The 57,671-nt window shown below is 39.4% G+C and carries 49 protein-coding genes (2 of these 49 only partly in view); 16 read left to right on the plus strand and 33 right to left on the minus strand.

The annotated features are described in order from the left end of the window. Positions 1 to 191 carry the 3' portion of an OmpH/Skp family outer membrane protein gene (locus DMZ48_RS01970; protein WP_143953420.1) on the plus strand. It extends 319 nt beyond the left edge of the window, so 191 of the gene's 510 nt are visible here — the last part of the coding sequence; its start codon lies beyond the left edge, outside the window; its stop codon occupies positions 189 to 191. A gap of 74 nt (positions 192 to 265) precedes the next feature. Further along, positions 266 to 1,765 carry a hypothetical protein gene (locus DMZ48_RS01975; RefSeq protein ID WP_143953421.1) on the plus strand — a complete coding sequence of 500 codons (1,500 nt, stop codon included), beginning with the start codon at positions 266 to 268 and terminating at the stop codon, positions 1,763 to 1,765. A 2-nt stretch (positions 1,766 to 1,767) separates the two neighbouring features. Here DMZ48_RS01975 and DMZ48_RS01980 read toward each other — a convergent pair whose 3' ends face one another. The 4 genes from DMZ48_RS01980 to rnr form a co-directional block, all read right to left on the minus strand. After that, entirely contained in the window at positions 1,768 to 2,187 is a 420-nt protein-coding gene (locus DMZ48_RS01980; protein WP_143953422.1) for a DoxX family protein, read from the minus strand. Positions 2,188 to 2,193: 6 nt separating this feature from the next. Beyond that, entirely contained in the window at positions 2,194 to 2,877 is a 684-nt protein-coding gene (locus DMZ48_RS01985; protein WP_143953423.1) for a LysE family translocator, read from the minus strand. Between the two features lie 83 nt (positions 2,878 to 2,960). After that, complete coding sequence (locus DMZ48_RS01990) at positions 2,961 to 3,635, minus strand: head GIN domain-containing protein (RefSeq protein ID WP_143953424.1); 675 nt, start codon at positions 3,633 to 3,635, stop codon at positions 2,961 to 2,963. Positions 3,636 to 3,691: 56 nt separating this feature from the next. Continuing rightward, on the minus strand, positions 3,692 to 5,884 hold the full coding sequence (gene rnr / locus DMZ48_RS01995; protein WP_143953425.1) for a ribonuclease R: 2,193 nt from the start codon (positions 5,882 to 5,884) through the stop codon (positions 3,692 to 3,694). 136 nt (positions 5,885 to 6,020) lie between these two features. Between rnr and DMZ48_RS18475 the strand changes: the two genes are divergently transcribed. From DMZ48_RS18475 to DMZ48_RS02015, 5 genes are all read left to right on the plus strand, one after another. Next, the gene (locus tag DMZ48_RS18475; RefSeq protein ID WP_162558644.1) at positions 6,021 to 6,191 is read left to right on the plus strand and encodes a hypothetical protein; all 171 of its coding nucleotides are present in this window, start codon (positions 6,021 to 6,023) and stop codon (positions 6,189 to 6,191) included. Between the two features lie 54 nt (positions 6,192 to 6,245). Further along, on the plus strand, positions 6,246 to 6,488 hold the full coding sequence (locus tag DMZ48_RS02000; RefSeq protein WP_143953426.1) for a DUF2007 domain-containing protein: 243 nt from the start codon (positions 6,246 to 6,248) through the stop codon (positions 6,486 to 6,488). A 548-nt stretch (positions 6,489 to 7,036) separates the two neighbouring features. After that, a complete protein-coding gene (rpiB, locus tag DMZ48_RS02005; RefSeq protein ID WP_143953427.1) occupies positions 7,037 to 7,471 on the plus strand; it encodes a ribose 5-phosphate isomerase B in 435 nt (144 codons plus the stop codon). Position 7,472: 1 nt separating this feature from the next. Next, positions 7,473 to 8,393 (plus strand): cation diffusion facilitator family transporter, encoded by a 921-nt coding sequence (locus DMZ48_RS02010; RefSeq protein WP_143953428.1) that lies wholly within the window; start codon positions 7,473 to 7,475, stop codon positions 8,391 to 8,393. Positions 8,394 to 8,398: 5 nt separating this feature from the next. Further along, positions 8,399 to 8,839 (plus strand): GNAT family N-acetyltransferase, encoded by a 441-nt coding sequence (locus DMZ48_RS02015; protein WP_143953429.1) that lies wholly within the window; start codon positions 8,399 to 8,401, stop codon positions 8,837 to 8,839. Here the strand turns inward: DMZ48_RS02015 and DMZ48_RS02020 are convergent. Further along, positions 8,829 to 9,206: a hypothetical protein gene (locus tag DMZ48_RS02020; protein WP_143953430.1), complete on the minus strand. Its 378-nt coding sequence runs from the start codon at positions 9,204 to 9,206 to the stop codon at positions 8,829 to 8,831. The two genes, DMZ48_RS02015 and DMZ48_RS02020, sit on opposite strands and share 11 nt — an antisense overlap. Before the next feature lie 157 nt (positions 9,207 to 9,363). Here DMZ48_RS02020 and DMZ48_RS02025 point away from each other — a divergent pair, with 157 nt between their 5' ends. Next, a complete protein-coding gene (locus tag DMZ48_RS02025) occupies positions 9,364 to 10,353 on the plus strand; it encodes a serine hydrolase (protein ID WP_242009077.1) in 990 nt (329 codons plus the stop codon). Positions 10,354 to 10,367: 14 nt separating this feature from the next. Beyond that, a complete protein-coding gene (locus DMZ48_RS02030; protein WP_143953431.1) occupies positions 10,368 to 13,223 on the plus strand; it encodes an MFS transporter in 2,856 nt (951 codons plus the stop codon). Between the two features lie 3 nt (positions 13,224 to 13,226). On the opposite strand, the gene DMZ48_RS02035 is transcribed toward DMZ48_RS02030, so the two are convergent. The 8 genes from DMZ48_RS02035 to DMZ48_RS02070 all read right to left on the minus strand — a co-directional run bounded on the left by DMZ48_RS02035 (position 13,227) and on the right by DMZ48_RS02070 (position 26,062). Next, the gene (locus DMZ48_RS02035; RefSeq protein ID WP_242009078.1) at positions 13,227 to 14,504 is read right to left on the minus strand and encodes a serine hydrolase; all 1,278 of its coding nucleotides are present in this window, start codon (positions 14,502 to 14,504) and stop codon (positions 13,227 to 13,229) included. Positions 14,505 to 14,512: 8 nt separating this feature from the next. Then, entirely contained in the window at positions 14,513 to 17,413 is a 2,901-nt protein-coding gene (locus DMZ48_RS02040) for a PEP/pyruvate-binding domain-containing protein (RefSeq protein ID WP_143953432.1), read from the minus strand. A 97-nt stretch (positions 17,414 to 17,510) separates the two neighbouring features. Continuing rightward, entirely contained in the window at positions 17,511 to 19,238 is a 1,728-nt protein-coding gene (locus DMZ48_RS02045) for a patatin-like phospholipase family protein (protein WP_162558645.1), read from the minus strand. Positions 19,239 to 19,368: 130 nt separating this feature from the next. Beyond that, a complete protein-coding gene (locus DMZ48_RS02050; protein ID WP_143953434.1) occupies positions 19,369 to 20,985 on the minus strand; it encodes a S41 family peptidase in 1,617 nt (538 codons plus the stop codon). A 117-nt stretch (positions 20,986 to 21,102) separates the two neighbouring features. Continuing rightward, positions 21,103 to 21,480 (minus strand): ribonuclease P protein component, encoded by a 378-nt coding sequence (rnpA, locus tag DMZ48_RS02055; RefSeq protein WP_143953435.1) that lies wholly within the window; start codon positions 21,478 to 21,480, stop codon positions 21,103 to 21,105. Positions 21,481 to 21,551: 71 nt separating this feature from the next. Further along, positions 21,552 to 23,408 carry a M1 family metallopeptidase gene (locus tag DMZ48_RS02060; protein WP_143953436.1) on the minus strand — a complete coding sequence of 619 codons (1,857 nt, stop codon included), beginning with the start codon at positions 23,406 to 23,408 and terminating at the stop codon, positions 21,552 to 21,554. Positions 23,409 to 23,570: 162 nt separating this feature from the next. Next, positions 23,571 to 25,193: a S8 family peptidase gene (locus tag DMZ48_RS02065; protein WP_143953437.1), complete on the minus strand. Its 1,623-nt coding sequence runs from the start codon at positions 25,191 to 25,193 to the stop codon at positions 23,571 to 23,573. An 8-nt stretch (positions 25,194 to 25,201) separates the two neighbouring features. Further along, a complete protein-coding gene (locus DMZ48_RS02070; protein ID WP_143953438.1) occupies positions 25,202 to 26,062 on the minus strand; it encodes an MBL fold metallo-hydrolase in 861 nt (286 codons plus the stop codon). 132 nt (positions 26,063 to 26,194) lie between these two features. Between DMZ48_RS02070 and DMZ48_RS02075 the strand changes: the two genes are divergently transcribed. Together DMZ48_RS02075 and DMZ48_RS02080 are read left to right on the plus strand one after the other, a co-directional pair. Further along, positions 26,195 to 28,069 (plus strand): cation:proton antiporter, encoded by a 1,875-nt coding sequence (locus tag DMZ48_RS02075; RefSeq protein WP_143953439.1) that lies wholly within the window; start codon positions 26,195 to 26,197, stop codon positions 28,067 to 28,069. A 9-nt stretch (positions 28,070 to 28,078) separates the two neighbouring features. Then, positions 28,079 to 28,630 carry a hypothetical protein gene (locus DMZ48_RS02080; protein ID WP_143953440.1) on the plus strand — a complete coding sequence of 184 codons (552 nt, stop codon included), beginning with the start codon at positions 28,079 to 28,081 and terminating at the stop codon, positions 28,628 to 28,630. A 5-nt stretch (positions 28,631 to 28,635) separates the two neighbouring features. Here DMZ48_RS02080 and dusB read toward each other — a convergent pair whose 3' ends face one another. Next, positions 28,636 to 29,628 (minus strand): tRNA dihydrouridine synthase DusB, encoded by a 993-nt coding sequence (gene dusB, locus DMZ48_RS02085; RefSeq protein ID WP_143953819.1) that lies wholly within the window; start codon positions 29,626 to 29,628, stop codon positions 28,636 to 28,638. Between the two features lie 72 nt (positions 29,629 to 29,700). Continuing rightward, positions 29,701 to 32,115 (minus strand): outer membrane beta-barrel protein, encoded by a 2,415-nt coding sequence (locus DMZ48_RS02090; protein WP_143953441.1) that lies wholly within the window; start codon positions 32,113 to 32,115, stop codon positions 29,701 to 29,703. 182 nt (positions 32,116 to 32,297) lie between these two features. Here DMZ48_RS02090 and lepA point away from each other — a divergent pair, with 182 nt between their 5' ends. Beyond that, entirely contained in the window at positions 32,298 to 34,094 is a 1,797-nt protein-coding gene (lepA, locus tag DMZ48_RS02095) for a translation elongation factor 4 (protein ID WP_143953442.1), read from the plus strand. 101 nt (positions 34,095 to 34,195) lie between these two features. Here lepA and DMZ48_RS02100 read toward each other — a convergent pair whose 3' ends face one another. The 12 genes from DMZ48_RS02100 to DMZ48_RS02150 form a co-directional block, all read right to left on the minus strand. Beyond that, positions 34,196 to 35,398, minus strand: a complete 1,203-nt coding sequence (locus DMZ48_RS02100) for an ABC transporter permease (RefSeq protein WP_143953443.1) — start codon at positions 35,396 to 35,398, stop codon at positions 34,196 to 34,198. 3 nt (positions 35,399 to 35,401) lie between these two features. Further along, positions 35,402 to 35,794 (minus strand): 30S ribosome-binding factor RbfA, encoded by a 393-nt coding sequence (rbfA, locus tag DMZ48_RS02105; RefSeq protein ID WP_143953444.1) that lies wholly within the window; start codon positions 35,792 to 35,794, stop codon positions 35,402 to 35,404. A 295-nt stretch (positions 35,795 to 36,089) separates the two neighbouring features. Further along, a complete protein-coding gene (locus tag DMZ48_RS02110) occupies positions 36,090 to 36,320 on the minus strand; it encodes a helix-turn-helix domain-containing protein (RefSeq protein ID WP_242009079.1) in 231 nt (76 codons plus the stop codon). 756 nt (positions 36,321 to 37,076) lie between these two features. Then, positions 37,077 to 37,742, minus strand: coding sequence for a response regulator (locus tag DMZ48_RS02115; protein ID WP_143953446.1), 666 nt, complete (start codon positions 37,740 to 37,742; stop codon positions 37,077 to 37,079). After that, a complete protein-coding gene (locus DMZ48_RS02120) occupies positions 37,705 to 39,291 on the minus strand; it encodes a tetratricopeptide repeat-containing sensor histidine kinase (protein ID WP_162558646.1) in 1,587 nt (528 codons plus the stop codon). Before DMZ48_RS02120 ends, DMZ48_RS02115 begins: the two co-directional genes overlap by 38 nt. Positions 39,292 to 39,862: 571 nt before the next feature. Then, positions 39,863 to 40,024, minus strand: a complete 162-nt coding sequence (locus DMZ48_RS18480) for a hypothetical protein (protein ID WP_162558647.1) — start codon at positions 40,022 to 40,024, stop codon at positions 39,863 to 39,865. Positions 40,025 to 40,449: 425 nt separating this feature from the next. Beyond that, positions 40,450 to 42,558, minus strand: coding sequence for a glycoside hydrolase family 97 protein (locus DMZ48_RS02125; protein ID WP_143953448.1), 2,109 nt, complete (start codon positions 42,556 to 42,558; stop codon positions 40,450 to 40,452). Positions 42,559 to 42,732: 174 nt separating this feature from the next. Continuing rightward, positions 42,733 to 43,065 (minus strand): hypothetical protein, encoded by a 333-nt coding sequence (locus DMZ48_RS02130; RefSeq protein WP_143953449.1) that lies wholly within the window; start codon positions 43,063 to 43,065, stop codon positions 42,733 to 42,735. Between the two features lie 72 nt (positions 43,066 to 43,137). Continuing rightward, positions 43,138 to 43,587, minus strand: coding sequence for a GNAT family N-acetyltransferase (locus DMZ48_RS02135; RefSeq protein ID WP_162558648.1), 450 nt, complete (start codon positions 43,585 to 43,587; stop codon positions 43,138 to 43,140). A gap of 11 nt (positions 43,588 to 43,598) precedes the next feature. Beyond that, positions 43,599 to 44,912 (minus strand): phosphoribosylamine--glycine ligase, encoded by a 1,314-nt coding sequence (locus DMZ48_RS02140; RefSeq protein ID WP_143953451.1) that lies wholly within the window; start codon positions 44,910 to 44,912, stop codon positions 43,599 to 43,601. A 13-nt stretch (positions 44,913 to 44,925) separates the two neighbouring features. Further along, a complete protein-coding gene (locus tag DMZ48_RS02145; protein ID WP_143953452.1) occupies positions 44,926 to 45,702 on the minus strand; it encodes an RMD1 family protein in 777 nt (258 codons plus the stop codon). A 246-nt stretch (positions 45,703 to 45,948) separates the two neighbouring features. Next, positions 45,949 to 46,536: an RNA polymerase sigma factor gene (locus DMZ48_RS02150; protein WP_143953453.1), complete on the minus strand. Its 588-nt coding sequence runs from the start codon at positions 46,534 to 46,536 to the stop codon at positions 45,949 to 45,951. Between the two features lie 351 nt (positions 46,537 to 46,887). On the opposite strand from DMZ48_RS02150, the gene DMZ48_RS18485 reads away from it, so the two are divergent. The 4 genes from DMZ48_RS18485 to DMZ48_RS02165 are packed head-to-tail and all read left to right on the plus strand — an operon-like array spanning position 46,888 to position 53,138. Continuing rightward, positions 46,888 to 47,058 carry a hypothetical protein gene (locus DMZ48_RS18485; protein WP_162558649.1) on the plus strand — a complete coding sequence of 57 codons (171 nt, stop codon included), beginning with the start codon at positions 46,888 to 46,890 and terminating at the stop codon, positions 47,056 to 47,058. A gap of 33 nt (positions 47,059 to 47,091) precedes the next feature. Next, positions 47,092 to 50,100: a SusC/RagA family TonB-linked outer membrane protein gene (locus DMZ48_RS02155; RefSeq protein ID WP_143953454.1), complete on the plus strand. Its 3,009-nt coding sequence runs from the start codon at positions 47,092 to 47,094 to the stop codon at positions 50,098 to 50,100. Between the two features lie 27 nt (positions 50,101 to 50,127). After that, positions 50,128 to 51,519 carry a RagB/SusD family nutrient uptake outer membrane protein gene (locus DMZ48_RS02160; protein WP_143953455.1) on the plus strand — a complete coding sequence of 464 codons (1,392 nt, stop codon included), beginning with the start codon at positions 50,128 to 50,130 and terminating at the stop codon, positions 51,517 to 51,519. Positions 51,520 to 51,545: 26 nt separating this feature from the next. Then, the gene (locus DMZ48_RS02165) at positions 51,546 to 53,138 is read left to right on the plus strand and encodes a TlpA family protein disulfide reductase (protein ID WP_143953456.1); all 1,593 of its coding nucleotides are present in this window, start codon (positions 51,546 to 51,548) and stop codon (positions 53,136 to 53,138) included. Here the strand turns inward: DMZ48_RS02165 and DMZ48_RS02170 are convergent. The 6 genes from DMZ48_RS02170 to DMZ48_RS02195 all read right to left on the minus strand — a co-directional run. Beyond that, a complete protein-coding gene (locus DMZ48_RS02170) occupies positions 53,071 to 54,120 on the minus strand; it encodes a hypothetical protein (RefSeq protein ID WP_143953457.1) in 1,050 nt (349 codons plus the stop codon). The two genes, DMZ48_RS02165 and DMZ48_RS02170, sit on opposite strands and share 68 nt — an antisense overlap. A gap of 50 nt (positions 54,121 to 54,170) precedes the next feature. Next, entirely contained in the window at positions 54,171 to 54,416 is a 246-nt protein-coding gene (locus DMZ48_RS02175) for a DUF6520 family protein (RefSeq protein ID WP_143953458.1), read from the minus strand. Between the two features lie 15 nt (positions 54,417 to 54,431). Continuing rightward, the gene (locus DMZ48_RS02180; RefSeq protein WP_199287922.1) at positions 54,432 to 54,950 is read right to left on the minus strand and encodes a MauE/DoxX family redox-associated membrane protein; all 519 of its coding nucleotides are present in this window, start codon (positions 54,948 to 54,950) and stop codon (positions 54,432 to 54,434) included. Between the two features lie 98 nt (positions 54,951 to 55,048). Next, on the minus strand, positions 55,049 to 55,972 hold the full coding sequence (locus DMZ48_RS02185) for a helix-turn-helix domain-containing protein (protein ID WP_143953459.1): 924 nt from the start codon (positions 55,970 to 55,972) through the stop codon (positions 55,049 to 55,051). A 122-nt stretch (positions 55,973 to 56,094) separates the two neighbouring features. Next, positions 56,095 to 56,472: a DUF7793 family protein gene (locus DMZ48_RS02190; protein WP_143953460.1), complete on the minus strand. Its 378-nt coding sequence runs from the start codon at positions 56,470 to 56,472 to the stop codon at positions 56,095 to 56,097. A gap of 88 nt (positions 56,473 to 56,560) precedes the next feature. Continuing rightward, positions 56,561 to 57,671, minus strand: the 3' portion of a protein-coding gene (locus DMZ48_RS02195; RefSeq protein WP_242009080.1) for a molybdopterin cofactor-binding domain-containing protein. 1,073 nt of this gene lie beyond the right edge of the window; only the last 1,111 of its 2,184 coding nucleotides appear in the window; its start codon lies off the right edge, out of view; it ends in the stop codon at positions 56,561 to 56,563.

Below are 57,671 nucleotides of genomic sequence, written 5' to 3' on the forward strand. Positions count from 1 at the left end.
CTCAACAATCCCAACAACAAATTGATTCCCTAATCAAGAAAGTTAAAGCGTATGTAAAGACTTATGGAAAAGAAAATGGCTACACCTATATTCTGGGCGCTAATGACGCTGGTAGTGTTTTATATGGTGAAGAAAGTCAGGACATCACCAATACAATTCTCAAAAAACTAAATGACGATTATAAAAAATAAAAAATCTTCATAAAAACTTAAAAGGCTCTTAATCAAGAGCCTTTTTTTGTACATTTCAATAATGCTATATTACTATGAAGATAATCAAGTACCTCATCATCACTTTTGTATCCATTCTTATCCTTATTGCAATTAGCATTCCTCTCCTTAATAACTTTCTGGTCAATACAATTGAAAACCAACTTATAAAAGCAAATTCCAAAAACCTTACCATAACACCCGGTGCTATAGAAATCGATATTCTAAAAAGAAATATCAAATTAAAGAATACTAAAATCAACTATGTAACAGTAACAGAAAATGGGAATGTCATACTTCCAGAAATACACATATACGGTATACAGCCCAACTCCTACAAAAAGCCAGATTCCATTACTATAGATTCACTAACCATTGTGAAAGCTTTATACAGCCAGAAAAAACAGGATTCTATAAACATAGATACAAAAACAAAAAAATCTACCCTACCCTATATTGCTATAAATTCTTTAAAAATTATCAAAGCTAAACATATCGTTCAGGACAAAAATTCAGATACAACCCTACATACGAAATCATTAAATCTAACCATTTCCAAGTTAAACTATAATACAAATAGTAAGGAAAAGATAGCTATAGACAGCTATAGTTATGATATTGATTCAATCCACACACCTCTTGATGATTTTGAAAAACTATATATTGAAAATATTAAAGGAGATTCTACAACGATGAAAATCACTAATCTTCAAATCAGACCTACTTATTCAAAAGAAGAGATGTCAGCCTTATTAAAGAAAGAGAAAGATTGGATAGATCTTAAGGTAAGATCATTAGTAATACATAACCAAAAGTTAAATTTTAAGGATGAAACTATTCAAATTAAGGCTGATTCGATCGAAATAGATAACGCTAAATTAAGCGTCTACAGAGATAAACAGATCGCTGATGATCACAGCTATAAACCATTATACAGTAAAAAATTAAGAGAATTAAATTTTCCTATTTTAATACCAAAAATAAAACTGAATAATGGCAGCATTGAATATGAAGAACGTATTCAAAATAACGGAAAACCTGGAATGATAACATTTACTGAACTAAAAGGTACTATTTATGATATAAATAACACAGGTATAAATAATAACACCACCATTGACCTCACTACAAAATTTATGGGTCACGCTCCCTTCACCTTTCATTGGAATTTCAATATAGCTGATAAAACAGATTATTTCAAGATGAAAGGAGAATTACATAACCTAACGGCTGCTAGTATCAATCAATTTACATTGCCCAATCTTAACGTACAATGCACAGGACATATTGATCATGTTTATTTTGACATATCCGCTAACGATTACAAAGCCCAGGGAAAATATCTTATGGACTATAAAAACTTTAAAATTGAAATCGAGAAAAAAAATGAAAATCAGATCAATAAATTCCTAAGTAATATTGCTAATATCTTTATTAAAACGAATAAAGACAATCTAAAAGAAGTGCATATAGATGTGAAAAGAGATCCTGAAAAATCGTTTTTCAATTTCTTATGGTTATGTGTTAAACAAGGAACGCTACATAGCGTGACCTAATATTAAGATAAAAAATATAATCCGAGTATTTCAGGTATCAGATAGATCACTATATTTCTAGCACCCTCATAATCCCTAGCTAATCGCTGGCCTGTTAATAAAATAATTAAGCAAAATAAAGCCCCCCACAAGCTTATTTCAATAAGAAAAGTACTATCATATAATAAATAAGAGAAAAAGCCTGTAATAGTACTTAAACACACTATAATCTCCATAATCAATATCAATTGAAGAATCAAGGGCAAGTTATTCAATATCCAGCTACTTTTATACCTGGCACGTAACCACTCAAGCGTCGTTTCACGTTCGTTTACTTTTTCATAAGCTGAAAAACCAAAGGTTACCATATTCAGCAACAGGATACAAAAAATTGCATTCATATTCATTACAGTCCCATTAAAAATATCATTAACAGTATTCATATATTCCTATTTTGTACTGATATCTTCAATAACATCCTTGATCATTTCCTTTTCTTCAGGAAAGATTCCCTGAATCATTAAACCAATACCAAAAACAATTAAAACAAGACTAATAATACGTTTAATTCGAAAAATTCTAAAAGGTGTTAATCTACTTTTTAACTGCTTAGCCAACAATATTTTAATGCAATCTACTAAGATATAAGTAATGATTATAGCCGTAAGAAAAACAAATATTCTATTCTTATCCATTTCCAGTTTAGGGCCGAATATAAAAATGATCCCTAACCAGAATCCCAAAACACCTACATTGATAAAATTCAGTAAAAAACCTTTAAGAAACAGATGTATATAATTATTTCTTTTAATGGTTTCTTCTACAGCATCATCGATATTTTTTTTATAATCCTTTTTACATTTAATAAAAGAAATGACACCATAAGTAACCAGTAAAACACCTCCAAAAACGAATAAAGAAGGATCATCTTTTATTCTTTCAAGAATTCTATTGGTACTGTAATAGGCGATCAAAATGAAAAGTACATCACCTAAAACCACTCCCATATCAAAACTAAAGGCCGCACGAAATCCTTTCAAAGCACTGGTTTCCAGTAAAACAAAAAAAACCGGACCAATAGTAAAAGCAAGTAAAATTCCTAAAGGAATCGCCGATAAAATATCTTCAAACATCAAGGGAAGTTTAGTTCAAAAATAAAAAATCATCATAATAAAAACCTATTATGATGATCTATAATTCCAATTAAAATAAAATTCTATTCTTTAATAATATTTCCCCCTATAAATTTGGTTTCATCCAATACCTTCGGATTTCCGAAAACCCGTATGGTTCCTCCGGCTTTTACTTTTGCTTCAGCATAATCCGTTGCAAATATCTCTGCATTACCGCCGGCATTTACAGAAACACTGGTTTGATCGGTTTGAAGATCTCTGCCTTTATATATCCCACCGGTATTTACTTCGATATCCTGAATCTTAGCTGACCCATTCAATTCAATCGTAGCACCGCTAACCGATCTTACTTTTAAACGATCCGTTTTAATTTTAAGATCTACTTCTCCTCCTTCCTGGCCTCTAATATCCAGATCGACCTCTTCAATAACATCTGAGGACCCTATAAATCCGTTTTCATTAACATCGATCAGATTTAAATGGCCTTTATAAAAAACCTGAACATAAGTTTTCTTACCTTCAAATATCTTGTTGATATCCATCCTGATTTTTAACTTATCGCCATTGTTCACAACAACAACCTTTTCCTTATCCTCACCGCTAATGATCACTTTGTACTCATCACTCTTAACAAGGTTTACAGATATCGCATCAAATACCTTTATCTCATGAAATTCTCCTATAGGTTTGGTGATTTCATCTTGTGCCATCACAAAATGCCCTAAGAATATCACCAGCAAGTAAAATAACTTCTTCATCGAATTAATTTTTTATCAAAGGTACGGAATGCTTAAAAAAAGGAACTACCACATACCTAATCTAAATCCTCTCTTTTTCCTAATAATTCAAAATCAAGATGACGTTTAACAAGATCAGTATTCTTTACTTTAACAAATACCTCATCACCTAATTGATATTCATTTTTTGTCACCTCTCCCACTATTGCATATAGAGATTCATCAAAAACGTAATAATCATCTTTTATATCACGGATCCTTACGAGTCCTTCACATTTATTTTCAACGATCTCCACAAAAATACCCCACTCTGTTACTCCGGATATTACACCCAGGAATGATTCATCGTTATGATCTTCCATAAAACGGATCTGCATATATTTAACAGAATCTCGTTCAGCATTTGCAGCAAGACTTTCCATACTTGATGAGTGGGAACATTTCTCTTCGTAATCTTCTTGTTTCACCGCATCACCACCGTCTAAATAAAACTGTAATAATCTATGAACCATAACATCCGGATATCTTCGAATTGGGGATGTAAAATGCGTATAATAATCAAAAGCGAGACCATAATGGCCAATATTTTCTGTTGAATATGCCGCTTTACTCATACTCCTGATCGCGAGGGTATCGACAAGATTTTGTTCCTTCTTGCCATGAACATCTTCCAACAACTCATTCAAAGAAGAAGTGATGGTCTTTTTTGATTTAAGATTAATACTATATCCAAAACGTTTAATTACACCCTGTAGTTGCATTAACTTATCGAAATCAGGTTCATCATGAACACGGTAAACAAAAGTCTTCTTTCGTTTTCCAATATATTCAGCAACCTTACGGTTTGCTAACAGCATGAATTCCTCAATCAGTTTATTGGCATCCTTAGCTTCCTTAAAATATACACCGGTTGGATTGTTATCGGCATCCAATACAAATTTCACCTCGACTTTATCAAAGGAAATCGCACCAGCTCTCATTCGTTTACCACGCATTATCTTTGCAAGCTTATCCAAAGTTTGAATAGCACCGGCAATTTCAGGTTCTACCTTATATGATTTGCCAGTCAATGAAACTTCATCTGATATGGTATCCCCTTGTGATTCTATTATTTCCTGAGCTTCTTCATAAGCAAATCTTCGATCTGAATACGTAACAGTTCTTCCATACCACTGGTTCACCACCATTGCCTCCTTATTCATTTCAAAAACTGCAGAAAATGTATATTTTTCTTCATTAGGCCTTAAGGAACAGGCATTATTGGAAAGTACTTCGGGTAACATAGGTACAACTCTGTCTACCAAATAAACAGAAGTTGCCCTTTCATAGGCTTCATCATCCAGGACAGTTCCTGGTACCACATAATGAGAAACATCAGCTATATGAATACCGATTTCATAGTTTCCGTTATCCAGCGTTCTAAAGGATAAAGCATCATCGAAATCTTTAGCATCTTTAGGATCTATCGTAAACGTAGTGATACCCCGCATATCTCTCCTTTTTTCGATCTCTTCCTGATGGATCCCGGTATCTAATTGATTCGCATATCTTTCTACCTCCGGAGGAAATTCATAAGGCAACCCATACTCAGCCAGAATCGCATGCATTTCAGTTTGCATATCGCCAGGTTTCCCTAATACATCGAGCACCTTACCATAAGGTGAATCGGCATGTTCAGGCCAATCGATGATTTCAACAATCACCTTATCCCCATCTTCTGCCTTACCCATTTTATTCTTAGCAACGAAAATATCCGTATACATTCGCATATCGGTAGGAAGTACAAACGCAAAATTCTTTTGCATTTTAATAATACCTACAAATTCGGTTTTCTTTCTTTCGAGTATCTTAACGATCTCACCCTCCAGTTTCTTCCCTTTCCTTCTGCGTGGAAAAACATAAACCTGTACCTGATCACCATGCAGTGCCTTATTTAATAGGTTATTTGGCACAAATACATCATCATCCAAATCTTCACGTATAACATAAGCATTATTCCTACCTGTCATATCGACGATGCCTTCGTAATAATTTTGATTAACTATAGCTTTATATTTTCCACGTTCTACCTCTACTATCCTTTTCTTTTCTTTTAATTGAACGAGCCGTTTTATCAATAGATTCCTTCCACTCGTATCTGAAATTCCTAATCGCTGAGCAATTTGTTTGTAATTAAACAATTGTTCAGGATTGGTTTCCAATACCGTGAAAATTCCTTTAGTCAGTTCATTTTTCTTTTGTTTTACAGCTCTTTTTCTTCTTTTCGACATAAATTTTTATTTCACTTGAAATGTACGAATTAATACTATAGCGGAATAAATTATTACAATAGTTAAAATAATATTAAAATAAATGTAACGTTTTATATTTGCCTTCGTCTATTTAGAGTATAACAGACAATCAACAATGAAGAGGTTCTACCGCATCCTTATTTTCTTTCTCGCAGTCTTCCTGTTAGGATTCGGCTTCTTTGCAGGCTACATCAATTATAGTCTTAACAAGAAAGAGAAACAAAAGACAGAGGCTATAAAAAAAGACTCCAAAAAGCCTAAGTTAAACAGCGACAGTATTTTATAATCATTTCGAACATTTTTTTAATTATTTTTGGCTATAACCGATACAGGTTCTGATATGAAGCACTTTGTAACTATAGCTACATTTACCTACCCACATGAATACCTTGTTCTTAAACTTATTCTGGATGAGGAACATATCCCTTATTTTTTTCTGAATGAGACTATGGTTGCGATCTCTCCTTTTTATTCCAATGCCCTGGGCGGAATTAAGCTTCGCGTACACAAAGATTACGCAGCCTACGTTACTGAACTCATCAACGAACTCAATACTCCTGATTCTCCCTTACACATAGTCTGATTACACGAAACGTTTTCAACAATATTAATATATATATCTTTTTCTCTTTTTTTAAAATTAAAATATTGATTGTTATTATAGCTTGTTAATAACGGGTATAACTTTCTGAGGAAAAATTTGGAGATATGATTTATCGTTGATTATTCAACGGTAATTAACAACCAATTGAAATATTAATTGCTTGAAAATTAAGTTGATTTAAGATTTGGTTAACATTTATCAACAGTTGTCAACAAAATTTTTAAGGGTGAATATTTTAATAAATTTAGACTGTTAACAGTGTTGAATTCCATACATGACCGGTTGATGAAATGTAAATTCTTTATCAGATTTTCCTCTTGTATAATTCAATTATTTTTACAAATCCAGAGTTCAATTGAGATTTCCAAAATTAAATAATAGAATTAGTTCTAATATTATTAACAATTTGATGTATTTATTAATTTATTGATAATTAAGTATTTATAAATTACAATTAACATTTATGTTTATAATCATAACAACCCGTGTTTTAGTACCTTTGTATCCTGTTTAAAAGTATAATTCATATGAAAATTGCAATTGGAAATGATCACGCTGGAACGGAATATAAGTTTGCTGTTGAAGCGTATTTAAAAAGTAAGGGTATCGAAGTGGTAAATTATGGTACCGATGAGACCAGCAGTGTTGATTATCCAGATTTTGTGCATCCGGTTGCCGACGATGTAGCCAATAACCGTGTTGATTACGGAATTCTGATCTGTGGAAGTGGAAATGGTGTTGCTATGACGGCAAATAAACACCAGGGAGTTCGGGCAGGATTATGCTGGACTAAAGAGATCGTTGAACTTACGCGTTCTCATAACAATGCAAATATATTATGCCTTCCGGCAAGATTTACTGCTAAGGAACAAGCGCTGGAAATGGTTCAAACTTTTCTCGATACCGAATTTGAAGGAGGCAGACATCAAAACAGGATTAATAAAATTCCTTTAGGCTGCTAGTATGGCACATCTGCATGAACATGGACATAACCATCATGAACATGCTCCCTTAAAAGGTAAGAATCTGTTGATTTCAATTCTTCTGAATGTACTGATCACCTTATCTCAGGTAATCGGCGGGATCATTTCAGGTAGTCTTGCGCTTTTATCTGATGCACTGCATAATTTTACCGATGTTGTTTCTTTGGTTATCAGCTATTTTGCTAATATTTTATCCAGAAAAAAAGCATCGACGAACAAAACGTTCGGTTATAAAAGAGCAGAGATTATCGCCGCATTCGTCAATGCAGTTACACTGATTATTATCGCGATAATATTAATGATTGAAGCTTATAAACGATTTGTCACTCCTGAACCGATCGCTTCAGACCTCGTGATAATATTGTCTGTTTTGGGCATCGCTGCAAATGGATTCAGTGTATTTCTTTTAAAGAATGATGCAGAACGCAATATCAATATGCGTTCTGCATATCTTCATCTTCTGACAGATATGCTGGCCAGTATTGCCGTTCTTGTAGGAGGTATTCTTATGAAAATGTTTGAGATCTATTGGGTTGATAGTGTTTTAACCTTTATGATCGGACTTTACCTTATATGGGTAGGTTATGACTTGTTAAGAAGTTCTTTGAGAATGCTCATGCTTTTTACTCCTGATACCATTGATGTTAAAGAACTTGTACGTAAGGTTCATGCTGTTCCCGGGGTCAATAAATTACATCATATCCATGTCTGGAGTCTCAATGATGATGAAGTTCATCTGGAAGCGCATCTCGATTTTAAAGAAGATATACGAATATCAGAATTCAATGGTGTACAACAACAAATCGAAGATTTGCTTCGAAATGAATTTGGAATCAATCATGTGAATCTGCAGCCGGAATTTAAAAAGAATGATTCTAAAGATTATATAGTACAGGATTAATCATTATGGAAATAGTTATAAAAACATTTGCTGAACTTTCACTGGAAGAACTCTATGGACTATTGAGATTGCGAAGTGAGGTGTTCGTGGTGGAACAGGATTGTGTTTATCAGGATGTGGACAATAAAGACCAAAAGGCTTTACATGTTATAGGAAAAATAGATAATAAGATTGTTGCTTATACACGATTGTTTAAACCCGGCTATTATTTTGAGAGATCCAGTATAGGAAGGGTTGTAGTTTCTTCTGATTACCGTGGAATGAATTTAGGACATAAAATACTAACAGCCTCGATCGAGGCTGTGAATTCATTTTTTAAGGTTAAAGACATTGAAATATCCGCTCAGACTTATTTAATGAAATTCTATTCCGAACATTCTTTTGAAACGATCGGAGAAGAATATCTGGAAGATGGAATACCTCACATAAGAATGATCAGGCATTGAGCTTGATCATATTTTTATCCAGATTTAGATCATCCAGCATGGTATTGGTAAACTTATAATGACCTTTGGTCGTTATAATCTTGAACCGATAAGATTTTCGTTTACTCAAGGTGTCAAGAAACATCCATTTTGATTTGAGTAGATTGGGCTTTTCAGACTTAACGCTAAGTTCAAAAAAATGCTTAATTCCCATTTTTTCAGCGACGATATCCGGTGTAATACTGATATCACTGCCAACTTTTACAAATGATTTCGGACTTTCAAATCCGTCGAGGTCTGCTTTGATGTTTTTAAATCCTCTGTTCTCCAGATAATTCACAGATTGTGATAAAAACTCTTTATAATTTTCTCTGTCTAGTGCTATCATAACCCTCATTATACATTTTTTTACGTAAATTTCAAAGTATCAATACGTTAAATACTGTTAATACGTTATTATTCAGAGAAGTTAAAATATTCAAAATCGTGCATATTATCTCTGATTTATAATTACTATTGCACGTTAATTCAATTTGAGTTCAAATATGGTTTGTATTTTCAAACGATTGATGCTGATGTGGTTACTGGGAATTGGACTTTCCGTAAATGCACAGAATTATACTGATAATTCTGCCGGTCTTACTGCATTTACACCGATACCTCATGTACTTAATGTACTTAAAGAAAATGAAGGGGATATTAAGAATACCGGTCTACCCATTGGTCATGATAAAACCATAAAACCTCTTAAGGCACTATATGATCCATACCTTCAAAAAATGTTAATCGATGAAATCGATAACAAACCCTATTGGAAAAAACTGATCGAGTCAAAGAAAATGGCGATCGGTGTTGTGGATCTTACCGATGTTGATAATCCGAGGTTTGCCAAGATCAATGGTGACGAAATGATGTATGCAGCCAGTTTACCGAAAATTGCTGTGTTGCTTGCCGCCGAAGATGCTTTAGATCATGGCGAGTTGGAAGATACACCCGAACTTCGAAAGGATATGCGGCTTATGATCTCTAAATCTAATAATCAGGCAACCACCAGAGTCATTGATCGAATAGGTTTTGAAAAGATCGAGTCTGTTATGACTGATAGCAGATATCAGTTCTATGATAAAAAGAACGGTGGAGGATTATGGGTTGGTAAACGATATGCAGCCGGTGGAAATACGAATCGGGAGCCTCTTAAGAATCTGAGTCATGCAGCAACCGTTAATCAGGTATGCAGGTTTTATTACCTGATGTTGAATGGTAAACTTGTATCAGAGGAAAGATCAAAAGAAATGCTGGAATATATGAAGGATCCGGAATTGCATCACAAATTTGTTAGTACACTTAACAGAATCGCTCCAAATGCTATATTATACAGAAAATCAGGAAGCTGGCAAAAGTGGCATGCAGATTCTGTTTTGGTATGGGGTAAAAAACGTAAATATATTTTAGTAGCTTTGATAGAGGATGGTAATGGCGAACAGATCATTAGGGATCTTGTTGTCCCGGTGGAGCGCGCCATCAACAGGAAATAACTATTTAACTATCGATGACCGGATTCAAAGGAATTCTAACCCGTTTATTTAAAATTTTTGATATCCGCCCCGGTGAATTGCGTAAAACCATTTTACTGCAGTTAAATATTTTTATTTGTATTACAGTACTACTCATTGTTAAGCCTACGATTAATTCATTATTTCTTTCTGAACTTACAGCAGACTCACTCCCAATGGGGTATGTGTTAACAGCGATAATGGCTGTAGTAGGATCCTATTTTTATAATCAAAGCCTTAAAAGACATAGCTTATTAACCATTATTGAGGTTACGAATATTTCTACCATTATAATTCTGATCATCTTTGCCGTGATCATCAAAAAGGATCTTTTCCATCAGTATTTCCTCTACTTTCCCTATGTATGGGTTTCTTTATTCGGACTCCTGACGGCATCACAATTCTGGATTTTGGCTAACCTGGTGTATAATGTCAGAGAAGCAAAACGCGTTTTTGGATTCATCGGTGCCGGAGCCATCGCAGGGGGGATCTTTGGAGGTTATGTTACCTCTATAATAGCAACGTTTACCAGTTCTAATAATCTGTTCTATATAGCGGCTGGATTGATGTTTTTTTGTATTCCTATCAATAGATATATCTGGAAGCATCATGTGAAAAGACTCAATAAATTCCAATATTACCGACGTCATAAACATGCAGAGGAAAATCCGCTAAAACTTATACGGAATTCGGGTTTATTAACGCATCTTGCTTTGATCATCGGAATAGGTGTTCTGGTGGCAAAGCTGGTAGATTTCCAGTTTTCGGATTTTGCGGTTCGCAGTTTTCAGGATAAGGATTCATTGACTTCATTTTTTGGTTTTTGGTTCTCTACGCTGAGTGTTATTTCACTGTTCGTTCAATTATTCTTAACCAAAAGGATCGTGGGTCGTTTCGGGGTGGGTAAATCCTTGTATTTTCTACCGGTCGGAATTTTATTCGGGACGATTCTTTTATTCTTTTTCCCGGTACTGGCCGTAGTAGTGATCATAAAAGTTGCGGATGGGAGTTTAAAACAATCGGTAAATAAAGCGGCAACAGAACTGGTTCTGATTCCTATATCTATTGAGGTTAAGAAACGAACAAAGACATATATCGATGTGGTTGTGGATAGTCTGGCCACGGGAATTGCAGGATTTATTTTAATATTCTTTATTCATGGTTTCAGTATTTCTGCCACACAGGTTGGGTATATTACGCTTTTATTAATAGCTATCTGGCTGATTATTATCAAAAAAATAAAGGGTGAATATATAGCAACTTTTAAAGACGCCTTACAGGGAGAAGACGAGCACAAAGCAAAATCTATCATTGCTGAAAAGCCTGTAAGCTCTATTCTAAGTTCGGTAAAGAATGTACTAAAAGAAGGAACGGATAATCAGAAAATCTACATGCTAAATCGAATACTGGAAGAAAATGATGATCGTTTTTTCCCGGAACTAAGTGAGCTTCTCAATTCTGAATCACCAAAGATCAGAGCACTTGCGATTGAAAATCTTTACTATATAAACACCTACGATGCCAGTGAACAGATAGGAAAACTTGTTCAGGATGGAGATACTCAGGTCACTATAGAAGCATTGAGATACCTTTTGAAACATCATCCGGAAGAAATGGTAATCAGTTATGATCAATTATTGTCGCATTCGGATAGGGTTATTGCCAATGCTGCTTTAATCGCAATGGCTGCGGAATTCAGGAACAGTGAAGTATTGAAGGATCGTTTTAATTTGAAAAGAAGGGTTAAAGAAGCTATAGAGGATCTGAAAAATTCGCAGGAAGACCATTCGAAAATTTTAAGAGTGGTTGCAATTATGGAAGCAATAGGAATGGGACGTATTACAAACCATTACGATTTCATTGAAAAACACATAGGCGAAACTCCCGGAGAATATCTGGAAGATGTACTGATCAGTTGTGCCAATACACTGGAACCAAAATTTATCGACCATATTTTACCCTACCTTACGCACCGCGAAACCAGAGAGATCGCAAAACGTGCCTTATACGTGTATGGTCCCGGATTGATCAATTATTTAACCGGCTTGTTACTGGATGATGATATCTACGAAGAACATGAACATTTTATTCCTCAGGTAATAGAACATTTTGAAAGCCAGTCATGTGTCAATGCACTTATGCGTATAATGGATCATTCCGATCATGATATAAAGACGGAAGCTGTTGAATCGTTGCGTCGATTAAAATGGAAGCACAACCACCTGATTATTCGGGATCATGTGATCGTTAGCAAGATACTTGGGGAATGTGATCTATACCTGAAGACACTTTCTGTTATTCATTCTCAGATTCTTATACAATATAAAAAAAGCAATCGTCCGGACCTGAATCCTGAAGAGGATGAAGCACGTCGCGGACTGATTAATCTCTTAGAGAACAGACTTGATCGTCAGTTGTATCGAATATTTCACTTTTTGGGAATAAAGTATCCGCCCGGTGATGTCGATCCTGTCTTCGATGCGATCCTTAGCGGAAAGGAAGAACAACGGCTTAATGCTATTGAGTTTCTGGATAATATTCTTGAAATACAATTGAAGAAAGAATTGATTCCCATCACGGAGGCTATCATCGTCAATCAGGGAATGGAAGATGTCATCAGAAATCTGAATTTGAAAATACTAAGTGAGCTGGAGTGTTTCAGAATTATCCTGGAAGGATATGATCATAAGCTTAAACAGGCTGTGATCTATCTGATCGAACAAACAGGAAACCGGGATTATGTTCCTTTGCTGAATGAAATCCTACGAACTACTCCCCTTACCGACCGTGTTAGAAAGCAGATCGAATCTACGCTGGAGATTTTACACTCAGAAAACACGATCAGGGAATAATGTTTACCTATCCGGTCTCAGGATCTTATCTATTCTAGAGGCTAGTACATAATGATCATTTGCTGAATTCTTCCCCAGTACATTCGACATAAGACAAACCAGGTATCGGGTACCGTCAGGATGTTCGACAATGGCAACTGAATTCATGTAGTTATATTTTGTACCCTGATATTCTTTACATCCTGAAGAGGTACCATCTTCATTCTTAGTACAACTGTAAAAGCTACCTGATTTAAAATATACGGCAGCTTCACGCAGTACCGGAGCATAGGCATATCGTATACGACGGTCGGTCATATACAGGAGCCTTTTCATTTCAAGACTGGATTCTTCATCCACGATTTTTCCCTGTTCCATTTTGATCATCCATTTCATAAGACCTATCGTGGTCCCGGTACTACCACCCCTTCCCGGAATATAAGTTCCGGCTCCAGAGGTGAAGAATTTACCCAGTCGCCATTCATCTTCTGTAATTCCCAGATCTCGCAGTGGCTGATTGATCATTTCAATCGCTATTTCCGAAAGTTCAGTTTTAGACCTGCTTTTGAAATATTCTTCGGATTGTTCAAAAGTCAGATCCGGGTAATCCTTTCCGAATGCCTGCATCAACATAGCTTCACGCCACACCACGCTCGCAGCACCATTGTTACTTACGGAGATCATATGATCCAACCACTCAAACAAGGTGAAATCATCTGAGGCTGCAATTTTCCTTTTCGAGTAATTTTGAGTTTCCGGATCGAAAACAGGGACTGTGTGATGATCACTAAGTGCCCAGTTTCCGGCGTGGATCACTTTACTTTTCAACAAAGCTATCCGCTTCTCAAAATTATTGGGATATAGCTTTTTTAATTCTGTGAAAAAAGCGGTAAGAACGATCAGTTTTCCAACACTTCCTGGTTGATAACTGGCATTTTCCCTGTGCAAGGCTATACGAACAGGATGGTCTTTAGTAATATCAAGGACACTGATTGAATAATTTTTATCGAGTCCGTGAAAAAGGCCTTCGATCTGAATCTGTAGATCAGGATCAGGGACGGGAAAACTATCGATCTCTTTTCCTCGCTTATCAGTCAGATTTAATTTAATCGAATCTAAGGGCCAATCTGCTCCCGGGAGTATTGTTCCCTTGATCGTGCCGTTTTTGATCATCTGAAGACGTGCTAAACGCCTAATTCCTGTTCTTTCGTATCCATCGATGGGATAGGTGTCGTTTTGAGTGTACTCAAGGAATCCCAGAGAACAAATAGACACGAAAAGTATGAAGGCCGTTATTTTCATAATGATGTTCAATTGTTGAGTGGTTCTTTAAGCGATATCAGCAGGGTTTCGTCAATTTTCGGACTGATGGATTCGAGATAGGCCGAACTTTGGGCTTTTTTATTTTCGACAAAAGGACGAACCTGGAACAACCATAGTTTATCATTTTTAAAACCGAATTCCATGTCAAAGGGTCCTTTGGTTCCCTTTTCCATGAACTTTTGCTGAAGTTCCTTATCAAATTCTTTTAATGCCAGCATATTATTGTTCGTCAGAATGCGATCTTCAAAACTGGTATTTCGTTTTTCAGTGCCACCGGATTCCGGGAGTACTGTATATTCAGACTCTCTTGCCGGCGCACTTAAAGAAGCAGTTCCATTCTTATGAATAACCCAGCTTTCTGCGTTTTGCCCTTCTACGGCACCACCTACACCCCTGCTAACTGCTACTGTAAGATCTTCCGGATCACCTGTAGCTACTCCTTTGGTAATCATTACTCCGGAAAGATCATTATTAACTCCGGGAATCACAACGATGGAAGGATAAACATTTTCAGGATTGCTCATGATTTTTTGACGCCATTTGAAACTTCTTTCTGTGTAAGGAGATGCCCAAACTTTTTTGATTCCCTCGATAATCTTTTCTTTTTCCCGTACGTTGAAAAGTGTGAGGTTGATACCGGCGCCTGAAAAGTTAGGAAGATCTTCCATATTGGTATCACTGCGAAGGAATACCGGTGCTTCACCAAAAGGTTTATGAAGAATATCCGAAAAAGCGTTGTTCAAATCCTTAAGGAAAGATTCCTTCAAAGGCATCTTGGCAAGATAATCTCGTAGCTCCTTCATTGCATCCAACTGGTAGGCTTCTATTTTAGCCTCTTCTATGCCGGCTTCTTTCATTTCTCGTGCGGTGGTGAAGGTCATGTTGAGATAATCCCAATAGGATATGGATTCACCAGGTATATTCTGTTTCATGTGGTCCAGAAATATTCCAAATGGAATTACAAATCCTTCCACAACATCATCAGGGAACATTTTTTTAAGTTCGCCCAGATTTGCTGCTTTGGGTCCACAGACCACCCCTGAGGAGGAGGCATCTACCGAACGCAGATCCAGAATCTCATCGACATCCAGTTTGAGTTTGTCAAGAGGGACTGCCACGACATCTTCAGATCTTTCAATTGCGGAGAACAATGACTTCTCTTCTTCCGACATCTCGGTGGCTGGTTTGATCTTTACGGTACCTTTTCGTGATACCGCATAGAAGATCATCTCTCCCTGGTGCGCTTTGAAATCTTCAAAATTTTCCATGGATATGGCGGCATTCGGAATGCCGAAACTTCTAGCCAATAATTGAAGATGGGAAACCATGTTCCCTTCTGAAACCGTCATAATCCCTGCGACGGGTTTAAGATCTGCCGGAGGATGTTCAAAAACATAGATCTTAGCAGGATCTACGTTTAAAGCTTCTGCATTTCCCGTAATAACCTCGAGTTTTCCCATGGCATACCCCGGATTGATACCACGGGTATGACCAGGATTTTTAAGATTCAGAATGGCGTTGTTCAATTCCGCTTTTATACTGACATATTCGCTAAGTTTACCTATAGCATCTCCCAAGGGCAGTGCTATGGAACCGCGGATCCTGTCATCCAGAAAGCCATGAGAAAGCGGTTCGAAACCTTCATATCGGTCTACGATTTTTCCATAAACGGCATTGGTCTTACTGGTACCCCATTGTAACAATGATCTGGAAGTAACCAGTAATTTATTCAGATCTGCCAATGTTATGGAATCCTGTTGTGTCTTTTCCAAATAGCCTCCTATTTGTTGCCATTCCCAGTTTTCCAAATAACCGGAGCCCGAAGCTGCAGTACTCAGGTCACAGATCCTTCTCAGCAGATCTTCCAAAGAGGTCAATTCGGTACCTTCCAGACGTTGTTTCAAAATTGATTCCAGCTTTAATGATAGCACTAATAAGGCTAGTCTACCCGCTTCATTTTTTTCTTTAAGTATATTTTCTTTGATATTCCACATCAGGTTAGCTATAGCTTCAATGATCGCCTGATCATCTCCAACCTCACTTAATTTGATCAGGTTATCAAGTTCTTTTTTAAATACATTTTCGGAGATATCCTGTTGATATTCCTGTAAAGAATCAATTCTAATCGGACTGAAATACAGTTCCATGGTTTTAAGAAGCGAATTGAATTGTTTTCTCAGATCTGTAGTAAGATCCGATCTATGATCATTCATAAAATTCTTTACCCTTTCTATATCGGAACGTTCTGGATTGCCGTGAATTTTAATTCTTAAATTCATAAAGGGATCATAGGCTTCTGCAATTGCTTTGGATTCGCTGCGCATTTGTTGTGCCAGGTTAGAATCTCCCGAGTGCGGAATATCTTTGAGCGCCTCCCTGATAAAGTAAAAGTGTTTCACGATATTCTTATCTTCCTTCAATAACCATTTGAAGAAATTATTCCCCCACTCCTGTTCATCTTCTGCCTGAATGGCTCCCCGATAGAATTGTGCCCGCTGATTGATCCAGCCATCGTCTATACTTTTCAGATATTTCTCTATCTGGTATTGTTTGATCCTTGAATTATAATTGTTTTCATCCCAAAATGCATCCTTATCGGTGTTGGTTAGGATTTGCCCCAGATAGATTCCCTGAGTTTTTCCCAATTCAATTACCGATGCTTTGTATCGCGCATGTTGATATCCTCCAATATCATCCGGGCAGGGATCTTTAGGCATTCGTATACTGCCGTCGTTACAAAACCATCTGAGATCCTGATAGGGTCCTCTGGGATCCTTTTTGAACGCTTCGATCATACTCCGTATTTCCTTATTATCCTGAGCATGAATACCGGCATGAAATACTAAGGAAGCTACTAAAGGAAGTAATTTGAAATATTTGATACTCATAGGGTTATGATTAATATGTATACAAAATACAAGAAAATTCAGTATAAAAAATAATTTTCAGAGCATTAATAACAGGATGCTTTTTCATGCTTTATCGTTATTCCAAAAGTCCTGCTCGCTTCAATTCATGTTGGAGCATGGTAAATAGTTTTACCGATGATCTTTTTAGATAAACCAATCGAAAGGCAGCGGTTAACCAGATATTCTTTCCGATGGATCCTACAAGGGCGGAAATACGTTTACGCACCGGTTTTTGAAGTCTTTTTTGAATGATATGCATGTTTATTTTCTGACTTTCGGGATACGGTAAACTCGCATCTTTTCCAAATTCAGCTTTTGATCGTGCACTAAATGCCTTTTCCAACTTGAGGTCTGGAATGATCGGAAAATATTTGGATCCATCCGGGTCACGGGCAGGACTACTTACTTCAAAGCGATCAATAGCCATTGTTACGGGTATACTACCCAATCGTTTTTCACAATTTTCAATTTTTATGGTAAAGTGATAACGCAAAAAGTCCTGACAATTTTTTCTTCCCAGTTCAAAATCATGATTGCGGAATTTTTGCTCCATAAAACCGGCAAAGCCACTTAACGGAGCCGATGCCAGAGGATGATCTGAATAGATATTTTTGCTTCCCGTATTTATTTTTTTACTGGGAGCAATCAGAAATTTTGTTCTGTCTGAAAGAGAAAGGGCATCCATGATACCATCCTGATTGAACATGACTTGATTTCTAAGTGCTTTGAACATTCCCGCTGCCACATTCCATATCGTATTCTCTGTTTCAGGCATTATATCTTCATGATCCTGATTCGGAAATGGATCAACCATGATCACTGCATAGTTATCGGAATTTGATAAGCCGGGATTCTTTTGCTTCAGCACTTTTAAACCGATTCCATAAGGTTCATTATTGATAAGTCCGCCATCGATTGAATTAAAGGTATAGTTTTTTTCATGTTGCGGAAGAATCGGTGTAATGCCTTTCTTTTTTCCAAAGAGATAATTGGGATAGCGTTCGATATAAGTAGCGGAGATGGATACCTCCCTTGAGCGTAAGACAATTGGGAAGGCTGCGGTGCTTAGCGTTGCATCTCTCAGATATTCAAGATCCTGATCTGAATTGAGATCCAGCACATAATACAAAGCGTTTTTCTTTTCGGGTATTCCTCTGGAAAAAGTAGTATTGGCCATCTTATATCGGAAAAAGCCTCCATGACTGGTAATGATATGGGAGGCTCCGGTATGATTCAGATCATCGAAATCTACTTTGAAATTAAGACCTCTCAGATTCGTAGTGGTAAGTATCAGATCCAGATCTTCAGATATGTATTCCGGGTAATTGATAGTCTTGGGCCTTCTTAGCGCTTTATCAGCAAGAATCTCTATGGCGTTACTATTCAGTAATGACATCGGGGTCATATCCGGTTTCAGATCATCCGTTTGCAGCATTTTTTCCAATGTTGTAAGTCCGGGTTCATCGGCCATCTGAACCCAGCAATCATAAAAAAGATTGTTCGATCTTTCCGGGTTATCAGAATTTACAGGCCTATGCATTGGATTGACCAGGCTGAGCAAACTAAGGGTTGCGGTAATTCCACCGGCCGAGGCACCACTGAGTACTTCGATTTCAACATCATGCATCGGTATGGAGTGGTCATAGTCAGGATGATCGATCCCCAATTTTCTATTTTGGTGCTTTGCAAGTTTCCATAGTTCCAGTGTTTCCAGTAAATAATCCATTACTCCGGCAGTATAGGCTCCAGCCGAAACCGCTCCTGCAAGCGTCAGACAAAGTTTGAATGTCTTTGGTTCTTTCAATGGTTTTGGTGGGTTACTGTGAACGGGAATGTCCAAAAATGAACACCCATCGGGATCTTAATACATGGCGGTTCTTTACGCAAAGTTATCTGCAATAACTTCCTTCAGGAAATAATTCGAATTCCTGAGATCAATTTAAAATATCCTTGTATTTACTGGCATCCTTCAGCACTTCATTAGCCGTTGCAATAGCTTTGTCATGACCTAAGTAATAGTTATAGAGTCCGTCTTGATAGAAATAGCGGGTTACCAATTCGTCTTCGATCTTTTTCTGAATGCTGGTTCTATAGGTGTCGAGTGAGTGTAATTTGCTTTCCTGAATATCGGATAGTAATTTTTGGTAGTCAGATTTAACCGAGTTTCCAAGCATATCCAGTTCTTCGCTATCCAAACTGTTTTTGAGCGCTTTTTCGGCATCGGTTTCATAGTTGAATCCTGTATTCTTTACATATTCCTTGAATTGCTGATAACCCGTATCCGTAAATTTAAAATCCTTGAGTTCATCAACAGAATTCTTATAGTAATAATTTGTAGCGAAATCGAAGATCACATTGTTTACAGACAGCGCATCGATCAGGCTATTGCTTTGTAAACCTTCCACCATTACATCGGGCAGTACGCCTCCACTATCATAAACAGGTCTCCCATTACGGGTCTTGTATTCATTGTAATTCTTTTTAATCACTGCATTACCATTCTCATCCCGGTTCCAGTAATCCATAGACTGAATACAACGTCCACTTGGCGTATAATATCTTGAAATAGTAACTTTTAGTTGAGTCCCGTAGGTAAGTTTAATAGGCCTTTGAACCAATCCTTTTCCAAAACTACGCGCACCGATAATAACAGCGCGGTCAAGATCCTGCAAGGCACCGCTGACGATCTCACTTGCGGAGGCGCTGTTGCCATTGACCAGAATAACCAGTGGAATGTTAATATCTACAGGTTCTTTACGGGTTTTATATTCCTGATTGAACTTTCTGACCTTAGATTTTGTACTTACGATCATTTCCCCTTTGGGCACAAAAAGGTTGCAAACGGAGATGGCTTCACTCAATAGACCTCCAGGATTATTTCTCAGATCCAAAATGATCTTTTTAGCACCTTTAGATTTCAGATCTTCCAAGGCCTCTTCTGTTTGGGAGGAAGCTTTACTATTGAACTTAGAAAGCACGATATAACCGGTTTCAGCATTCACCATTTCATGAAAAGGAACGGCATCCACTTCAATTTCTTCACGTTCTACAGAAGTAGTATACGATTTACCCTGCCTCGTATAGGTAATGGCTACTGCTGAATTCACTGAGCCTTTGAGCAGTTCTGTAGCGTCATCTTTAAAATCAGAAATTTTAATATCTCCGATCTGAATGATCTCATCACCTGCTTTTAGCCCTGCCTTATCTGCGGGATATCCCTGATAGGGTTCTACGATAAGAAGACGGTCATTGAAACTGCGCACGATCGCACCGATACCTGAATATTCCCCTGCGTTACTGATCTTGAAGCTTTCTACGTCCTGTTCGTTCATAAAACGAGTGTAAGGGTCCAAATCTTCCAGCATGTTCTTAATAGCGGTGTCCATTAGCTCTGCCGGATTCGTCTCATCGACATAGTTCATGTTCAGCTCCTTGAACATGGTTGTAAATATTTCTACTTGTTTGGCTATTTCAAAATAGTCATTTCTATAACTGGTTGCCAGAAACAGAAAAGCTATAGCTATCAACGGGATCAGGATCTTCTTTTTCATTACAGCTTCTTTTTATTGCTAAATTCTAGATTTGAGAAGATTAAAAATAAGCATTAATTCTCAATAATGTAAGCGCCTGTAACTTATGTATAGCGTGTAAATGAAGGATGTCCTGGGTCAAAGTGCCTCTTCGCGGAATTTTTTAAGTAATTTTTTCATGCTTTTTTCCAGTGTATGGAAATCAGTGATCTCTTTTGAGGTGTAGAGGAACATGAATGCATGCGGTGTTTCAAGATGAGGTTTGATCTTATCCTTGTTAAGGCGGTACGCTTCTCTGATCAATCTTTTGATCCGGTTACGGTCTACGGCTTTTTTAAAATTTCTTTTGGATACGCTAACGGCAACCTGCACGATGGTGTCTTCGGGAAGTTCGGTTTGCAGATAGACCAGGCGCAAAGGAAATTTAGACACAGACCTGCCTTCTGAGAAGAGTTTATCGATCAGTTTACGGCTCTTTAATTTTTCCGTTTTTGGATATGTTTGGTCTGATTTCATAGCAGGGTATAAAAATAACAAACCTCCCCGAATAAAGGGAGGTTTGTGTATTATTTAGATCTGGATGAGGTTTAGTTCGCCTGATCTGCTTTGAAAGTATTGTTCTCTCTGTTAATATCGGCCATCAGCTGAGATGGATCGATCTCGATAGACGAGATTTCCGATTTAGCTTTGTTTATAGAAAAACCATATTCCGGATAAGCCCATGCCCAATCAGGAAGCACCGTACGCTTCATATCATATGGATTCGGTTTTTCGCCGCGCATCATTCGCAAAGGTGCATAGAAATATTCACTACTACCGTCTTTGTAATGAACGACAACATCAACTGGCATCGGCATTAGCCCGATACGTTCAAGAGTTACTGTGGTTTTGTCTCCATCTGCCGCAACGGCCTTAATACCGTAATCGATGGTATTGGTGGTCTGAGTCCAGTCAGTCAGATACCAGTCAAGTGACATTCCAGAAACTCTTTCGGCAGTACGTTTGATATCGTTAGGAGTTGGATGGGTGAATTTAAACGTGTCGAAATAACGTCTGAGTGTTTTAGCCAGATCAGCTTCGCCGATCACATACCCAAGTTGAGAAAGGAAGATTTCTCCTTTGCTATACGCTGCGATACCATAGGCAAAATTCGTAGCATAACGGTCTGCCTGCGTAGTTTGTGGTTGTTCCATACCGGATTTTACCAGGGCGAAATAACCGCGATAAGCACCTTTGAAAGGATTATCAGCTTTGCTATCCATTATAGCATCCATACACAGGTCTGAGATATAGGAAGTAAACCCTTCATCCATCCATTCATTCTTTGATTCATTACTTGCAAGAATGTGCTGGAACCAACTGTGTGCAAGTTCATGCGCGGTTACCCCGATAAGACTACCCAGTTTACGCTCCCCGGTGATCAGCGTACACATGGCATATTCCATACCACCGTCACCACCCTGGATAACCGAATATTGTTCATAAGGATATTTCCCTACGTGAGCCCCGTAAAAATCGATCATTGCAGCCGTTTTCGGTTGTAATTGTTTCCAGTTATCTTTTAGCTCGGGTTTGTTCTTGTAAAAGAAATGAAGGGTTGGTCCATTTTCCATCGGGTAAGTATCATGTACGAACTCAGGGTCAGCTACCCATGCAAAATCATGAACATTCGGAGCGATGAAATGCCAGGTTAAGGTCTTTCCTCGTGGCTGTTTCACTTTTGAACCGGCTTTTTCATAACCATGCCCGATCTCATTCGGATTTTGAAGATATCCTGTACCTCCGATGGTATAATCTTTATCGAGAGTGATCTTCACATCAAAATCTCCCCACACGCCTTGAAATTCACGAGCGATGTATGGGTGAGCCTGCCAGCCTTCAAAGTCATATTCAGCCATTTTAGGATACCATTGTGTCATAGAAAGCGCCACTCCTTCAGCGTTATTTCTTCCGCTTCTGCGGATCTGCTGGGGCACTTGTCCATTGAATTCCATGTCGAATTCCACGGTTTCTCCGGGAAGAATCGGTTTGTCAAGAGCTACCTCCAAAACGGTTCCTTCAGTATGATAGTCAAGTTTTTTACCATCCTTTTTCAGGCTGCTAACTTTTAAATATCCGATTTCATCCGGATTTAAAAGACTTATGCGGTCTTTTACTCTTCTGTCCGGATCTGAGATGGTACGGCTTCTAACGTCCATTTCGCTTCCGGGCTGGAATGCATTGAAATAAAGGTGGTAATAAACAGCTTTTAAGGTGTCGGGAGAGTTGTTGGTGTATTTCAGGTTTTGGGTTCCTTCATATCGGAAGGTTTCAACATCCATGTTCACATCCATCTTGTATGAAACATGCTGTTGCCAGTAATTATCCCTTTCGGTAGCAGGATTTCCTGCCATAGCTCCGAAAAGAGTTCCCAACCCTAAAATGGTAAAGAAGATCTTTTTCATAGGTTTGTTTTTAATGGTTTTAAGCCGTCATAAAATTCCGTGATCATTAACGGGAAAATCAATTTGAGGCTTTGAAATACATATTTAAAAAAAATAAAGCTGTCTTAAAAGTGTTACCCTAAGATATTTTCACTTTTAAGACAGCTTCGTAAAATTTTCAGATTACAAGTTCACTTTTCCTCTGGAAACTTTATCTGCCAGAATAATGGCATTATAAAGGTTCACCATTTTCCCTGATTTTGACAGGTCGGTAAACGGTTGTTTGTTATTTGGGTCACCCCCTACGATCACTTCTCCGGTATAAGGAAGACCTGAGTTCATGATGATATTTTTTACTTCTGAAGCGCTAAGCTTAGGGAAATAGGAACGGATAAGGGCAGCTACACCTGCAACTCCCGGAGCCGCCATTGAAGTACCCTGAAGGTATTCATATTTACTTTCCGGAACCGTTGAATAGATCTTGGTGCCCGGTGCAAATACGTCCACATTGATCTTACCATAATTAGAGAATGGAGCTACTAAATTTTCATTCACCTCATAGTTCAAAGCTCCTACGGTTAATACATTGTCAGCGAATTCAGGACCGTTGTTCTCCTGATCATTAGGATAATTAACTTCCTCATCAAGGAAATAGCTGTCATTACCCGCAGCATGCACAAAAAGCACATCGTGATCTGCCGCATATTTTAATGCATCATAAACCCATTCTTTGTGGGGAGAATAGCTTTTTCCAAAGGACCCATTGATCACTTTGGCACCATTATCAACCGCGTAACGAATGGCAAGTGCGATATCCTTATCGTACTCATCACCATTAGGAACAGCTCTTAATACCATGATCTCGGTATTTTTAGCAACACCATCCATACCGATTCCGTTATTGCGAACCGCAGCGATGATTCCTGCAACGTGAGTACCGTGCAAAGCATGCTCAAGGTTTCCGATCACATCATTATTTCCGTACTTGGTATCGGTAATATCTTCCGGATTATCTCCAACGATGGCTCTTCCATCAAAATCAGTGTTGAGGTTATATTCCAACTGATCCCCGAAATATTTAACACCCTCTTCGAGTTGTCCCTTGATAGATTCGATCGATCCGGCACGTTCCATCCAGTATTGTGCCATCTTAGCTGCTTCATTTACTACAGCATCATCCGATTCAATTCCTGCCAGGTCTTCGGCGGTATAGGAATCTTTACCAAGATGTTCTTTCAAAAGATCATCGGTCTTTGTCAGTCCTTCAAGAATTTGTGAATACCGATCATATCCCATTTTAGCTTCTCTGTATTTCTTGTCGAAATCAGCTTTTGCATTTTTATATTGTTCTGATCCGTCATCTCCTTTCTTGACGATTCTTGTAAGTTCAAGGTTTTCATCGTTTGATTCACCCAGGAAGTTCCATCCGTGAACATCGTCTATATATCCGTTCTTGTCGTCATCGATACCATTGTCAGGGATCTCGTTTTCATTGACCCAAATCACTGAGCTTAGATCTTCATGGTTGATATCAACTCCTGAATCAACCACCCCAACGATAACTTTCTTTCCTTCTCGTGCGTTGAGAATATCGTTATAAGCCTTGATCACGCTCATACCGGGAATGGTATCAGTAATAAGGTCTTCATGTCCCCAATGCTCTAATTGAGTTTCCGTTAGTTCTGCGTTCTTTGGTCCGATCGTACCGGAATATTCTACCGCAGTTAATTGAATGCCGGAGGAACCACATCCTGTTAAAAGTGTGACTGCAAATGCCGAAGTGGCTAAGTAAGTCTTAATGTTCATCTTAGTGTTTAATTAAATAATTCGTTAAAATCGTAGGTTCTGTCCAATCGAATACCTTTTTCGGTTTCTTTCAGCGTACATATCTCATGGTGTGCGTCATGCTCCAGGAAAAGATAAAAATCATTTTCAACCGCAGTTTTAAGGAAGGTATCCTTCTCAGACAAAGTCAGCAATGGTCGCACATCGTATCCCATTACATAGGGGAGTGGTATGTGACCGGTTGTGGGCAGCAGATCTGCCGCAAAAACCAGCGTCTTCCCTTTGTATCTGATATGGGGGATCATTTGTTTTTCTGTATGTCCGTCAACAAAAAGAATTCCGAATCCAAGTTCTGAATTCTCTAAATAACCGTTGGTTACCGGAGTGACGAAGTTTAGCATCCCGCTTTCTTCCAGCGGGAGTATATTTTCTTTTAAGAAGGAGGCTTTTTCTCTTGCATTCGGATGTACAGCCCAATCCCAGTGCGCTTCGTTACTCCAGAATCGCGCATTTTTGAATGCGGGTTCGAAACGGTCTTTATCCGCATTGTATCGAATGCTGCCACCACAATGATCGAAGTGAAGGTGTGTCATAAAAACATCGGTGATTTCATCCCGATGAAATCCATGAGCAGCCAGAGATTTGTCAAGGGTATGGTCCCCCCACAGGTAATAATAGCTGAAAAACTTCTCGGATTGCTTATCACCCAGACCGGTATCGATAAGGATTAATCGGTTACCATCTTCGATCAGAAGTGCCCGGGCAGCTATATCGATCATGTTGTTTTGATCTGCCGGATTGGTTTTATTCCAGATAGACTTAGGAACAACACCGAACATCGCTCCTCCATCCAGTTTAAAATTACCGGTTTCCACAGGGTATAGCTGCATGAATAATTTTTTTAAAAAGGCCTCGCAAATTAAGAAAAGGGAATCAGAAAAGGTAAATAATGGCCTCTTTATTAGGTGTTTTTTAACATTTTTATATTTTTATGAACTTATATTAGCGCAACAACCAAGCCTATGTTAGAACTAGCAGGAATTGTTATACTCGGTATAATTGCTCAGTGGGTAGCCTGGAGATTCAAAATGCCTGCTATCTTACCGCTCATACTTATCGGACTTTGCGTTGGACCTTTGTCTACGTTAGTTACCGATGATGGAGCGAAACTGATAGAACCGGTTTGGCACCCCGAATTGGGGCGCGGACTCTTTCCCGGAGAAAGCTTGTTTCATTTTGTGTCGCTGGCCATCAGTGTTATCTTATTTGAAGGAGGACTCACGTTAAAGCGCAATGAGGTATTGAATGTGGGACCTGTGATCATCAAGTTGATCACGGTAGGAACGGTGATCACTTTTTTGGGAGCCGGAGTGGTTTCGCATTTCCTTTTCGATCTTAGCTGGCCGATCTCATTCCTGTTTGCATCACTGATCATTGTGACCGGACCAACCGTAATTACGCCGATTCTGCGAAATATTCCGCTCAAGAAAGATGTATCTGCCGTATTGAAATGGGAAGGTATTCTAATCGATCCCATCGGTGCAGTTGCAGCGGTATTGGTATTTGAATTCATTTCGATTGGTCACGGTCAGGAATATACGCAACAGGCACTGATTGAATTTGGTAAAACCGTGGTGGTAGGATTTTCCATAGGATTTTCCTTTGCCTATGCGCTTTATTTTGCGATCAAAAGAAATACCATACCGCATTTTCTGTTAAATGTTATTGCACTTTCCTCGGTCCTGATGGTGTTTGTCCTGTCTGAACAGTTCGCTCATGAGTCGGGACTACTTTCAGTGGTGGTCATGGGAATGGTGTTAGGAAATATTGACCTTCCGAATATCAAGGAACTATTATATTTTAAAGAATCACTTAGTGTATTACTGATTTCCATTCTCTTTATCCTACTTGCAGCCAACATCGACATGGAGGATCTTTATCTTATCTATAACTGGAACACACTGGTGCTTTTTGCTTGTGTGGTGTTTCTGATCAGACCGGTGGGGGTATTATTGAGTACCTGGGGATCCGGACTGAAATTCAATGAAAAGATGTTTATCAGTTGGGTAGGGCCTCGTGGTATCGTTGCTGCTGGTATCGCTTCACTTTTCGGTACACGTCTTGCCCTTGAAGGAGAACCGGGAGCGGAGTATATCACGCCATTGGTTTTTGTGATTGTGTTGGGAACTGTATTGCTCAATGCAGCTACTGCTCGACTATTTGCACAGGTTTCAGGGGTGTTTCTCAAGGAATCTACTGGAATTCTGATCGTCGGTGCCTCTAATGTCAGCAGGATTATCGCTAAATATTTGCAAAAGAATGGAAGGCATGTGGTGCTGATCGACAGCAATAAGGAGAATATTGAAAAGGCTCGTGCGATGGATCTGGATGCTGAAGAGGCGAATATATTTTCTGATGAACTTACCGATAATATCGAATTCAATGATATCGGATATCTCATGGCATTAACCGCCAGCGAAGAAGTGAACAAATACGCCATCGAACGCTTTAAGCAACATCTCGGGGAGAACGGTGCTTTCAGGCTTATCACTTCCGAAGAGATGAAAGAGCCTTCCAATACGCCAAATGAACTTTTGTTCTCCAGAAAGGATGACTATATCAATCTAAGTGAAGTGTCCCGTGACTATCCTAAGATCAATGAGATTGAGCTGGATAGCAGAAAGGATTTTCTTGAGGAGATCGCAAAACTCAACAATGAAGAAGATGCTATTCCGATCTTCATCAAAGACAAGAATGGGGAACTTCACATCATCGCAACCTACAGTGAGAAAATGGATATTGAAGAAGGCTTTAAGCTGGTGTACCTGGGGAAACCAATCGACCTTATCAATGATGAAACGATCGCACACCGAAAGCCTGAAGAATCAGTAAATTAAAATACCATCATGAAAAGACTCGTATTGGGCACATTGGTTTTAGCCGGTTTGATCATTCTGCTTGCGAATCCTGAAGACCGTATCTATTCCAGATCGGAAATGAGCAGAGAAAAGGCTTTGTTGAAGAGAATGGCTGAGGGAGAGGCGAAGTACGAACCTGAAGATCGGATCAGATCGATCACGGATACGGTACTGACCAATAAATTCAGAGTGAGAACGGATGTGTATGAACAAGAAGATCCTGCCATAAAGTTCTACTACAATAAAAACGGAATGCTCGACTTTCTTTGCTATCGTAAATATGAACTGGATTTAAAAGTACTCTTCAATAACAGAACCATTCTTGACAGAAAGATCGTATCGGATTTCTTCCGGAAAGAGTACCAAGAGGAGTACTGGACAAATGCGATTTTAAGTGAAGTCAGCATCGATCAGTTGAACAGCACAGCTTCCTGGCTGAATGTAAAGGTTGCTTTCAAAAATCCAATTTTGGAGGAGATCCGTTATTATGATCTGAAGATCAACAATACCGGAGTCCTAAAAGCCGTGGTAAACGGATAGAAATTCTAATAGAATACGTAGTCAGAGAATTTTTCGAGTACTTCATCGAAAGCGGCAAAAACATCAACGGCATCATCACTGGTTACCATTTTCGTTCGGTGGTCCTTAAAATGTGGAATCCCCTTAAAATAATTGGTGTAGTGTCGTCTTGTTTCAAATACTCCAAGTTTTTCACCCTTCCAGTCGATAGCCATTTCCAGATGACGTCTTGCGGCATTAACACGTTCTTCAATAGTTGGGGGAGCCAGATGCTCTCCGGTCTTGAAATAGTGTTTAACCTCTTTAAAGAACCAGGGATATCCGATACTTGCTCTTCCGATCATTGCGCCGTCAAGCCCAAACTCATCACGCATTTTTACAGCGGCTTCCGGGGTGTCAACGTCACCATTTCCAAATACCGGGATGTTCATACGGGGATTGTTCTTAACCGCTGCAATAGGAGCCCAGTCTGCTTCTCCCTTATACATTTGAACCCGAGTTCTGCCATGAATTGAGATAGCTTTGATACCGACGTCCTGAAGCCGCTCAGCAACTTCAACGATCTTTATGGAGTCTGAATCCCAACCCAACCTTGTTTTAACAGTAACGGGAAGTTTTGTGCGTTTAACCATCTCTTCGGTTAATTTCACCATCAGCGGAATATCACGAAGGATACCGGCGCCTGCATTTTTGCAAACCACTTTTTTAACGGGACAACCGAAATTGATATCGATGATATCCGGATTTGATTGTTCGACGATATCGACGGCCTGTAACATACTGTCTAGTTCCGCACCGAAGATCTGAATACCAACCGGACGCTCCTTTTCATAGATGTCCAGTTTTTGTACACTTTTTGCAGCATCACGGATCAAACCTTCTGAAGAGATAAATTCCGTATATACCACATCTGCACCCTGTTCCTTGCATAATGCTCTGAAAGGTGGATCACTAACATCCTCCATAGGAGCAAGTAATAATGGGAAATCATTCAGTTCTATGTCGCCGATCTTTACCAAATCTCTCAATTTTAGGGTTTTGCGGTGCAAAGATAACGGAAATAACGAAATGGCATGAATTTTAAGAAATCCTTAATTGGAATCCCCTGCACGAAGTCGCTCCAATTCCTTGATTTCCTTTTCTCTCTGGTTATCTTCCAGTCTGAAATTTCCGAAATTATAGCGGAATCCAACAAAAACAGTTCTGCTCTCCGGTTTAGCGATGTATCCGTTTTGCTGGTTGTAGTAATCTGTTCGATACATTACGTTATACGTATTGAAGATATCATTGAAATCCAGATTTAATTGGGCTCTTTTATTCCAGAACGATTTGCTCAGTGAAATGTTCATAGAGAACTGGTTTTGGAAGTAATAGGAACCTTCTATATAGTCTGAAAGATATACGAGCCCGACATTACCCGTGAATGTTTGATCTTTGCTTAAAGTAAGTATATTGGTTATTTCACCATAGTAACCAAAAGTGGAGTTTGTTGCCAGTTCTGGTTCGCTTTCAAGTGCCTGAAATTCATTTTCAAGATAGAATCCGGACATATAAGTTACAAAGAACCACCAGTCGGTTAAACTTCGATAATGCTGAAAGTCGAGGCTATACTGTATATCACTTTTGATATTGATCTCCGCAGTATATGCGATATGTTCAATATTTCGCTGGAATATCAGGCTTTGAAGCGGGTTTTTTCGATGGGTATAATAGGCGCTGAAAAAATATTGGTCAGCATAGGTATAATCTAACGCAATCTTGTTCTGTATGGATCGCGTCAGATAGGGGTTTCCAACTTTGAACTGAGATTCATTCATGTAGTAACGAAATGGATTCAGACTGCGGTATCTTGGCCGTTCTATGGAGCGATCGTAATTGAGTACCAACACATGTTTCGGAGAAAGGGTATATTCAAGACTCAGGTCAGGAAAAATTTCAAAATATTCCTGAGTGTTTATCTCACCCAAGGTGAGAGAGTTTGCCTTAACATCGGTATATTCTCCTCTTATCCCCAGTCGTAACGACCAGGATTCCCAGCCCTTTGTACCGCTCATATATGCGGCATAGATGTTCTCATCATAATTAAAATCGTCGTCAAAAGCACCATCCGGCACTGCAGGTCCACCGAAGTCCATTGTACTGTCGCTGTTAATGGAAGAGAATTTACCTCCGGCTTCAGCAGAAATTTCCCCAACAGAAGTGGATATGTCAGACTGAGCGATCACGATGTTGTTTTGTTGCCAGGCATCGGTGTAGAAAAGATTTTCCTGTACAGGGTCATCATTGCTGTCAAAATAAAGGGTCAACATATCCTGCGTCTGTTCATGGGTGTAGTACACGTAATTAAGGGAAGTTTCCCAGGTACCACCCTTATCATTCAGTGCGGTGCTGAACTCTGCACCGAAATTATAATTATTTCGGTCTCTTTCCAGATAACTATCGGTCGTAAAGTACGAGTTCAGATCATTGGCATCGTTATAAATTCTTGTAATGGCATCATTTTCATAAGTGGTTCCGGGAGATAGCTGCAGATTGGCGATAAAGCTCAATTTACTCGACTCTGACAGATCGATATCTGCTATGGTATGAATATTATGTGCATAAGAACGCGTTACCCTGGTGAAATCGGTATTCCAATCTTCTGAAGGAATAGATGGATCTGCAAAATTGATATAGGAAAGGTCGTGCTTATATTCCTTTTGAGGATTATACTGGTAACTGGCGAAAAGGTTAAGATTTTTCGTTTTATAAAAATGCTGGGTTCCAAAGTTATATTTAGGAAAAACTGCATTTTTCATACCTGCATTCACAGATCCTTTATAACCTATTGAAATATTGGCGCTGGTGACGATGTTCAATACGATACCTCCTTCAGCATCATAGCGGGAAGAAGGATTTGTAATAACTTCTATTTCTTTAATATTAGCTCCGGAATAGCCTTGCAGCAAGTCTTGTAATTCATCATTACTGATGTAAACACGGTTTCCGTTCAGATAGATAGTAGGTACAGATCCACGTACCTGAAATTTCCCGTCGATGATCAGAACCCCGGGGGTACGTTTCAGGATATCATAGGCGTTCAAGCCGGATAAAGTAGAATTCTCTACTTTAAAGATTATTCGGTCTGCTTTCTTCTCAAGACTCGGTTGTCGGTAAGATACGCTTACTTCATCGAGTTCCATCGTAGCTTGCTTTAAGTAAAGGGAAGACAGGTGAAAGTCCTTATCAAGATCTATATCCATATCCAGATCCTGATATCCCATATAACTCACTTTTAAAACATACTTTCCAGCAGTGATCCCATCGAACAGAAAATTTCCATTCTCTTCGGAACTAACCCCCATGATTATGGTACCTGCGGATCTATCGGTGAGCAGAAGGTTTACGAAGGGCAAAGGATTATCAGCTTCGTTCAGGACGGTACCTGAAAGCTTATATTCCTGGGCACTGAGCATAATCGTAAACAGCAGCAGCAGATAAGTAAACGCAGGGCAACGATGATTCATTAAAGATGGTTAGCTTAGGTATTTTCGTTAAAAATAATTATTTATTTACGATAACAAAGTGTTCCGTTAAAAAAACCCCTATCATCATGAATACGAATAGATTGGCGAAACCGATTTAATTGGTGCCTGCACGTATTAAAATAACTTATATTTGCAAACCAATATGATGTTTAGAAATTGCTATGAAGCACATTAGAAACTTTTGTATCATCGCGCATATCGACCACGGAAAGAGTACATTAGCCGACAGGCTATTGGACTTTACGGGTTCGGTTACCGAGCGTGAGAAACAAGACCAGTTGCTCGACAATATGGACCTTGAGAGAGAACGTGGTATCACCATTAAGAGCCACGCGATCCAAATGGAATATGAATATAAGGGGGAACACTACATATTAAACCTGATCGATACACCCGGTCACGTGGATTTCTCGTATGAAGTATCACGATCCATAGCGGCCTGTGAAGGTGCACTACTGGTAGTTGATGCTGCTCAGAGTATTCAGGCCCAAACAATATCAAACCTATATTTAGCCCTGGAAAATGATCTGGAGATCATTCCTGTGTTGAACAAGGTTGATCTGCCTTCTGCAAATCCTGAAGAAGTGACAGATGATATCGTAGACCTTTTAGGTTGCGATCCTTCAGATGTGATCCCTGCAAGTGCAAAGACCGGAATTGGAATTGAGGAGATCCTTTCAGCAATTATTGAGAGGGTACCACCGCCAAAAGGGGAACCTGATGAACCGCTGCAGGCACTGATCTTCGATTCTGTTTATAATCCATTTCGCGGTGTAGAAACTTATTTCCGTGTGATGAACGGTGAGATCAGAAAGGGTCAGAAGATCAAATTCATGGCGACGAAGAAGACCTACTTCGCAGATGAGGTAGGAACTTTAAAACTTGTTCAGCATCCGAAGGAGGTTATCAAGACAGGAGATGTGGGTTATCTGATCACCGGGATTAAAGAAGCACGTGAAGTGAAAGTAGGGGATACGATCACCGATGCTGCGAATCCTACAACTCGTATGATCGAAGGATTCGAAAATGTTAAACCGATGGTCTTCGCCGGAATCTATCCGGTAGATACGGAAGATTATGAGGAGCTTCGCGGAGCGATGGATAAATTACAGCTCAACGATGCTTCACTGGTCTATACACCGGAAAGTTCAGCAGCACTCGGATTTGGATTCCGTTGTGGATTCCTTGGAATGTTACACCTGGAGATCATACAGGAACGTTTGGAACGTGAATTTGACATGACGGTGATCACTACGGTACCTAACGTTAGTTATCATGCTTTTTCCAAAAAGGAGCCGGATACGCTGATCATTGTTAATAACCCTTCCGATCTTCCGGAACCTTCGAAACTCGACAGGGTAGAAGAGCCTTATATCAAAGCTACCATCATCACGCAATCTGACTTCATCGGGGCGGTAATGTCACTTTGTATTGAGAAGCGCGGTGTGATCACCAATCAAACGTATCTTACTCCTGAAAGAGTGGAACTCACTTTCGATATGCCACTGGCTGAGATCGTATTCGATTTTTATGACCGACTTAAGACGGTGTCCAAGGGGTATGCTTCCTTTGATTATTCGCCGATAGGATTGAGGGAATCAAAACTTGTTAAGGTAGATGTACTTATCAATGGTAACTCTGTTGATGCGCTTTCTGCTTTGATCCATGCCGATAATGCATACACGATCGGAAAGAAAATGTGTGAAAAGCTCAGAGAACTGATCCCAAGACAGCAGTTCGATATTCCTATTCAGGCAGCTATCGGTGCGAAGATCATTTCCAGAGAAACGATAAAGGCACTCCGAAAAGACGTAACCGCCAAATGTTACGGAGGTGATATTTCCCGTAAGAGAAAGCTTCTTGAAAAGCAGAAAAAGGGTAAAAAGCGTATGCGTCAGGTGGGTAATGTGGAGATTCCGCAACAGGCATTTATGGCTGTATTAAAACTCAATGACTAATACGATAGTATAGAAACAGTACTGTTCTGTTCATTATAAAATCAATGCTCTTCCGTATTTTTGAAAATACAGGGGAGCATTTTTTATGCGGTTAAATGCTATTATAACTGGATCAACTTAGCATTGATCCTTGAGGAAGCGATCTTTGCAGCGAAAAAACCAAGAATAAAGATAGTGGTAAAAACGATGAACACGTTAAAAACACTGAATTCTACCGGATAAGGGAGTGAGGGTGTCAGTTTGATCCAGGCAAATGTGGTTTGTGTCCATACCAGTATTCCAGCGAGTACAATACCGATAATACCCCCGACGGAAGAGACGAGAAGGCCCTGAAGGAAGTAGATACGGCGGAGTTGCCTAACAGGTACTCCCAGACTGAAAAGGGTTTTGAGATTGGCCTTTTTGTCCAGAACCATCATAATGATGGCTCCTACCACATTGAATAAAGCAATGATAAGTACCAGTGTAAAGATGAGATAGATAGCCAGATTCTCAGTATTTAGCATCTTATAGAGTGCATCATTCAATTGTGCTCGGGTTTTCAATGCTACTGTATCGGGTAATAATTTGCTTATTTCCGGAATCAATGATTCAGGAACAATACCCTGTTTGAGCTTAAAATTGATGCCGGTGATCTGGGTGCTGTCTTTTTCCAATAGCGGCTGAATGGTAGCCAGTTTGGCAAAGACGTATTTCTTATCAAGATCCTCATTTACGGCATAGACGCCGGAAACTGTTACGGATAATTCGTTATAAGGCTTTTTCTGAGAGGTGATCCCGCCGGTCCCCGGTTTCGGAGCGAGGATTTTGAGCGGACTGCGGTAGTCGTTGATTCCGAGTCCTAACAGGTTCGCGACTCCAATTCCTGTAACCACCTGATACGGATCCTTATCCATCCAGGAACCGAAGTAAAGGATACTGTCGGTATCGGTCACCAGAGGGTAATTTTCATCAACGGCTTTTACCCATGCAACATGATTCTTTTGGTTGTGAGTTAGAAAGATCCTTTCCTCAATTTCTGTGGAATAATAAGCAATACCTTCAATTGCTTTTATCTGTTCTGCCGTGTTTTCGTCGAAAGTAAAATATTTGCCTTCGGTAGTAACGGCTTTTAGATCGGGATCAAAGGTGTTGGAAAAAGACAGACTAAAGGTTTTAAGTCCGGCAAAAGCAGAAAGTACAATGAATAAGGCAGCAGCCCCAATAACAATAACGAGAAAAGTAACCAGGTTAATGATATTGACGGCATTCTGGCTGCTTTTGGATACCAGGTATCGCTTAGCTATGTACAGGGCAATATTCAATGCTTACGACTTCTTTCTTTTATCGAGGAGATCCGGGTTTTGAATAGGATTGTCATTGCCTTTGAGGGAATTCTCGATACGGTCGATATATTCCAGGGAATCGTCAATATGGAATTCCAATTCGGGAACTCTTCTCAGTTGATTCTTAGTACGCAATGCAAGCTGATGCTTAATAAGAGGCTGATTGGAGCGCATACCCTCCAGCAATTCCTTTCCGTTGTCATGTGGAAAAATGCTTACATAAACTTTTGCGATCGAAAGGTCGGTGGTCACATTAACTTTTGTGACAGAGATCAGCGTTCCTGTCATTCCACCATCCTTAGCCGCTCTTTGCAGTATCTCGGCCAGATCTTTCTGTAAGACACCTGCGATTTTCTTCTGTCTTTGTGTTTCCATGGTACAAAAGTACTGATTAAAGATTAAGAATTAAGAATTATGGATTAATTGGGAAAGGGTTACAATATTTTGGTATGCTGACGCTTGGGGAAGTTACGATTCTGCCCACCGTAAGCAGGCCCGGCCACGGACCTTCGGCGAAGCCGGAGTGTTTCCCGAGAAAGGGGAGCGGGCTCAGTTTTTTTGGCTTCGCTAGCTCAGCATTTCTTGTCATTCATTGTCTCTGGTCAAAAATGAAGCTCGCTAATGGTAGCTGTTAAGAATAATTAGATTGACTTATTAAATATCGGTGGAATTATTCGTTTTCTTCGGGTTTGAAGAATTCGCATATATCGATCTTGTAGTGCTGGGCGATGGCGTAGAGAGTTTTTACGGTCGGATTGCCTTCAGCTCTTTCGATACGACCGATCTGATTGGCGGATTTTCCGACCCAGTTTCCCAAATCCAGTTGGGAGATACCTTCCTCAGTTCTAAGTTTTTTGATCTTATCACCGATGGTCACATACAACTTATCTAACCCGTCCATTTCCATACTATAAAAGTTGTGATATTTTGAAAAAAACATCAACACATATATGTGTTGATTAAAATTATTTTCTATATTTGTAAGCGGATTACATATAAAAGCGAAGCTAATTCATGTAATACGCCTGTTTTATCTGTATTTATTTACAGAAAAATTCTACAAACGGAATTTCTGACCGATATGTAATTCCGGTAGTGAACCCGGGCACTGCACGGAGCTGAAAATTCAAAATGTAGCCATAAGTATTCCACAATAAAGTTGCGGGGTAGGTTAACAGGTGTAGTGAATTAAGTTTATCGTTGTTAATTTGATTTAGCGTGGTATGGCATGAAAAATATTTCTCTGCAAAGTCGCGATTGTGGAGCCGGGTTTTGCTATGCCTTTTTATGAAGGTAATCTAACCTAAAATGCAATAGAAAATTTTATAAGTCTTTGAAAAACAATTATATAAATATAATAATTATTTAAACCAGCTAATAATTAATAACCGATGAATTTCAGTTCAGATGCCATTTTTTTAACGGTGATGTTATATCATATACCCTATTGTTATAAAGAATTTTATGCTATAGAAAAATTGAAAGTTTACAGGAAATGAGAAAAAGCAACAGGGATAAACTCATCGCTGTAGTACTGTTCATCCTTTATTTGTGTCTGGTGTTTTTATCCGTTTCCGTATTGGACTGGCCCTAACCTGTCTACCCTGCGGTTATTTCAGCAATGTTGGAATGCCGCAGGTCTTTACCTGAAAGCAGATTATATAAAGCCTTTTTCACGGGCTGCCTGTAAAAGCTGTCTGTCATCACCCTTGGCTGTATCGAAGATATCGATCAGTCGTTGCTTTCGTTTTACAATCGCGGCTCTGGATAGTGAAAGGAGTGATGATATTTCGCCCAAGGTGGCACCCTGGTCCAGATAAAAAAGGAGTTGACGATCGGGTTTGTCAATGATGAAGTCGTTGGAAAAGAATTTTCGGAACGAATGTAACACCCGATGGCTATAGAAGGGAGGTGATGTAAGCACTTTTTTAATGCCATTTCGTAGTTCCTCTGCACTCAAATCGTTCTTGACTATGAATCCGTCAGGATCGACCTGCTTGATAATATTCTGAATTCTGTAATGATCATTATAGGTGGTGATCATCATTATTTTCGTTTCCGGATGTGCTTTGCGAATCCTTAAACCGAGATCCTCTCCGGAGTATAGCTTTTCTTCAGGTAGTGGTGGTAACTGAATATCCAGAAAGATCAAATTATACATATAGGAATTCATAAAATGAACGGCAGTAGCTATATCATGGGCGCTGTCGAATTGCAGCGTGTCTTTTGGGAATATTTCTGTAGTTTCAACAGCATAGCGATAGGCCTCCGTGATGAGTGGATGATCATCTATCAACAATATTCTGAAAGGGGACTTTTTCATATTGGTAGTTTTTTAAAGGTATCGTGATTATAAGTGTGGTGCCGAAATTTTCTTTTGATTTCAATTGCAGGTTTCCTTTCAGACGTCTGACCCGGTTTCGGATATTCTTTAATCCTATACCTTTTTCACTTTTCATAGACATCCCTTTACCATTATCCGAAATCTTCATTTCCAACATTTTATTCATCATTTTAAAATGTACTTCAACGTTAGCCGCGTCGGCATGTTTGATTACGTTTTGTAAGGCTTCTCCAAGAATTCGATACAAATTCAGTTTAATCAGGTTATCTGGTAGGTTCCAATCTATCCTTTCATCGATCTCCAGTATATAATTGAAAAGTCCGACAGCACTTCTTTTTTTGATCAGACGTTCCACAATATGTTCGAATTCCAGTGGATATTCCGTCTGCAAATGTTCGAGATCATGGGAGAGTTCACGAATATCATTTTCGATTCGTTGTAATTCGATCAGATATAGATTGTGGGTACTGGCATCTTCCTCAGAACCGGTAAAATTCAGAAATCCCCAATGTAAACGTAGCGCAAAAAGATCACCGAGAATACTATCATGCATCACCTCTGAGATTCTCTTCCGTTCCTGATTCCTGCCTTGTTGTAATCTTTCCTGGAGTTCAGTGGTCATGCGATATATCTGTTCATTGGCCTGTTGACGATCCGATTCAAGTGCCAATACCCGGTTTCTTGATCGTTGACGAAATAACAGGTAGAGGAGGCCTAGAACGATCAGAATGATTGCGCTGCTCGCTACCGTTCCAAACATTCCATAACTCAACATCCGGTTCTCTTCGATATATCGATCTGTTTCAAATCGGATTCGGGTGAATTTATTCCGGGTATTTCTTTCCTGTGCCTTTAATTCTGTGGTTAACGAAATAAATCTTTCAAGGTATTGCTGTCTGTTCCGGGAATCATGTTTGGCCAGGAAAGCCGCTGCATCCAATATCTCGCGATTAAGTGAAATGGAATTGGCAAGCGCATAGCTTTTTCGGGCATACTGAACGGCAGTACCCGTATCCTTACATTTTAAATAATGTTCGGCCAGATGTAGCTGACTCATGATGATTCCGGGTAGGTTAGCTATACGTTTGCGTATTTCCAGTGCTTTTAGCTGATCTTCGTGATAAAGACCGGAGTTAGAAATATGCATTCTGGAATAGGCCCGGTTGTCCAGTAAACGTGCATAAAGCGCGGAATCCGCACGCTGCTGATTATCCACATTCAATGCATGATTAAAATAGGTCAGGGCATTCTCATGATCACCGAGTTTCTGATATAGTAAACCAATATTATTGTAGTTGTAAATTTTTAATTTAGAATTATTGAACTTATTGTCAATGTATTTTTGTGCTTTTTTATGATAATTCAGGGATTTTTGAAATTCTTCTAATTCTAGATATATAACCCCTAAAAGATTATAACAATAATACAATTGTTGTTCTTTGGATTTTGTCTCAAATATTTTAATGGCTTTGAATAGCAATATTTCTGCCTTCATATAATCAAATTGACGACTCAAAATTATTGCCATATTGTAGCTCATTTTGGCTTCATAGTATTTATGATTTATATTTTTAAAAATGGTATGCGCCTTTCTATAATGGTAATAAGAACTATCGTATATATTAAGATCTAAATAGTAAGCTCCATAATTCCAATGTGATTTAGCCAGAGTTAATGAATCATAAATTTTAGTAGCTGTTGTCGAGGCCCCCTTAATTGCTTGCTTGAATAATAAGCTATCTTTTGTTAGATAAGCATTGTATGTTAGAATTTCGAGGTATTTAGATTTAAATGAATCTGGAGGATATTTTGTTAAAAGTGTGTATGCTAAAAATAGCTTTTGATGCTTTTCTAATAGATTCAGACTATCGTATTTAGAATCAGAAATTAATTGAATAATTTTTGCATGATGATTTTTTGAAATGAATTTTTCAGTAAAATTATTGTTATCACAACTGACTATTATAAATAGAAGAATAATTAAATAGTATGAATGGCAAACAGAGTTGGGCATATTACGATAGAGTACTAATGTAATAAAAGCCTTTAACAATGTAGCATAAAGGCTTTATTTAAATCAAATCATACACCAAAACTGTTTATTCATCATCTCTGTCATTGTCGATTCGTACACTACTATCATCCCCGGTTGCCTGAATGTTTGATAAAATATCTTCTTGAGCATTCATTTCCGGATGTGTGCAGGAACTCATCACTAAGAGGGTTATTAATGCTGAAGTGATCATGGTGATTGTTTTCATAATAAAAGATTTAATGGTTATGTTACAAAAGCTAAAGTGATCGGCCATAGTGAGAAAAAGTGTCTTCCTTAAGATCTGAGTCATCGAACACCTGGTCAGGGAAGGCGTTTAAGATCAGATTCAAAGCGGCTCCGGTTTTATGTTTGAATTAAGCGAGTTATGTTCACCGCCAGCATTCAACACTTTTTCTACTGCCTATGACTTTGATTCTTCCTTTCAGAATTCAGAAAAACTTTTAAAACTTACTGAAAGAGATACTGCAATTTAGATTCTCGTTTCAGGATAGAAGTATTCAAGAAGTATAAAAAAAGTATACACTGAACGTGAATGCCTAATAATCTACCCTGATGGTATACGGGTAAAAAAAATGCGGGAGTGAATAGTAAATTCACTCCCGCATCATGACGATAAAGTCTTTCTTATTTTCAGATCCTCTTGATGCTGATCGCTACACCACCACCCGGTGCAAGATCTTGTTTGAGTTGCGTTTTCGAAGTAACTTTTTTCGATTTCACGGTATACGATTGCGGATTCTCATTCCAACTAGCATCTTTTCCATCTGCGTAGATCGTAGCCTCGAACTTACCTTCAGGTAAAAAGCTAAGGTCGATTCTGGCAGTCCTTCCACTCTCATCCGTTACCCCACCGATATACCATTCATCTTTTCCTTTCGCCTTTCTCGCGATGGTGATATAGTCACCGGGTTCTGCTTCAAGTACCCAGGTATCATCCCAGTCTACCGCAACATCTTTAATGAATTGAAAGGCATCCGGAAAGCGCATATAGTTTTCCGGAAGGTCTGCAGCCATCTGTAGCGGACTGTACATGGTAACGTAATAGGCCAGTTGTTTTACCAAAGTGGTATTTACCCGTTGTTCGCCATTTTCATCTTTTGAAAGCAGGGTTTGAAAGATCCCCGGGGTATAATCCATAGGTCCGCCCATCAATCGGGTGAACGGAAGTATTGTGGTGTGCTCCGGAGGGAGTCCACCCATTGCTTCGAACTCAGTTCCCCGGGCAGATTCCTGAGCAATCCAGTTCGGATAGGTTCGGTTTAATCCGGTCGGTCTTACCGCTTCATGACTATTTACCATAATCCCGTAATCTGCGGCTCTTCTGGCCACGTGAATATAATGATTCACCATACTTTGTCCGTCGTGATGCTCCCTGCGTGGTATGATCTGCCCTACGTATCCGGTTTTCACCGAATTATAGTTGTTGTCCTGCATAAACTGAAACGCTCTGTCCAGTCTTCTTTCATAATTAGTCGCTGAGGCTGAGGTTTCGTGGTGCATCATCAAGCGTACTCCTTTAGATTTTGCATATTCGCGTAATGCATCTACATCGAAATCCGGATAGGGTGTTACAAAATCGAATACATTTTCTTTCCAGTTGCCGATCCAATCTTCCCATCCGATATTCCAGCCTTCTACCAAAACTGCATCAAAGCCATGTGCTGCGGCAAAATCCAGATATTCTTTTACATGTTCCGTTGTTGCTCCGTGATGTCCGTTTGGAGTAAATTTTGAGAAGTCATCCGTGAGCTTCACATTGGTCGCCGTGCTGTATGCCCAGGTACTCTTGCCCCGGATAAAATATTCCCACCAAACTCCGATATACTTTACAGGCTTGATCCAGCTGGTATCTTCATAATCGGTGGGTTCATTTAGATTCAGAATAAGGTTAGAAGCCAGAATATCTCTTGCATCATCACTGACTATAATGGTTCTCCATGGAGTTTGTGATTCGGTTTGCATATATCCTTTATTCCCTACCGCATCCGGAACAAGATGGGTGCTCATGATGAAATTATCGGCATCCACATTGAGGTCCATTGCGGGATAATCAACCAAGGCTGCTTCATGAATATTGATATAGAGACCATCATTACTGACCATCATGGAAGGGGTTTGAACCGCCAGATTCCTGATCGGACTTTGGGCGGTGATCTGAATAGTAGCCTTATCCATCACTGCAGGTAATTCAGAAATAGTTGTCGTGGTGTATGGATATTCATTGGTGTCGTAATCACCCGGGATAAAAAAGATCTTATGGTCTCCGGCAAGACGGAATTCCGTCATTTCTTCACTAATCACAAAATAATTTAATTGCGACTGCTGGGGAAACTCGTATCTGAACCCGAGTCCGTCATCAAACAATCTGAAACGTATCTGGATTATACGGTTATTTGCTTTCTCCTGTTTCAGTGTTACCAAAAGTTCATTATAGTTGTCTCGGATCTCTTTGTATTCACCTAATACGGGTTCCCAGGTTTCATCGACGGAGGTTGTTTCTGTATCGGAGACCGTAAAACCATCCATCATTCCTTCCGTGTTCTTTAATTCAAGTCCGAGGCGACTGGGTCTAATTACGGGTTGGTTTTTAAAACTTAATTCATACCAGGCTTCACCTTTATCATTGACTGAAAAGGTCATTTGAAAATCCTTATCCGGAGAGGAAATTGTCTGAGCGCTTAAGGTTGCTCCGGAAATAAAAAGTAACAGCAGTATCCACTGCAATTTGAATCGCTTCATTCTTTATTGTTAAATAAGTTATTTCTACTGGAAAGCATTGACATCAGGTATCGTATTACTATTGACCTGACGCTGTTGAACATTCATTTTGCTTTCCACGGTAAAGATACTAACATCTGCTTGACTCTGGTTTTAATGACCAGGAATTCCTTAAGGGGTATAGCAGTGGTAACCTTATAAATAAATGAATAGGGCAATCACCAGAATCATAATTATGAGCATACTTATAAGGTAGGCTGAGTTTAAAGTAGGAAAGCGCCGGAGTTTATGATTAGTTGGTTCAGCGGTTGAGGCCTCACATAGGATTGTATCAAAAATTCGGTCGGCACTTTCCCTTTTCATTTTCGGAAGTTCCTGAAGCAGCGCTTCGATCTCTTCAATTTCCGGAAAAGCATCAGTAATTCGCTGAGCTCTGAAATAGGCGATCACCTGTTCCGTTTCTTCCGAAGAGCATAATCCTTTGATATATTTCCGAAGTAAAATACTAATTTGAAATTCCTGTTCCATACGATGAATTCATGTTAGTTCTATATGTATAATACAACTGAAATACGATATTGTACTATTCCTGCTTAAAATTTATACGGAATGAATCAGTAACCATTCCCCCGTCAGTCTGTTTTCTTTTATAAGCCGGTATCCGTTTCGTTCATAGAATGCAATTAGCGATTCATCTTCTATCGTCAACCAGAAAGTCTTTTGTGGAAAAATATGCTGCACATGCTGAAGCCATGCAGAACCCAGTCCTTTCCCTCTTTCAGTTTCCGGAACCCAGATGTATCCGAGATAAACGGCTCCATGAAGAAACAGTTCCGAGGCGGTATTGGCAAAGGATTCCATTTCAGGAGCACTTTTGGTAAACAATAGACCGCCCGCAACAATCCTCCCGTTTTCATCTCCGATAAACAGGGAGGTGTCTTTTTTATAGAGATCCCAGTCTGGAACGATCGATTCCTGCCAATCTGCCGGGAGCATAGCAAAGAATTCCTCAATTCGTTGATCGGCCTGATAGAATTTAATGATCTTCATTGCTGTAAGGATTACAGGAGTCCCCATGACCACAGGCGATCCGAATCTTCAAGCCATCGGTCGCCAATATCATTGCGGTAATATCCATTGTTCACGATAATATTTGATATACGGTTATGCATCATTTTCTGGGCATCCTTCATCGTAACTCCTGTGCCGGTAACCAGTAATGCAATACCGGTATCACCAGTGATCAGCCATTCATCATTGATGCGTTTGACATGCATCGGATGTATGCCTTCTTTCATTTCTTTCTTAAACACGATCACGGCATCTTTTGAAAAGAGCTCGAAGGTCTTTTTATCCTCATAGGGGAAAGGAGGTACTACGATAAAGGAACCCACCTGGAATCCTTTTTTGACCTGGATTGTGAAATTTTCTCCGGTGGCAACCTTATAAAGCATGTGACCAATAGGTTCAGTAATACCTGCACGCTGTATATAAATCTGAGGAAATCCGAACCGGGAAGTAAACTCCAGCGGATATATACCATTCCCGTTGACGATACAATTGAGATCGATATGACCTACAAAATTCTGCTTTCTAAGTGTCGTTTCGAATTTTTTCAGAGTAGCTTCAAAGATTGGTGAATCTTTGGACCAAAGCATGCTCGATCCCATCTCACCAGTTGAAACTCCCAATTCTTTTGGAAAGAGCTTTTTATGTTCGAAGGTAATGTTCACCGGACTCAGAAATTCTTTTCCGTTAAAGAATCCGGAGGCGGAGACTTCGACACCCTTAACTTTCTTTTGTAGCTGAAAGTTGCCAAAATCATTGCCCCATGAACGCTCATAGGCGCGAAGAATGCGAATCACATCAGCGCCTTCATCATCCTGACCCACGAAAAGCAATTGTTTATATTCCTGTGTCTCCCCACAAGGCTTGACCACATAGGCATCCGGATGTTTTTCTATGTAGCGAACCGCATCCTCGAAGTTTTCAAACTCTTTGGAAGGAAGGATCTTGATCTTAAGTTTCTTAAGTTCCTGTTGTCCGAAATCACGGTCGAGTTCGAGCAGATCGGTATAACGACTTCCGCCGAATACGATCTTACCGGAAGCACGGAGTTCTTCTGCTTCAGCACCATGACCGGTATAGTCGAATATTATGATATCTGCCCATTCGATATGTTTCTTCCAATCAGTGGTGCGAGGAATGAAGCCGAGTCCGATCTCTCTGCAACTTCGGGCTTCGGTATACATTTTTACGGTATGGCCTTCCTGTTGTACGGCATAGGCGATATCGAGAGATTCTCCCCATCGCGATACGAAAAGGAATTTACGTTTTATGTGGGGTTCCTGTTTTTTATTGTTCTTTCTTGTCATTGGGGACAATGGTTTAATAGAATTTATTGATAAATGCGTCTAACACTTCAATGAGAATTAGTATAATGATGATCCATTCCAAGAGGGTGCTTTCGCGATGTTGCATGATATCTTTAAAGAGACCGAGATTTTCACTGATCACTCCGAGTTGATCTTCGAGATAATGCTGGCGTTCATTGATATCAAAATTCACTTTGAGTTCAGAATCAAGTTTGGTTAGGCCTTCATCTTCCCATGTCAGATCAGAATTATCAAGGATGTAAAGGTTCTCAGCTACCGAATTCTTGACATTGAGTACCCTTGCGATATAACGTATCAGGCGGTTGCCACGAATGCTCAGCCTGCCTTTTTCTTCGAGATACGCAGTGTGAACCTTTGTGTCTTCGAGGATGGTTTCCACCGTTACGGTGAATCTATCCAGCACTACAGAGGAAGCCAGATTGAGTAGTATTACCCTGACCGTATCACCGGAAAGTGTGGTGGTATGGATACAATCGAAAGTAACTTTGTTAAGGTGCGGATGTATTTCAACAAGGATCTCTTCGGAAATCGGATCCTCACGCAGGTCTTTGGCAAAAGGGATTACCTTCTGAGTGATATGGAACTGATCTTCGGGAGTCATATTAAAAAAGCCGAGAACACCATATTTGAAAATATAGAAATACCGGTTATCTCCGGTATGAAAGAAAAGTTTGTCACCATCGGCATCAATAGGCTTGAGTCCGAATAAGGATCGACAATTTCTAATTTGAATACTGCCAGCAATTTGTATGGCAACAGCATTGATCATGATTCAACAAGTGCCGGAGCAGGCTCATTACCGACACTAACATGCGGTAAACTCCATAAAAGACCATAAAGGAAATCAGTAAAGGGAAATCGGAAAAATGTTTTTCCAGATCAGGTAAGAGTGGTTATTGGCAACTGCTGTAACATACTCAGGGATAGCAGATCACATAAAATCAACTGTTATAGATATCGCAGCAAATGTATATAAAAAAAGGATTTAAAATCACGGTGAAAATCAGAAATTAATTTAGAGTATACTATCCTGAAGCCGCAGGAGTCCGCGAAGCGTAAAAAGCGCTTTACTCATCTGATTTTTTACGGTCGAAATTGAAATGCCTAAGATGTGACTGATCTCTTCGTAGGTTTTTTGTTCTTCCCGTGAAAGTGTGAAAATTGTTTTTCTTTTTGGCGGTAGTTTCTGTATGATGGCCTGATGTAATCTTTTACAATCCTGTTCTTCCAGGTGTCGGTCGGCAGCCGGAGAATATACAGGTGTGTGATAAAAGATCTTTTCTTTCATTTTTGAACTTCTTGATGCTCTGGAAAGCATGTTGAAGGCAAGATTTCTGGAAATGGTAAACACAAAGGCCTTAAAGGAGGAGTTCGGATCAAGATTTTCGCGGTGTAACCAGATTCTTAGGAAAACTTCCTGAACGACCTCTTCTGCCAAAACTTCATTTTTCAACAGACTGAAGGAGAAGGCATAGATCTGTGGTCTGTATTTATCATACAGATATCGGAATGCCCTTTCATTTCCGGAGATCAGATGTAGTACCATCAGTTTGTCAGAAGTGGGTGTTGGTATCGATATTTTGTTAAGATTGGAAGCTCCCATGATTATTATATTGTCAATAATACCCTAGTTTATATTATCAAATATATAAAAAATATGATATAATAATTAATATATCGTAATATTATAAAATAAAATCGGTTAAAAGGTAAAATTCGAAAAAAGGTAAGGTTGGCGGCATGTAACGAGTTGGCTTGCAGTGTGTAATTGTTAGAAGCATTATTGATTATTTATAAAAAAAGGATGAAATTAAACACATATATGTGTTAATTAAAATTATTTTCTATATTTGTGAATGTGATACCTGGCGTTTATTTCTGCAGGCCGAACAATGGGTATTGTGCTGTGGATCCTTGCATCCTGTTTCCGGAGAAAAATTACAGGACTAATAAGATGGTGTACATACGCGACCATTATTGCTTTCCCTTGCCTTTCATGGAAAAGGCTGTTATGGAAGAAGGATTAAAACGAATTAAATCAAATACAAAAGCCTATGCTATAAATAATAATAATAGAAAAGCCTTCCTGAATGCTTTTGGTCGGGTACAGGAAGGCCGTAATTAAATAAAACTACGTTTCATCTAACCATTCAAAATTATGCAAAAAAACTGTGTAAAGAGGGAAAGGGTGCTTTTCATATGCATTATTCTCGCTCTTTCAATTTATTCGAAAGCACTATTTGGTGCTGATCATACTACTGAATTAATCAATAGTAGCTTCTATCAGGAATTGTCCATCTCCGGAACTGTGACCTCTGATGCGGGAATTCCAATACCAGGAGTGACCGTTAAGATATCCGGTTACTCCAAAGGTACTTTAACCGATCAGGATGGGTCGTATACGATAACTGTTCAATCTGGTGAATCGCTGGAGTACGCTTATCTTGGGTTTCAATCCCAGATCATTAAGATCATCGATCAAACCTTGGTGAATGTACAACTGAAAGAATCAGTCACGGACCTTGATGCGGTTACTGTAAATGCCGGATATTATAAGGTTTCTGAAAGAGAAAGAACCGGAAATATTTCCAGTATAACTTCACGGGAGATAGAAAAGCAGCCTGTTTCAAATGCCTTACAAGCCTTGCAGGGCCGTTTACCCGGAATCAATATCACACAAAATACCGGTGTGCCGGGGGGAGGGTATTTGGTAAATATCCGAGGGCTCAACAGTATATCCAGTGGTAATGATCCATTTTATATTATCGATGGAGTTCCCTTCATTTCAGAATCGATAATCTTACTGGGAAATGAAGTCATCTCAGGTGCAAATCCTCTGAGTACAATTCATCCGGATGATATCGAAAGTATTGAGGTTTTGAAGGATGCGGATGCAACCGCTATATACGGGTCGCGAGGTGCGAACGGAGTTATTCTGATCACTACTAAAAAAGGGCGTACCGATGGGGTTCATTTCGAGGTTAGATCTATGACCGGAATTGGAAATGTACCACGCAAGGTGTCACTGCTCACTACATCACAATATATTGAAATGAGACGTGAAGCCTTTGAGAATGATGGTGTGGTACCTGATGGAATAAATGCTCCTGATCTAACGCTATGGGATCAGGAAAAGGATATCGACTGGCAAGAAAAGTTACTTGGCGGTAATGCTTATACCCATGATATAAGAACATCTATTTCAGGAGGGAACAAGAATTCACAGTTTTCCGTAAGAGGAAATTATTATGATGAATCCACAGTATATCCGGGAGAGAAAGGGTATGATCGCTGGTCTGTGAATTCGGCTATCAATCACAGATCGGACGATAACAGATTTCAATTTTCAGCTTCTTCACTATTTTCCAGAGAAACCAATACCTTACCTTATATCGATGTTACCAGAGAAGCACTTACGTTACCTCCGAATGCTCCTGATTTTCTGAATGAAGATGGTACCCTGAACTTCTATACTGATGTATCCAATCCTTTTGTGTATCTGAAGCAGCCGTATAAGAGCATTACAAAAAATTTGCTATTGAACAGTCAGGTCTCCTACGAATTGCTACCCGGACTCTCGCTTAAGACCGGAATAGGATATAATCTATTGAACAGAGATGAGATCCAAAGTCGACCAGGGTCAACAATTGATCCCTCCTCAACTACTCAACCCTCTTCCAGATTTGGAAAAGTAACTTCCGAAAGTTGGATTTTTGAACCACAGTTACAGTTCGTGAAGGAATTTCAATCACTCAGATTAGATCTTCTGCTCGGGTCGACCTTCCAGGAAAGAACCAATGAACTGCAAGAGCTTCAGGCAACAGGTTTTAGTAATGATCATTTTCTTAATAATCCATCTGCCGCCGCTGAGTTGAGTATTAGCAACTACGATCATAATCAATACCGTTATACCGCTTTGTTCGGGAGGATAAATTTTAAATGGAGAGATCGGTATCTGCTGAATATTACCGGGAGAAGAGACGGTAGTAGTAGGTTTGGTCCCGACAAGCAATTTGCCAATTTCGGTGCGGTCGGAATGGCCTGGATCTTCAGTAAGGAATCTTTTCTGAACGAGAATCTTGATTTTATAAGCTTTGGGAAACTCAGAGGTAGTTTTGGGGTGACCGGCAATGATCAGATCGGAGATTATGAATATCTCGACAGCTATTCTCCGACTACGTATGCATATAATGGTATTAGCGGACTCTACCCTTCCAGGTTGTTTAATCCAGTTTATGGCTGGGAAAGGAATCGAAAGTTGGAGGTGGCTCTGGAATTGGGATTTTTAGAGGATCGTATTTTATTGAACAGCGCCTATTACCGGAATCGTTCTGACAATCAATTAGTAGGTATTCCACTTCCGGGAAGTACTGGTTTTTCAACGATCAGAGCTAATTTACCTGCTGAAATTGAAAATACCGGACTTGAATTCGATCTTAAGGTCACGCTATTGCATGGGGGTAAGTTCTATTGGAATTCTGGTTTTAACATCAGTTTTCCGAAGACGGAATTATTGAAATATCCGGGATTGGAATCTTCCTCCTTCGCAAATATTTATGAAGAAGGACAATCGTTATATATAAAGAGGAAAATTCACCTGACAGGCGTAAATCCGGAAACCGGAGTTTATGATTTTGAAGATGTAGATGGAGATGGTATGATCTTCGCTCCTAATGATCTTCAATCTATATATGAACTGTCTCAGGATTACTATGGCGGATTCGCAAATAGTTTTCAATGGGGTAACTGGAACCTGGACCTGTTATTTCAGTTTGTAAAGCAAACGGGTGTAAAATACGCACATTATCTCGCTCCGGGATTCCTATACAATCAACCGTCCTTTGTTTTGGATCGTTGGCAACATTCCGGGGATGTAACAGAAGTTCAACGATTTACACAATCTTATACGGATGCGGGTTATGCATATAGTACAGCCCAGGTTCAAAGTGATTATATCTATGAGGATGCCTCATTCATTCGATGGAAGAATGTAAATCTATCATACCGACTATCTGTTAAGGGAGCAAAGATAAGTGACATACGGCTTTATTTTCAGGGTCAAAATTTGCTGACAATAACGAAATATAAAGGGTTGGACCCGGAAAATCAAGGTTTTAGACTTCCTCCCTTGCGTCGCTTTGTATTTGGAATTGAGATCAAAATCTAACCTTTAATTTAAAATCGATAATTGAATATGAAAAATATTGTTCAAAAAATATATTTCCAAAAATTGACTCCTGTGGTATTCGGAATCTTATTGATAACTGTGGGTTGTGAAAATTTTACGGAGACTGAACTCCCGCGTACAGAGATGAGTACTGAAAGTGTTTTTACTGATGAAAAATCAACTGAAGCTGTGATCTCCGGCATTTATAGTCGGATGATCAGTTCTTTGGGATTCGCAGGTGGATATTTCTATAGTATAACAAATCAGGCAGGTTTGTCTTCAGGAGAATTGATGAGTCTGAGGCCACCTAATGCCTTTCAGGATTTTACCCTTACTTCTGATGATACTTCTATTAGCAATTATCTATGGAACGAACCCTATAGCTATATCTATACGGTTAACAATGTTTTGGAGGCAGTGGAAAATGATAATCATAGTACTGCTGAGAATAGGAACAGAATCAGTGGAGAGGCACATTTTATTCGTGCATTCTGCTATTTTTATCTCATTAATATGTTCGGAGATGTGCCTTTACATCTGACTACCGATTATCAAAAGAATTCAACCGCGTCCCGGACTGACACTAAAGTGATCTATGATCAGATCATAAAAGATCTTCTCATTGCGGTTGCGTACCTCCCGGAAGATTATACGATCTATGGAGGTGAAAGGATCCGTCCGACAACTGCGGTTGCCAAAGCCTTTCTTTCCAGGGTGTATCTTTATACTGAAAACTGGAATGAGGCAGAGCGATTGGCGGATGAAGTGATTAGAATGGATGGAATCTATGCACTTACAGAAGATCTGAACCAGGTATTTTTAAAGGATAGCAAAGAGGCGATTTGGCAGCTGAAACCTGTCAGGTCCGGATTGAATACTTTCGAAGGGTTCTGGTTCATTCCCCCCGGAAATTTTGCGGTCTCGGCTGAAATAAGCGATGAACTATTAATGGCATTCGAATCGGGGGATAAACGGGTAGATGACTGGATCAATACTGCAGACAATGGTCAATTTTCATGGTCGTATCCATACAAATACAAGATACGTTCCGGAGCTATCGTATCAGAGTATTCGGTTGTGATAAGACTAGCAGAACTCTTGCTTATAAGGGCGGAAGCCAGGGCTCAAACGGGAAAATTTCAAGAGTCACTTTCCGATGTAAATATAATTAGGGACAGGGCTGGCTTATCAGCATTGGAATTTAGCACATCTGAAGCACTGTTGCAGGATATCTATAAGGAACGGGAATTGGAACTCTTTGCTGAATGGGGACATCGCTGGTTCGACCTCAAAAGAACCGGAAGGGCTGAAGAAGTGCTTGGAAGCAGACCAAACTGGAATGAATCCAGGCAATTGTATCCAATTCCATTGGATGAAATTACCAGAAACTCCAATATATCTCAGAATCCAGGTTATTGAAATTAGCGCTATAAAAATCATTGAAGATGAAACTTAGAATATTGATATTACTGGTTCTTCAGTTCAGTTTCATTTCTTGTGCAAGAAATGTTAGGGAACGAAATGAATCGGACAAGAATTGCGTAGTCATTAAAGGTCGCGTTGAAGGCGATGCTAAGAAATTTAAGAATATTAAGATCAATTTCGGTCATCTGTTTATGGTCAATCCAAAAATAAATGCGATCGACACCATGCTTAGTATTTCAAAAGGAGGGGACTTTTATTTTAAATCCGCTCCAATCGATAGACCCACACGTATCAATATCATTCCAAGTGCTGCTGATATGCATCCGGGAAATGCTAATTATACAAATTCACTACGAAATTATCTCGTGGAGCCAGGAGACAGTATCTTTATTAACATAAACCTGAATAATGATTTATTGGTTTGGGAGTTTTCTGGAAAAGGAGCAGCTAAATTTGAAGTGAAATGGGAATTTCAGGTGTTCTATCATACTTCTAAAAAAACATTTTTGAATAAGCAGGAACCGGTGAATTCTTGGGTAGAATATTATCAAAACTTATTTCGTACCGGGGATTCCCTAACTTCATGTTTTCAACATAGATTGAATAGATACAGAGACCGACTTTCACCCCAGACCTTTGAAGTTGTCCAGGCAGATTTTACCGGCAAGCTCAATTTCTTTTATAAGAATTTTTGGTTTGTCAGGAACAGTTACCTTACTCCGGAGAACCTTATGATTTTGCGAAAACTGTATGCATCCATATCCACCGAAGCGATGAGTAATGAAACAATGGCTCAATCCATGGAAATGGTGAATTATTTAATTTATTATGAGATCATGGGGGCATTGCTGGATAACCCAAAGGATGAAGATTTATATTTTCAGAATATATTTAATCGGAAATATGCCGAAATCTGTAATTTATTGCAAACGCATTATGACGGGCCATTGAGGGAGATGCTGATCATGAATTATCTTTTGAATAATTTTACAGGGGACACCACCGGATGGAATAACTGTGCCATTAATAGTGTATCGTTTATACAATCTGAACCATTGAAATCGATATTTGAAAAGTTGAACAATCATCAGATAAAAGGATCCAAAGGTTATGACTTTTCCCTTCCTGATGCGCAAGGGGTTTACGTTGATCTTCATGATTTCAAAGGGAAAGTGGTATATCTGGAAATATGGTTTACCGGATGTTCAGGCTGTATTGCATTGACCAAGGAAATCAAGGAAAAGCTTTATCCCCGGTTTCGCAATAATAAAGAGATTGTTTTTGTTACAGTTTGTGTGGATAAGGACAAACAAAAATGGCTGCACAGCTTAGCTACCGAACGATATTCTTCGCCCGATTTTGTAAACCTCTATACGGAAGGATCAGGACTAAAACATCCTTTTGCTAACTATTATAATGTAGCAGCTGCACCGACCACAATGGTCTTTGATAAACAAGGAAATATTTTTTCGAGTAGACCACCAAAGCACGGTAAAATGGATGCATTAGAGGAGTTGCTCATGGAAGCGATAAATTTTGAACCACTCAAAGCAGATTCATCGAATAGCGAATCAGATGATCTTCATATAAGACAACCAGATAATCAGCGATAATAATGAAGTCGCGAACATTTTGATCTTTATATTCCGGAATATAAAAACTGTATAGATATGTATTGGATTGGAGCGAATAAATATCCACTACAGTATTGTTCTGAAATGTTCGCGGCATTTCATTGGAAGCTCGGATCGCTGACTGAACAAATAAGTTGTTTCTACTAACTTGTCCTCTTACATTTACAACTTTGTTCGGAGAGGAAAGCGTCGTTTTAACCTGATTATTTCTTTTGTAACTCCCAACAGCGATTCGGACATTTTGAATGTTATCTATGGTATGACCCGTTCCTAAAAGCTGTAGATCTGTATTCATGGTAAAAAATTCATTACGATACCGATACAGATATATAAATCGTTTATACATCGGATCATAAACTAAATCTCCTTCCGTACAAAATATGCCGTCTACCTGCTTTTTTAATAATCCAGGGCTGTTTATTACCTTGTTGCTATGCAAATTATACTTTAGAAGAATGCTTTGTTGCTTCTCAGGATCATAGGTTTTAAGAATTACACAGGTGCTGTCGATAGGATATAAATTCATGAAACCGGGATATACTCCTGCGATTCGTTTGAGTGATTGTGAAGAGAATGGAGTGAAGAAAATATTGGGAGAAATTCCTTCAGCCATGAAAATACCGGAGTCGCAGACCTTCATTTTTAATAATTTCCAGGCAATTTTTCCTTTATACAAAAGGTTTATCGGGATCGACCTGGTTTCATGATCTGTTGTTGAATAAACCGAATATGCCATTGAAATTCCAGCATTATGCATATAGATATCATCACCGACATAACCAATCAGGTTCGTATTGTTTGTAATCGGCATGATCTTGAATTCCGATAATACGTGCGGCGGAAAAATGCGAACAAATCCGTTTTCAGGTAGTTTGGGACTCTTTGAAAACTCATAAATACCCATTACCATAATCAGGCTAAGCACTGCTGTAATGATCAAGTAGAATATTCTGTTTCTCATTTTTATGGAATTAAAACTCAGGAACTGCCTTCAGTTCCTGAGTGATTTAATCAAGGCCGATAAGAAAGTACTACCGGCGTATTACAGGTACTTGCATTTTGTTTTTGCTCATACACGGTGAACGTACAGATGTCACCCGTATTTAACGGATCACAATCGGTAACAATACACGCAGATCCCTCTTGTTTGTAATATTGCTCCTGCATATTTTCCGTTGCGGAATTTTTCCCGGCAAAGGCTGCCAGTACAGCAAGGAGTAATACACTACTACTCATTAAAACTTTAAGATTTTTCATAATTCAAGTATTTAATCAATTGTACCTACTCTTTTCAAGGTTTTCGGTATCCCCTTCCTCATCGCGATAATATTTTGGTTTATTTTGATTTCGGCTTATCGGGGGGTGGAATTTTGGATAGATGAGAATCGATAATATGCTGATCATTAGCAGGATCATATTGAATACAAGATGTGCTTTCCAATTCAACTTTTCAAGAATACCTCCACAGGAACAAGGGATATACGGACTAAGGTTCAAAATGATAAGGATGTATGCGGTAAACATTAACATCAGACTAAATGATAGATACATCGCTATTAGCCGATAATGTGTTGTAAAAAGAGCTAAGGCTATTAATATTTCAAGAATGGGGATAACCCAAACCAAGATATCGGCCAGACTTGTAAGTACGGGTGATTGTGTAAGTTGTATTCGGAACTTATCAAACTCCAGCAATTTACTGACTGCCGCATATGCGAAAAGCAGAATGAAGATCATACAAGATACTTCGAAGATCAAATTCCGTAACTTAATATGTTGAAATGTTTCCATAGGCAGTTGCTTTTATAATGTTAAAAGTACCAGAGGAAACATATTGTTTATGGAGCAAGATTTATACGAGACGGATTAACAAGGTAGGCGATCGTTGCTCATGAATTATTCTGACGGATCTCTCTGGGAGTAAAACCGTAGAATCTTTTGAATTCTTTCGAAAAGTGGGAAGTATAGCGAAAGCCGGTCATTTTTGAAATCTGTTTGAAAGGGGTTTCGGAATAAGCCACCAAGGCATAGGCTTTCCGGAGTCGTTCTTGTTTTAAATATTGAAATACGGTAATTCCGAACATGCGTTTAAATCCATGTTTTAATTTAAATTCGTTGGTCCCGTATTCATGAGCCAATGTTCTCAGGGAAGGCAGGGGGATTTCAGGATTTTTGCGAATCCGATCACTGATCGAGCGATATTTTGCAATATCCTCTCTTCGTATCCGGATCACTATTCCTTTATTAGTATTCCCTGAGATGGCCCTGGCGGTCTTAGGTATGGAAGGGGAAGCCTCAAAGGCTGTTATTACAAGATTACCGGTGTATTGACTGCCGTTTCTGAAATAGATCAGGCGACAACGGACCGGGAGATTGAGTCCGTTACGGCTTCTGAATATCAAAGACATCGACCGTTCGGATAATCCCCGGCCCGACCTCAGTCGCCCGCTGATCTTTACCCACTGATCAGTACATTCCGGCATAAGTATGGAAAGAATATGGCGCCCTGTCAATTCACGTCTTTCGAATCTCAGAAAGGCAGCACTGGCATCACTTAAGGTCAGGATCTCACCTTTTTCGTCCAGAACTATTAAAAATTGCACCAGGTAATGACGCGGATTTCGGTTATTCACGAATCCTTCATGCAAAAAAGCGTCCTGGATCTCTTCAGCCGCCATATTTACCAACGCTGAAAGTGCTTCCAGATCATCGTTCTTGTCACTTCGTTCTATTCTTGATGCCAGATTGCCCTGTGCCATTTCCAGTAATTGACGAAATACACTTTTTAATCGCTTCGATTCCTCTGCTTCCATATCGCATACTTATTGATTTCTGAAAAGATTTGGCTTTTGCAAAATAGAAGGATGGTCGAAGAGAAGTGTATTCCAAAAGTGTAAAAAAGATATATGAATGGATTACCCATACCATTTAGAAATCACAGTTGATTTAATTGATAAAGCGCTGATCGTACCTCCTGAAATGAGCGTAAAAGAATTACTGTAAAAGGGGGTGGTTCATACATAAACTGCAGGTAGTATACCAGGGCTAATGGAGAAGGAGCGATAAATATCATTGCAGATATACCGTAAAGTCCTTCCCTTCGTAAAAATCTCCTCGCTTTTAGTGTGATTCCTTTTACACTACTGAGATCACAGATCATAGGGTAGGTCTGGCCGTTTTGAAGTATCATACGATAGGATACTATTTGGCTTGCCAGGATATAATCAATAGTAACAAACTCGCAGAAGACGACGTAGATAACATCCTTTTCCAACCATATCCGTACCTTTTCGCTTAAAATTTTTTCTGCCATGGCTCATCTTTTCAAATTGCCTTGGCGGATGATGGGAAATTATAGCATCAAATGGAGTGATTAGGGAGGAAGAATTATATATAAGGGATCATTTGGATAATGGGAGATCCCGAATTCTTGATCCTGTAGCTTTAAACAGCGCATTTGTTACAGCGGCGGCAGTGGGACCCTGTGCCGATTCACCTGCGCCCGAGGGGGGTAGATCCGGGCGGTCGATCACTGTAACTTCGATCTTTGGTATTTCCGGATACCGCAACATTGGGTAAGAATACCAGTCGGTTGAGGTAATATGCTCACGATCAAAGGTGACCTGTTCCATCAACGTCCAGCTGGCGGATTGGATCATACCGCCCTCGGTCTGATTCTTCAGGCCGTCCGAATTGATACATTCTCCGGCTTCGATGACGCCCCACATGTGTTTGATCGCGGGTTTGTTTTCGGAGAACCCCACCAAAGCAGCAACGGCACAATAGGATGCGCTATTCTTATATCTCGCAAAACCAATTCCAAAACCTTCGCCAGATTCGGGGTTTACGGCAGTCGTCATCCTTTGTAATTCCTTCAGGCAGTTGATCGCCCGTTCATCGTTAAGATGTCGTATTCTGAATTCAAACGGATCGGCTTTTGCTTTTGCGGCCAGTTCATTCATAAAACATTCGATTCCGTATATATTCGCATAGGCACCCAGGCTTCGTAATGCCGATACCCGGAGCGGACCACTGAAACTATGAGAAGTAAGTTTAAAGTTGTCGAGACTATATAAGGGTTCTGCATTTCTGATGGTTCCGCCTCTCCATCCGCCGCCTTGTGGAGCTTCAAAACCTTTGTCAAGATACCTGCCCGGCAGGAGATTGGCAGGATCGCCGTTCGCGGGCCTTGTACTGTGTGTGTCACTCCAAAGCTCATAGTTCCAGGAAGTGATCTTTCCGGTGGAATCCAGGGTCGCTTTATGTTCCATTAGCATGGCAGTACCATAAGGTTCCCAGGCATGTTCTTCCTGTCGCATCCATTGCAGACGTATGTGTCTGCCGGGAAACTCCATAGCCATGATCGCAGCCTCAGCAGCCACGTCATCGGCTGGATTATGACCATAACATCCGGAGCCGGGTACGCCTTTGATGTGTATATCGGTGACTGGAATATTCAGCATTTTTGCAATGGTCTCTCTCAATGGATAAACACCCTGACTATGACACCAG

This window comes from Robertkochia solimangrovi (assembly GCF_007279655.1).
Classification (GTDB): domain Bacteria; phylum Bacteroidota; class Bacteroidia; order Flavobacteriales; family Flavobacteriaceae; genus Robertkochia; species Robertkochia solimangrovi.

What these genes read in the sequence shown, in the direction of transcription:
- DMZ48_RS01975 (WP_143953421.1), top strand. Translation starts at nt 266, where the DNA reads ATGAAGATAATCAAGTACCTCATCATCACTTTTGTATCCATTCTTATC.
- DMZ48_RS01980 (WP_143953422.1), bottom strand. Translation starts at nt 2,187, where the DNA reads ATGAATACTGTTAATGATATTTTTAATGGGACTGTAATGAATATGAAT.
- DMZ48_RS01985 (WP_143953423.1), bottom strand. Translation starts at nt 2,877, where the DNA reads ATGTTTGAAGATATTTTATCGGCGATTCCTTTAGGAATTTTACTTGCT.
- DMZ48_RS01990 (WP_143953424.1), bottom strand. Translation starts at nt 3,635, where the DNA reads ATGAAGAAGTTATTTTACTTGCTGGTGATATTCTTAGGGCATTTTGTG.
- rnr (WP_143953425.1), bottom strand. Translation starts at nt 5,884, where the DNA reads ATGTCGAAAAGAAGAAAAAGAGCTGTAAAACAAAAGAAAAATGAACTG.
- DMZ48_RS18475 (WP_162558644.1), top strand. Translation starts at nt 6,021, where the DNA reads ATGAAGAGGTTCTACCGCATCCTTATTTTCTTTCTCGCAGTCTTCCTG.
- DMZ48_RS02000 (WP_143953426.1), top strand. Translation starts at nt 6,246, where the DNA reads ATGAAGCACTTTGTAACTATAGCTACATTTACCTACCCACATGAATAC.
- rpiB (WP_143953427.1), top strand. Translation starts at nt 7,037, where the DNA reads ATGAAAATTGCAATTGGAAATGATCACGCTGGAACGGAATATAAGTTT.
- DMZ48_RS02010 (WP_143953428.1), top strand. Translation starts at nt 7,473, where the DNA reads ATGGCACATCTGCATGAACATGGACATAACCATCATGAACATGCTCCC.
- DMZ48_RS02015 (WP_143953429.1), top strand. Translation starts at nt 8,399, where the DNA reads ATGGAAATAGTTATAAAAACATTTGCTGAACTTTCACTGGAAGAACTC.
- DMZ48_RS02020 (WP_143953430.1), bottom strand. Translation starts at nt 9,206, where the DNA reads ATGATAGCACTAGACAGAGAAAATTATAAAGAGTTTTTATCACAATCT.
- DMZ48_RS02025 (WP_242009077.1), top strand. Translation starts at nt 9,364, where the DNA reads ATGGTTTGTATTTTCAAACGATTGATGCTGATGTGGTTACTGGGAATT.
- DMZ48_RS02030 (WP_143953431.1), top strand. Translation starts at nt 10,368, where the DNA reads ATGACCGGATTCAAAGGAATTCTAACCCGTTTATTTAAAATTTTTGAT.
- DMZ48_RS02035 (WP_242009078.1), bottom strand. Translation starts at nt 14,504, where the DNA reads ATGAAAATAACGGCCTTCATACTTTTCGTGTCTATTTGTTCTCTGGGA.
- DMZ48_RS02040 (WP_143953432.1), bottom strand. Translation starts at nt 17,413, where the DNA reads ATGAGTATCAAATATTTCAAATTACTTCCTTTAGTAGCTTCCTTAGTA.
- DMZ48_RS02050 (WP_143953434.1), bottom strand. Translation starts at nt 20,985, where the DNA reads ATGAAAAAGAAGATCCTGATCCCGTTGATAGCTATAGCTTTTCTGTTT.
- rnpA (WP_143953435.1), bottom strand. Translation starts at nt 21,480, where the DNA reads ATGAAATCAGACCAAACATATCCAAAAACGGAAAAATTAAAGAGCCGT.
- DMZ48_RS02060 (WP_143953436.1), bottom strand. Translation starts at nt 23,408, where the DNA reads ATGAAAAAGATCTTCTTTACCATTTTAGGGTTGGGAACTCTTTTCGGA.
- DMZ48_RS02065 (WP_143953437.1), bottom strand. Translation starts at nt 25,193, where the DNA reads ATGAACATTAAGACTTACTTAGCCACTTCGGCATTTGCAGTCACACTT.
- DMZ48_RS02070 (WP_143953438.1), bottom strand. Translation starts at nt 26,062, where the DNA reads ATGCAGCTATACCCTGTGGAAACCGGTAATTTTAAACTGGATGGAGGA.
- DMZ48_RS02075 (WP_143953439.1), top strand. Translation starts at nt 26,195, where the DNA reads ATGTTAGAACTAGCAGGAATTGTTATACTCGGTATAATTGCTCAGTGG.
- DMZ48_RS02080 (WP_143953440.1), top strand. Translation starts at nt 28,079, where the DNA reads ATGAAAAGACTCGTATTGGGCACATTGGTTTTAGCCGGTTTGATCATT.
- DMZ48_RS02090 (WP_143953441.1), bottom strand. Translation starts at nt 32,115, where the DNA reads ATGAATCATCGTTGCCCTGCGTTTACTTATCTGCTGCTGCTGTTTACG.
- lepA (WP_143953442.1), top strand. Translation starts at nt 32,298, where the DNA reads ATGAAGCACATTAGAAACTTTTGTATCATCGCGCATATCGACCACGGA.
- rbfA (WP_143953444.1), bottom strand. Translation starts at nt 35,794, where the DNA reads ATGGAAACACAAAGACAGAAGAAAATCGCAGGTGTCTTACAGAAAGAT.
- DMZ48_RS02110 (WP_242009079.1), bottom strand. Translation starts at nt 36,320, where the DNA reads ATGGACGGGTTAGATAAGTTGTATGTGACCATCGGTGATAAGATCAAA.
- DMZ48_RS02115 (WP_143953446.1), bottom strand. Translation starts at nt 37,742, where the DNA reads ATGAAAAAGTCCCCTTTCAGAATATTGTTGATAGATGATCATCCACTC.
- DMZ48_RS02120 (WP_162558646.1), bottom strand. Translation starts at nt 39,291, where the DNA reads ATGGCAATAATTTTGAGTCGTCAATTTGATTATATGAAGGCAGAAATA.
- DMZ48_RS18480 (WP_162558647.1), bottom strand. Translation starts at nt 40,024, where the DNA reads ATGAAAACAATCACCATGATCACTTCAGCATTAATAACCCTCTTAGTG.
- DMZ48_RS02125 (WP_143953448.1), bottom strand. Translation starts at nt 42,558, where the DNA reads ATGAAGCGATTCAAATTGCAGTGGATACTGCTGTTACTTTTTATTTCC.
- DMZ48_RS02130 (WP_143953449.1), bottom strand. Translation starts at nt 43,065, where the DNA reads ATGGAACAGGAATTTCAAATTAGTATTTTACTTCGGAAATATATCAAA.
- DMZ48_RS02135 (WP_162558648.1), bottom strand. Translation starts at nt 43,587, where the DNA reads ATGAAGATCATTAAATTCTATCAGGCCGATCAACGAATTGAGGAATTC.
- DMZ48_RS02140 (WP_143953451.1), bottom strand. Translation starts at nt 44,912, where the DNA reads ATGACAAGAAAGAACAATAAAAAACAGGAACCCCACATAAAACGTAAA.
- DMZ48_RS02145 (WP_143953452.1), bottom strand. Translation starts at nt 45,702, where the DNA reads ATGATCAATGCTGTTGCCATACAAATTGCTGGCAGTATTCAAATTAGA.
- DMZ48_RS02150 (WP_143953453.1), bottom strand. Translation starts at nt 46,536, where the DNA reads ATGGGAGCTTCCAATCTTAACAAAATATCGATACCAACACCCACTTCT.
- DMZ48_RS18485 (WP_162558649.1), top strand. Translation starts at nt 46,888, where the DNA reads ATGGTGTACATACGCGACCATTATTGCTTTCCCTTGCCTTTCATGGAA.
- DMZ48_RS02155 (WP_143953454.1), top strand. Translation starts at nt 47,092, where the DNA reads ATGCAAAAAAACTGTGTAAAGAGGGAAAGGGTGCTTTTCATATGCATT.
- DMZ48_RS02160 (WP_143953455.1), top strand. Translation starts at nt 50,128, where the DNA reads ATGAAAAATATTGTTCAAAAAATATATTTCCAAAAATTGACTCCTGTG.
- DMZ48_RS02165 (WP_143953456.1), top strand. Translation starts at nt 51,546, where the DNA reads ATGAAACTTAGAATATTGATATTACTGGTTCTTCAGTTCAGTTTCATT.
- DMZ48_RS02170 (WP_143953457.1), bottom strand. Translation starts at nt 54,120, where the DNA reads ATGAGAAACAGAATATTCTACTTGATCATTACAGCAGTGCTTAGCCTG.
- DMZ48_RS02175 (WP_143953458.1), bottom strand. Translation starts at nt 54,416, where the DNA reads ATGAAAAATCTTAAAGTTTTAATGAGTAGTAGTGTATTACTCCTTGCT.
- DMZ48_RS02180 (WP_199287922.1), bottom strand. Translation starts at nt 54,950, where the DNA reads ATGGAAACATTTCAACATATTAAGTTACGGAATTTGATCTTCGAAGTA.
- DMZ48_RS02185 (WP_143953459.1), bottom strand. Translation starts at nt 55,972, where the DNA reads ATGGAAGCAGAGGAATCGAAGCGATTAAAAAGTGTATTTCGTCAATTA.
- DMZ48_RS02190 (WP_143953460.1), bottom strand. Translation starts at nt 56,472, where the DNA reads ATGGCAGAAAAAATTTTAAGCGAAAAGGTACGGATATGGTTGGAAAAG.